The following is a 57,466-nucleotide window of genomic DNA, read 5'->3' on the forward strand; positions in this document are numbered from 1 at the left end:
CTGATCACGCATTGCTCGAGGACAAACGGCTGGGTGGACAGCTCCGGCGTCTCGGTCTCATCATCGGGGTAGCGCAGGGCGAGAGCCTGGACCAGGGCCGGGTCGAGCATGGGCGGCTGCCCGTCGAAGAAGGCACGCCAGTCGTACGGGAACGCCGGTGGGCCGGGATCGAGGGACTCGTGCGTGACTCCCCATGCGGGATCGAGGTCGAGGCGACGGACAGCGGCCCCGTCTCTCAGGAGCGCCTGGCCTCCGGTCGCCACCACGGTTCGCCCGCAGGGAGCCCATCCACCCCGCGAACCGGGAGCCACGTAGGGAAGGCCTGCCGGATCGTCGGTCACAGTCACCTTCTGAATCATCCCGTTCTGGACCGTCACGGTCAGACGCCGGTTGCGGTCGAAGTAGCGCCACGGCGGATCCGGTCGGAGCCACCACGCGATCCGATTCGCCTCTCGGCCTTTCATAAACAGGGCGCGGGGATCGGTTCCGGAGGGGGCCACGGGCTGGAAAAAGGCTGAAAACAGTCCGTACGCGGCCTCGGAGGGATAGGTGGGCAGGCCACGGTAGCGCAGGGGGCGCAGGGCGCCGCTCTGCTGCTGGTCGTCGCAGAGCCCCCAGAACAGCTCGAGCACCGCGCTGCCGGTACCGGGGAACGTGGACTGGAACAACTCGACGACGTTGAGCAGGTCGATTCGGTCCCAGGGAACTGCGCCCATAAAGCTGACAAAGGTCGGGCGGGCGAAGGTGCCGTCTTCGAGCCAGAAGAGCCCATCCTTTTTCAGCGAAATCGTGACGGTCCCGTCCTCGGCCAGGGCGAAGCTGCTGTCGGGGTAGAAGTATCGGACATCCTCCAGCGACACTCCCCACGCAACGGCGGCGGTCCGCCGCAGCTCGTCCCAGACCGGGGGGCGGCGGCTGCGGCAGGGCCGCCCCATCGCGGCCGTCCGGATCGTCGCCTCGGGGATCACGCCGATCCAGAGCAGCGAATCGAGCCGCACCCGGGCACGGACCAGCCTGGCTCGACCGGGGGCGACTGCCACCCACTCGCATTCATGCAAGATGGTCCCGCCGGGGTCCAGACAGAGGACCCGGCGCCCATGGTCCCCGTAGATGACCTGATGGCCTGTTGGCCCGCGGACCACGGAGGGCCCTCCAATAGGGGGCCGGCCGAGAACCAGCTCGGAGCCGGGGCCCGAGCTAGGCACGGCGACCGGCCCGCTAGCCTGTCGCTGCAACTCGGCCAGGGCCTGCTCGGTGGCCGGGAAGATCGGTCGGTCCACAGGTCTCGGCACGGGCGAGCGGCACATCGGGCGACTCACCCAAGGCTACCGCGAGCCGAGTCCGGACGGATTGACAAACGTCAACACCCGCATTGACCAATGCCAGCTTTCTGGAACGGCGGGTTAGGTAGAGTAGGCCGCAGCATGTGGCGACGATGGGAGCAGGTCCCGAGCCAAGTCTACGTCGGGCTGCGTCCGTGGGTCTGGACGCAGTTCGAGAGTGATCCCGCGCCCGGGCCCTTTCCGTTCCTGGCCGGGGTGGCCCCGGAAGTCGTCGCGTGCCTGCAGGAAGCCCATCAGCGGTTATCCGGCGCCATTGACGTGGCGATCAGCGACGTCTTTGCCGGTCGCGCGGCCGTTGGGGACCCGGCGCACCGGGTTCGCCTGGAGAACGCCTATGCCGAGGTGGTGCAGTCGCGCCCGCACCTGCGCGCCCATATCCGCTGCGGGCGGAACGCGGACGGAACCTTTACCTGGGACTATCCGCTGGATGCGAGCCGACGGGCCGCGCCTCTGCCGTACTCCGCCCTGCGCATCTTTAACGCGATGACCCGCCAGACACTTCCCGTGGATCTGGAAGGGCATCCCGCGGCAGAGGTCGGGCGTCTCATCGGCTGCCTTGACGGGACATGGACCGCCGGGGCGCTGCGCCGGGAGCTGGATCGCTGGGGCACTGCCTGGGGCGCGCCGCTCCGCACGTATTGCCTGCGGCTGCTGGAGCTCCTGCTGGCGCACGACTGCGTGAACCTGACCGCACAAGCCTCAGTCCGTGCGCAGTGGCTGCGCGCCACCCAGGATCGCGATCTGGTCCACCTGGGCCATGCGGCGCTGATGTATCGCCAGGGCGACCAGTTTCTGTTCTTCGATCCCTGGCTGGTGCCCTGGTTCGCGGAGGCACCGGTCCCGTCCCTCTGGACCTCCTTGCTCCCGAAGCCCGCTGCGATCTTTCTGACCCACGAGCACGACGACCATGTGGATCCGCGGACGCTCCTCGCGTTGCCCAAGGAGACGCCGGTGATCGTGCCGAGCCGGACGAACCGGCGTGGACTGTACTACGACTACCAGGCGCTGCTGGGGGGGTTGGGGTTCACACGCATCATCGAGCTGGCACATGGTGAGTCGTGGAGGTTTGACGGGGGGGCGGTGGTGTCCGTTCCGTTCTACGGAGAATGTGCCTGCGAGCTCGGCCTGCCGCGGAACTGCTACCTCATCGTGGACCGCGGCCGCAACGTCCTGGTCCATGTGGACAGCGGGCCCACCAACAGCGGCGTGAGCCTGGTGAAGGATGGGGTGATCGACGACCTGGTCCGCCGGTTCGGCCCGATTCAGGTGGTCTGTGCGCAACCCGGGCAACTACTAGAACTGCGGACGTTCGCCGCCTATGCCTGTCTCTCCCCTCCGGGACGCTGGCTCGAGGTCGGGGAGAATTGTTGTGTCACCCCGGAGTATCTTGCCGAGCTGGCGGCGAGGGCCCGTGCGCAACTGCTGGTCGCGTACGCGAATGGCGGCGCGGACTGGTTGCCAGACCATCCGGTGTTCGTGTTCAACAATCGGAACCGGGCCTTGCGTGAGATGGTGACCGCCCACTGGTGGCCGCTGGAGCGGCTGGCGGAACACCTGGCGTCCGTGGGGTGCCGCTGCCACCACAGCCGGGCACGCGATCTCGTCCGGGATGGCCGGGACGGAGCCCCCGTGGTGCTGTCGGGGGCCGGACCAGCCCCTGACCGGCTCTATGCTGCGGATCACGGCCTGCCTCCGCGTCCGGTGCCGGCGTGAGGTCCTCCACGAAGGGCGACGGGGAGCTGCACGGAGACGAGACGGACTAACCAAACAGAGAAGGGAGACTCCATGAAGGCGAAGACGGGGATCATTGACTTCCTCAACAAGGTCGTCACGTTGGAATTGACGGCGCTCCACCACTACCTGCTGCATGCCTCCTTGTGTGGCCATTGGGGCTACGAGCGGTTGCGCCATGAACTCCATGAGCTGTGCCGCGAGGAGATGGGACATGTGTCTGGGGTGATCGATCATCTTCTCTACCTCGAAGGCGCCCCGGATGTGCAGACACTCAACCCGATCGTTGCCGGGGCGACGGTGCCCGACCTGCTGACCGCCGGTCTCAAGCTGGAGCAGGAGGATCTGACGCTCCTGCGGGACGCCATCGCGCACGCGGCGGAGGTCGGCGATTACACGACGCGGCACAAGTTGGAGGACATGGTGGTGGACACGGAGACGCACCTCGATTGGTTCGAGACGCAGCTCAGGACGATCGCGCAAGTGGGCCTCGACAACTACCTGAGCGAGCAGATCCAAAAGGGCGCCTAGCGCAAGCCGCACGGGCGCGGCCATGACTGCTTGTCGGGCGGTGGCCGGCGGGCGTCCGCTTGACGGACATCAAACAGCAAGTTGACGCTTGTCAAGGCAGCGCGCCGTGGACGCGCGTAGCGTCGTGCGAAGCAGCTTCAAGGTCCGGCCCGGGCGGGCCTGTGCCGCAGCCCGAAGGGCAGGGGTCTTTCCTCCGAGGCCCCTGCCAGTCCCGGCTCTCAGGTGGGCGTCAGTGCTGGCTCCCAGCCGCATCTGAATCTTTCCGAGCAGATCGTCCACGGCCGACGGCTGAAGACCAAGAGCTGGCTTGTGGGGCGGCCGCGCGGATCCCGCCCTCCTTGATCGCCTCGGCCTTGCGGCGCGAGGGACCGTTGGGAGGCAGTCGCTCGATGAGGAGTTGGCAATAGCCGTTGAGGACCTGCAAGAGATTGTCGAACTCATGCGCGCTGCCGCCGAGGAGCCGCCCGATCGCCTCCAGCTTCTGAGTCTCCCGCAAATGGGCTTTAACTCGCGTTCGCTCCGTAATGTCGCGGATTGCGCTGAGGATCCCGACCGCCTCCGCGTCGTGGGCCGCCCGGTGAGCGATCCGCTGAGCCTGAGCCAGCCACCCTCGCCGATTGAGCAGCCCGGTGAGCAGATCCTGCGCCGCCAGCTGCTCGAATCAATTTTTGAGGACCAGGTACTCCTGCTCCCGTCGCTTCGTCTCCGTGATCTCGGTGATGGTTTCCGGGGCAAAGACCTGGTTGTCCGTTGACCGGACGGGCGCCCACTGCACCAGGAGCCAGCGGCTGTTTGGCAGGGGCACTTCAGCGGCCGTCACAGTCCCCGTCTGCAACGCCTCGTTGGCCTTGCAGAACCCGCAGACGGCGAGCTGGTTGGCAATGTGTTCGAAGCACGTCTTGCCGCCAACGGGCCCAGCTGCGTCAGGCCGCTCCGATTCTGATAGCACACTTGCCAGCGGCCAGTGTCTATCACCAACATGATCGCGGGGCTGGCATCAATGAGCTCCCGGAGGCTGAAGGTCGGATCCGTGTCCACAAGCATCCTCCTCAACAAGGACTGTGGCAGCAGGCGACATCAGTGCCTTGAGACCAGGTGCTGTGCGCAGAACGATCTCTTGAGCGCCTGCCGTGGCGGCACGCCTCTGCCACAGCGGCTGACGTGCTTGATTCATCACGGGTTGCAGCACCGGCTACCCGGGACTGGGGAATTCCATCTCCACGATTGGGACGGACTCTGCGCGATGCAGTGACGCCCTTGGAGGCTTTCGTAGAAGCCCAACTTCGGGTGGGAACCAGGTGCTCAGGCGACACTTGGGGTGCCACCTTCCTACCTAGAACAATCCACGAACCGCGTAAGTCTTCGAAAAATGGTGCCGAGGGACAGAATCGAACTGTCGACACCAGCCTTTTCAGGGCTGTGCTCTGCCAACTGAGCTACCTCGGCACGGGCGTCACCTTAACAAGGCGGTTCCAAGAGTGTCAAGGTCGGCAGAACGACGTTCGTCTGAGGGAGGCCAGAAATGCGCTCAGCTCCCAGCACGGCCTGGACCGAGAGTATCTCACCTATTGGGCGGAGCGACTCAGCGAGGCGGAGCTCTACCCTGGGGTAAGCGAATGAGAGATACGCCCCGGAGATCGAGCGACTCTTTCGGAGCATGAGGCTGGAGCAATCTGGCGAGGAACGGCTGAACATGGGCTGGTCGATGCGGAGGCGGTAAGCTGAGGCCGACCGCTGGCGAGCGAAAGGTCATGCTCCGGCGGCAGGTTGGCGAGATCCCCGACGCGACGCTCCCCTCCTCATCCTCTGCAACGAGCAGCGTCGCCTGCTGCTTTGCTGCCTGGCCTGGCTCAGGTGCACCCATGGTCTCCCGGGTCTGGGGAGCCTCAGCCCGCGGGACCTCCTCGGCCAGAATGGCGGTCTTGACGCCCTTCTCCGCAGCGGGGTATCCTGCCGCCAGACTCCGTGACGTGAGGCGCCTCGGTTCGGAGAAGCCCGAAGATCCAATGGATGAGCCCGCCGGAATCGTCCCCGACAGCAAGCCGGAGGTCGAGCCCGAACAGCCGGCCCTCCCGCTCGCCGACTACGTCCTGGAGCTAGTGAAGAAGGCGAAGGCCGCGGCTGCCAGGCTGGCCGCGGTCTCGACCGCCGTCAAGGATCAGGCGCTCGTCGCCATGGCAGATCGGCTCGTCGAGCGGACCGAGGATATCCTGGCTGCGAACGAGACGGACCTCGAGGCGCTGGAGGAGGCGCCGGAGCGGACAGCCTTCGCCGACCGGTTGAAGCTGACGCCCGAGCGGATCAAAGAGATGGCCCGAGGGCTGCGCGAGGTCGCTAAGCTGCCTGACCCGTTGGGGGAGGCGCCGCGCCTCTGGCGGAGGCCCAACGGGATGCAGGTCGGGCGCATGCGCGTCCCGATCGGGGTCATCGGGATCATCTACGAGTCCCGCCCCAACGTGACCGCCGACTCGGCTGCCCTCTGCCTCAAGTCCGGGAACGCCTGCGTGCTCCGCGGCGGCTCCGAGGCGATCCGGTCCAACACCCTCATCGCGTCCATCCTGGCCGAGGCCGCTGAGAAGGCCGGCCTGCCGGCCGGTGCAATCACGTTCGTCGAGCGGACCGAGCGCGAGGTCGTCCGCGAGCTGCTCAAGCAGGACCAGTACGTGGACCTGATCATTCCGCGGGGCGGCCCCTCGCTCATGAAGACAGTGACCGAGGAGTCGCGCATTCCCGTGATCAAGCACGACGCGGGCGTCTGCCACATCTATGTGGACGCCGACGCCGACCTCGCGATGGCCCAGAAGATCTGCCTGAACGCGAAGGTCCAGCGCCCCTCCACCTGCAACGCGATGGAGACGCTGCTCGTCCACCAGACGATCGCGCGAGCCTTGCTGCCGGACCTCATCGCGAAGCTCCGGGAGGCAACGGTGGAGGTGCGCGGCTGCCCCAAGACCTGCCAGCTCAGCCCGGAGGCGACGCCGGCCTCTGACGAAGACTACGGCAAGGAGTTCCTCGACCTGATCCTCGCCGTGAAAGTCGTCAAGAGCATGGACGAGGCGCTGGAGCACATCGCCCGGTACGGCTCGCGGCACACGGAGGCGATCGTGACGAACGACTACTGGCGGGCGATGCGCTTCCTGCGCGAGGTGGACGCGAGCGCAGTGCTCGTCAACGCCTCGACCCGGCTGAACGACGGCTACCAGTTCGGGTTGGGTGCCGAGATCGGCATCAGCACGACGCGCATCCACGCCCGCGGCCCCATGGGCCTGGAGGAGCTGACCTGCTTCAAGTGGATCGTGCTAGGGTCCGGCCAGCTCCGCGAATAGCGCGCCCCGTGGAAAGGACCTTCCACGAGATTCTCTCCCGCCCCGGCTCCCTCGCCTGTCCGTCCAATCTCGCCGATGCGACTGACTTTGCGGCACGCGGCGGCCGCGTGCGGCGGCTTGCGACCGGACATCTCGTCTTCTACGGCCCCCACGGTCGGCGCGTCCTGGCGACCGATCCCGACGGGAATCCCCTGCACGAATGCGAATGGGCGGAGACCGAGCCGGGACGCGTCCGGTTGGTCCGCGCGCGGATCCGTCTGGACTGGGGCCAGTGGGTGGGGCTGAAGCCGGCTGGCTTGGTGAACGCGACCACGCTCGACCTGTCCAGGAAGCCGGGCTGGCAGCGGCTGACCGCCGACGACCTCCGCCGCCTGGCTGCCCAGGCCCTGCGGGTGCCGCTCGAGGAGATCCGCTTCTTCTACGGGGACGACGACCTGGTCCTGGACGGGCGCGGGCAGGCCACGATCCGCCACCGCAAGGACGTCTTCTACGTCCTGGACGACGGCACGTTCGAGCGTGCGCGGTTCATGGCTTGCATGGGCGCGATGCATTGGGAACGGATCGACTTCCTCCCGGTCGTCGAGCTGTTCCAGTCGCTGCTGCCCGGGACCGGCTCCGCCGCGTTCGAACTAATCCGCGGGCTCTACGACGACCAGAACGAGGCGGCTCCGCTCCCGCTCCGCTACCGCGGCATCCCGACCTATCCCTCCGAGGCGGCCTACAAGCTCTTCGGCGCCTTTTTCACCCCGCGCGCGCCGGGGGGCGGCGACCCCTTTCCGATCTTCATGGACCCGCCCCGGTCGCACGAAGTGACCTGGCTGCCGGCGGCCGATTCGCCGCGCCGGCATTTCGACGCGGAGCGCCGCCTTTGCGTGACGATCCAGGGACCCATCGTGCAGAAGGTGACGCTCGCCGACGATCCAGCCGGGCTGCCGTTCTTGAAGCCGGCGCCGAACGGGGTCGCCCCCTGCGCACGCAGCGTAACCGTCGCCCGGGGCCAGCTCGTCCTGCGGGACGGCGCGCATCTGATCGAGATTCCGGTCAGGCCCTCCTGGGGGGCGGTTGCGGACACGCCGCCCCCCTTGACTCCGGAGGAAAGAGGGGCAGGCGGGGAGGGGTGGCGCGGGCTGTTTGCCGGATCGCCGCCCCAGGTCACGGCCCAGCAGGCCTACGGGGCCGTGCTCCTGTATCCGGAGGACGACCGCGAGATCGAGGAAGCCGCCAGCCAGCCCTTCGTCGCCGATTTCCTCCAGGACGCGCTGGAGCAACCATCCGAGCTGGGGGCCAGGGCCGCCAAGGCCGACCGCATCGTGATCGTCCGGTTCGAGGCCGCACTCGCCGCCTGCCTGCACCTCGATCGCCCCCGGACGCATCGGATCCTGTACCGACGTCCGGAGTTTGCCCAGAAGCAGGCCCAGGCGCTCTGGAACCGGCTCGCCCAAGCGAACCGGCTCGACTGGGCCTCGCGGTTTTCCTTCCTGCCGCTCGACGGCGGCGCGCCGCAGGTCTCGGGCGAGCGCCCCGACCTCCTCTACCTGTGGCTGCCCTTCGACCAGTACGAGAACTCGACTCGCCTCGCCGAGGCCGTCCGCTCGATGGTGGGGAGCCTCGCGCCGGGCGGGCTGGCCTTCGTGGTCGGGCCTGAGTTTCTCGGCGCGAGGCTCCAGGCGCAGCGCCTCCGGCTGCTGCGCGCCGACCCGGTCGAGGCGCTCCCGACCTTCCGCATGCATCGGAACATCCTGCCGCAGGCCCGGCTCAAGCCGGGGTTGACCCTGTTCACGGTCACATCCCGCTGAGGACGATTCAAGGCGGCGCCTGGATTCTCCGATATACCTGCTGGAACTTCCCGCAAGACCGCCGAGAGCCGAGGCTCACGGAACGCCCAAGGGTATGCGACGCCTGCTGTTCGTGGACGACGAGCCCGCGGCGCTGGCCGCATGGCGCCAGCTCCTGGACCCGCTCCGGAGCGAGTGGGAGATGCACTTCGTGTCCAGCGGGCAGGACGCGCTGGCCTGTCTCGACCGGACGCCGTTCCACGTCATCCTGGCCGACCTGCGGATGCCGGGCATGGACGGCGCCACCTTGCTCAAGGCGGTCCAGGCGAGACACCCCCACGTGGTCCGCTTCGTGCTGGCCGGCCCAGAGGACCAGCAGTGGGTCATCCGGTCGCTCGGGGCCGCGCACCAATCCCTGCCGAAGGCGGCTGACCCCGCGACGATCAAGACCGCGGTCGAGCGTGCCTGTGCGGTGGGCGATCTGCTCGCCAGCGAGTCGCTCCGGCTCCTGGTCAGCGGCATGTCCGCGCTGCCCAGCCTGCCGTCCCTCTACCGGCGACTGATGGACGAGCTACAGTCCCCGGAGGCGTCCGTCGAGCGGGCGGGCCGGATCATCGCTCAGGACATCGGCATGGCGACCCGGATCCTGCAGGTCGTCAACTCCGCCTATTTTGGCCTGCGCTGCCGCGTCTCGAGTCCGGCCCAGGCCGTGGCCTTGCTCGGCTTGGACACGGTCAAGGCCCTGGTCCTCTCGCTCCAGGTCTTCTCCCAGTTCAGCGGCCGCCCCGACGCGTTCTTCTCCCCGGACCTGTTGTGGCGGCACGGGCTCGTCACCGGACTGGCCGCCCGCGCGATCGCGCAGGAGGAGGGCGCCCCGCCCTCGGTCGCGGACGACGCGTTCACGGCCGGCCTGATCCACGACGTCGGCTCGCTCATCCTGTCCAGCAACCTGCCGGACCGGTACCGTGAGATGCTCGCGCTCGCCCAGGAGCGGCAGATTCCGGAATGGCAGGCCGAGCTCGCGGTCTTCGGCGCCACCCACGGGGACGTCGGCGGCTATTGCCTGGGGATCTGGGGCCTGAGCGACGCCGTCGTCGCAGCCGTCGCCTTCCACCACGGCCCGTCGCGCTGCCCCGACCGGGCCTTCGGTGCCTTGCCAGCGGTCCACGTCGCGGACGTGGCCGAAGAGGAAGACCCGATCGCCGTCATGGACGGGCCGCCCGTTGCGGAGGACGAGGACTACCTGACAGCCTGCGGCCTGCGGGACCGGCTCCCCGTCTGGCGCGCCATCTGCGGCCGGATCGCCCGGAGCCGCAACCCCGCGTGACGGGCAAGCCCTCTGCCAGCTTGACAGCGCCCGATCCCTCCCGTAAGATACACCCACCTTTAACGCTCATCCAGTGAGGTGAGCAAGGAGCGTTCCGATGCGGAGCGGCCGGTCAGGCGCCGTCCCCGACACGCAGCACCATCCTGCACCTTCTCGCCCAGGCCATGGGGGAGAAGGTTTTTTTATGCCCCGCGACTCCTTGACCGGTCCTGGCGAGTCCCTGCTCTGTATAGAGGCGCGATGACGACGCAACCAGAACCCCACAGGAAGCACGAAAAGCTGGTGATGGACGCGAGCGAGATGGGGCGCGCCCTGACGCGGATCGCCCACGAGATCATCGAGCGGAATAAGGGCATCGAGCGCGTCGCGCTGGTCGGCATCCGGACGGGCGGGGTGCACCTCGCGCACCGGCTCGCGCGCCGGATCCAAGAGATCGAGAAAGCGCAGGTGCCGATCGGGGAGCTGGACATCACGCTGTATCGGGACGACCTCGCTCTGCGCAAGGAGCAGCCCGTCCTGCGAAAGACCACGATCCCCTTTCATATCTCCGACCTGCACATCGTGCTGGTGGACGATGTCCTGTTCACGGGGCGGACGATCCGGGCAGCGATGGACGGCCTCATGGATCTCGGCCGGCCGGCCGAGATCCAGCTCGCCGTGCTGGTGGACCGCGGGCACCGGCAGTTGCCCATCAAGGCCAACTACGTCGGCAAGAACATCCCGACCGCGCGGGACGAGCAAGTTCACGTGTTCCTTGAAGAAGAAGGCGAAGAGGACCGGGTGGTCATCGTCAAAGGATGATGCGGAGGACCCCATGAGCCTCAAGCGCAAGGACCTGGTGGGGATCGCGGCGCTGGCCCCGGACGAGATCATGGAGATTTTGGATACGGCCGAATCCTTCAAGGAGGTGAGCGGGCGCGAGATCAAGAAAGTGCCGGCGCTCCGGGGAAAGACGGTCGTCAACCTCTTCTTCGAGCCCAGCACCCGCACGCGCACGTCCTTCGAGCTGGCGGCCAAGCGGCTCAGCGCCGACGTGATCAACTTTTCGCCGTCCGCCAGCAGCGTCGTCAAAGGCGAGACCCTCCTCGACACCGCGCGCAACATCGAGGCCATGCAGGCGGACCTGATCGTGCTCCGCCATCCGGCCGCGGGAGCAGCAGAGATCCTGGCGCGGGGGGTCAAGTCCTCCGTGATCAACGCGGGGGACGGGTGGCACGAGCACCCCACGCAGGCGCTGCTGGATCTCTTTACGCTGCGGGAGAAGACGCGGGACTTCCGCGGCCTGACGGTGGCCATCGTGGGGGACCTTGCCCACAGCCGGGTGGCCCGCTCCAACATCTACGCGCTGACCAAGCTGGGGGCGGAGGTGCGGGCCGTCGGGCCGCCGACGATGATCCCGACCTTCCTGGACCGGCTGGGCGTTCGCGTCTCCTACCATCTGGACGAGGCCCTGCGGGGGGTGGATGTGATCATGATGTTGCGTCTCCAGCTCGAGCGACAGGGCCGTGCCCTGTTCCCGAGCATCCGGGAATACTCCCGGCTCTACGGCCTCACCCCCGAGCGGGTAAAGCTGGCGGCGCCCGGCGTCCTGATCATGCATCCAGGCCCGATCAACCGGGGCGTAGAGATCGCGCCCGAAGTGGCCGACAGCTTCGCTTCGGTGATCCTCGATCAGGTGGCCAACGGCGTCGCGGTCCGGATGGCGGTGCTGTACCTGCTGGCGGGCGCAGGCTCATAGCGAACCGCGAGTAGCCGACAGCGCTGAGCTACTCGCTGTTCACTGCTGGCGCAAAGAGGAACCATGGCGATTCTCATCAAGGGCGGCCGGGTCATTGACCCCGGACGGCTCAACGGTCCGGCGGACGTGCTCATCGAGGATGGGAAGATCGTGGCGGTCGGGCCGAACCTGGCTGGCGCCGGCGGTCGAAAGAACCACACCCTGACCGTCATCGACGCCGCGGGCAAGCTCGTGCTGCCCGGCTTCGTGGACCTGCACGTTCATCTGCGGGAGCCTGGCTTCGAGTATAAGGAGACCATCGAGACCGGGACGGCCGCGGCGGTCGCGGGCGGCTTCACCTCCGTCTGCTGTATGCCGAACACCAACCCGGTCAACGACAACCAATCCGTCACCGAGTTCATCCTCGAGCGAGCCGCGGTGGCGGGGTCGGCGCACGTGTTCCCGATCGGGGCGATCACCAAGGGCTCCGAGGGGAAGGAGTTGGCCGAGATCGGTGAGTTGCGCGAGGCCGGTTGCGTGGCCATCTCCGACGACGGCCGACCGGTGATGAACAGCCTGGTGATGCGCCGGGCGATGGAGTACGCCCGCGCCTTCGATCTCCCGGTGGTGGACCACTGCGAGGACCTGTACCTCTCGGAGGGCGGCTGCATGAACGAAGGGCTCGTCTCGACGCAGATGGGCCTCCAGGGCATCCCTGCCGCGGCGGAGGAGGTGATGGTGGCCCGGAACCTGGCGCTGGCCGAGCTAACGGGCGCCCGGCTGCACCTGGCCCACATCAGCACGGCCGGGTCCGTCCGGATCGTCCGCGAGGCCAAGGCGCGCGGCCTGCGGGTGACGGCGGAGGCCTGTCCCCACCACTTCACGCTCACGGAAGAGGCGGTGCGTGGCTTCAACACGCACGCGAAGATGAACCCGCCGCTGCGAACCTGGCACGACGTGCAAGCGATCAAGGAAGGACTGCGGGACGGCACCATTGACGTCATCGCGACGGACCACGCGCCGCACGCCACCCAGGACAAGCAGCAACAGTTCGCCGAGGCGCCCTTCGGCGTGGTGGGTCTCGAGACCGCACTGCCGTTGACTCTGGCGCTGGTCGAGGAGGGCGTCCTCTCGCTCGAGGCGGCGGTGGCCAAGCTGACGCGCGAGCCTGCGCGCGTGTTCGGGCTCGCCAAGGGCAGCCTCGCCCCCGGCGCGGACGCCGACGTGGTCATCGTGGACCCGCAGGAGACCTGGGACGTGGACCCGCAGCGGTTCCGGTCCAAGAGCCGCAACACCCCCTTCGCAGGCTGGACGGTCAAGGGGCGGGTGCGTACCACGCTGACGGCCGGACGGGTCGTGTACGAAGCGTGAGGAAGTCTGATGCGGTGAGGGGGGGCAAGGGAGGAGTCGGATGTCCCCGGATCGCCAAATCGCCAGCTCACCACATCGTCCCGTGCAGCGTTGGGCAGCCCTGGTGCAAACCGTGGAGCTGCTGGCCCTGGCGGTGTGGACGGGCGGGCTGATCGTGATCGTCGCCGCGGTGATTCCAGCGGTCTTCAATTCGTTCGGGATGGAGCCCGGCGGCCGGCTCCTGACCCGCGTCTTCGACGGGTATAATCGGCTGGCCGGGGTCGCCGCGATCCTGCTGGCGGCGGGCCTGGCGGTCCGGCTGCGGCTCCGGGCCTGGGGCGGGACCGGGCGGCCGGCGGTCCCGCGCGCGGAGATCGGACTGTTGCTGGCGATGGTGCTGGTGGCGGCGCTGATCACGTTCGTGCTGGGCCCGGAATCGGTCGCCCTGCAGGAGCGGGCCTTTGCCGCCCAGGGAGAGGCGGCCAAGAAGGCCGCCTACGACGCCTTCTTCCGGACCCACCACGTGGTCCGGGCGCTCTACGTGGTGAACCTCGGTTTGGGCGTGGCGCTGCTGGCCGTCAAAGCGCGGGCCGGGGTGGCCGGCCCGACCCCGCTGAGCGGAGAGGGGGACACGTGAAGCGAGCGATTCTGGCCCTGGCGGATGGCACGGTCTTCGACGGTCTCGCCCTCGGCTTCGAGGGCGAGACCGTCGGGGAGGTCGTCTTCAACACGGCCATGACCGGGTACCAGGAAATCCTGACCGATCCCTCCTACAAGGGGCAGATCGTCACGATGACGTGTCCGCATATCGGCAACTATGGGGTCGCGAAGGAAGACGCGGAGTCCCAGCGGCTGTGGGCCGAGGGCTTCATTGTGAAGGAAGCCAGCCGCCGGCCGAGCAACTGGCGGGCCGACCGGTCGCTCGACGAGTACCTGCGCGAGGCGCGGCTCGTCGGCATCGAAGGGATTGACACGAGAGCCTTGACCCGGCACCTGCGGGACCATGGCTCCCAGCAAGGCGTGATCTCGCACGTGGACCTGGATGCCACGCGCGCGGTCGAGAAGGCGCGGACCGCGCCCGGTATCGTCGGCCGGGACCTGGTCGCCGCAGTGACCTGCACGCGGGCCTACGAGTGGACCGAGGGCTCAGGAGCCTGGCAGCCCGACCAGCCCGGCGACGGGGCGGCGGGCCCCGGGCAGAACGGCCACCGCTTCACGGTCGTCGCGTACGATTTCGGCGTGAAACAGAACATCCTGCGCCGTCTGGTGGACGTCGGCTGCCGCGTGACCGTGGTCCCGGCCTCCACGCCGGCGGAGACGGTGAAGGCGATGGCGCCGGACGGTATTCTGCTCTCCAACGGACCCGGAGACCCGGAAGGTGTGCCCTATGCCATCGAGGCGGTCCGGCAGTTGATCGGCTGGCGGCCGATCCTCGGCATCTGTCTGGGGCACCAGATCCTCGGCCTGGCCATGGAGCTGCCCACGTACAAATTGAAGTTTGGCCACCATGCCGCGAACCACCCGGTGCTGGATCTCCGGACGCGCCGGGTGGCGATCACGTCCCAGAACCACAATTTCGCGGTCCGCGTCCCGGTGCCGCTCCTGCCGGCGCGCGACGGGCTGCCGACGGTGGACACCGCGTTCGGCCGCGTCGCCGTCAGCCACGTGAGCCTGAACGACGAGTCGATCGAAGGGATCGTCTGCCTGGATCAGCCGGTCCTGTCGGTCCAGTACCACCCCGAGGCGGCCCCGGGGCCTCACGACTCAGCCTATCTCTTCCGCCAATTCGTCGCTATGATGGAGCAAGCCCATGTCTAACGCCGCGTGCCGAAAAAGCGTCGCCCTCGCCGGCGCCGCGCTCACCCCGCTGCTGGCGGGGTGCATCACGATCAACCTGCTGCCCGGGCCCGGTCCCCTGCGCGAAGAGGTCCTCAGCGGCTCCGGGTCCGCCAAGGTCCTGCTGCTCGATGTGGACGGGTTGATCAGCGCGCAGGACGGGGATGGGCTGTTCAATCGCCCGAACCTGGTGGCCCAGGTCAAGGAGGCACTGTCGCGCGCGGCCGAGGACCAGCACGTCAAGGCACTCGTGCTGCGAATCAACAGCCCCGGCGGCACCGTCACCGCATCCGACGTCCTGCACCATGAGGTCAAGCAGTTCAAAGAGAAACGGAAGATTCCGGTCATCGCCTCGATCATGGACGTGGGCGCTTCGGGCGGCTACTACGTTGCGGTCGCCGCAGACAAGATCGTGGCGCATCCCTCCTCCGTCACGGGGAGCATCGGGGTGATCATGCTGACGATCAACGCGCGCGGGCTCCTGGAGAAGATCGGCATGGAAGCCACGGCCGTGACGTCCGGTCCCAAGAAAGACATGGGTTCGCCGTTCCGGCCGATGACGGAGGAGGAGCGGCAGATCTTCCAAAGCGTGATCGACCACTTCTACCAGCGTTTCCTGACGGTGGTCCGGGAGGGGCGCCGCAACCTGACTGCGGACGAGGTCCGGAGACTGGCGGACGGCCGGATCTACTCGGGCGAGCAAGCGAAAGCCCTCGGATTGGTGGACAGCGTCGGCTACCTGGACGAAGCGATCGAGACGGCCAAGCGGCAAGCGGGGCTCACGGAAGCCCGGGTGGTCACCTACTACCGGCCCGGCGAGTATCGGCAGAACATCTACTCCCGGCTGATGGGCGGGGGAGGCGGCCTGGCCGCCCTGGCTGCCCTGGATCCGATGGCGATGCTTAGAGGCCGCACCCCGCAGTTCATGTATTTGTGGATGCCGTAACGGGCGGGGACCAGGCGACGCGGGACGAGGGGCGGCGGGGTACGGAGACCACCAAAGCGATGGCGACGGAGCACCCAGCAAACTGGTCATCAATTCCTATTGGGCGTCGGACCGCCCTGTCCGTGGGCGCGCGGGGCATCGTTGGGCTTTGGACCGCGTTGGGAACCGGCGCGTTGCTCGGCCTGATCGAGGCACTCGCGGGCTGCGTCCGTGCCCCGGGGACCGCCCGCGAGCAGCTCATCTTCATCTCGGAGGAGAAGGAGATCGCCATGGGCGTCCAGGCGTTCCGCACCATCCTACGGGAGGCCCGGCTCAATGAAAACCCCGAGATCAATGAGATGGTCCACCGGGTGGGTATGGGGATCGCCAAGGTCGCTCACAAACCGGAATACCACTGGGAGTTCGCCGTCATCCAGGACGACAAGATCGTCAACGCCTTCGCGCTGCCCGGTGGCAAGGTCGCTGTGTTCACGGGCATCCTGAAGTACACCCAGAACGAGGACGGGCTGGCGACGGTGATGGGGCACGAGGTTGCGCACGCCCTCCAACGGCACGGCGCGGAACGGATGAGCCGGGGCCTGCTCGAGCAGATCGCCCAACTCGGCACGTTAGCGGCTTCGGCCAGCGGCGCGATCAATCCCAGCGTGGCGATGGGCGCGATGCAGGCTTACGGGGTCGGCGTGTCTTTGCCCTTCAACCGGAAGCAGGAATCGGAGGCCGACTACATCGGGCTGCGCCTGATGGCCCAGGCGGGCTACGATCCCCGCGAGGCCGTGCGTTTTTGGGAGCGGATGTCGGGCTGTCCGAAGCAGTTGATCGGGAAGCTCTGCTTCCGCTCCCAGGCGGCCATCCCAGAGTTCCTCTCGACGCACCCCTCGGATGTGACCAGAATCAACCAGCTCGAGGCCTGGATTCCGGAGGCCCTCCACCTCTACCAGCCCGGCAACAAGCCGGCTCCGGAGCTGCAGGTCCCGCCCTTCCTGCAACCACCGCCGCCCCCGCGCGACGGCCTGCCCAGGTCCGGGTGAAGAAGGAGTCTATGCCGAAACGCGCCGACATCCAGTCCATCCTGCTGATCGGGTCCGGCCCCATCGTCATCGGGCAGGCCTGCGAGTTCGACTACTCGGGAACCCAGGCCTGCAAGGCCCTGAAGGAAGAGGGCTATCGGGTGGTCCTGATCAACAGCAATCCCGCGACGATCATGACCGACCCGGAACTGGCGGACCGGACCTACATCGAGCCGATCACGGCGGACGTCATCGAGCGGGTCATCGAGCGGGAGCGGCCCGACGCCCTGCTGCCCACCATGGGCGGCCAGACCGCTCTCAACGTGGCGGTCGCGTTGGCCCAACGCGGGACGCTCGCCAAGTACGGCGTGCAGCTCATCGGCGCGTCGGCCGACGCCATCCACAAGGCCGAGGACCGGGAGGCCTTCCGGCAGGCCATGTGGAAGATCGGCCTGCGGACGCCGGCCAGCGGCATCGCGCGGACGCTGGCCGAGGCCGAGCGCGAGGTCGAACGGATCGGCTTTCCGACGATCGTCCGTCCCTCGTTCACTCTCGGGGGCACCGGCGGGAACATCGCCTACAACATCGAGGAGTTCAAGCGCTGCGCCGAATGGGGGCTTCAGGCGAGCCCGGTCGGGGAGATCCTGATCGAGGAATCCGTCATCGGCTGGAAAGAGTTCGAGCTGGAGGTGATGCGGGACCTCAAGGACAACGTCGTCATCGTCTGCCCGATCGAGAACCTGGACCCCATGGGCGTCCACACGGGCGACAGCATCACCGTGGCGCCGGCCCTCACGCTGACGGATAAGGAATACCAGGCGATGCGGGACGCCGCGATCCGGATCATCCGGGAGATCGGCGTGGACACGGGCGGCTCCAACATCCAGTTTGGCGTGAATCCGGACACCGGCGAAATGGTCGTGATCGAGATGAACCCGCGCGTCTCCCGCAGCTCGGCCCTCGCCTCGAAGGCGACCGGGTTCCCGATCGCCAAGATCGCCGCCAAGCTGGCGGTCGGCTATACGCTGGACGAGATCACCAACGACATCACGCGGGTGACCAAGGCCGCCTTCGAACCCACCATTGATTATGTGGTCGTGAAGGTCCCGCGGTTCGCCTTCGAGAAGTTCCCCGGGGCAGACCCAACCCTGACCACGCAGATGAAATCGGTCGGGGAGGCCATGGCCATCGGCCGGACGTTCAAGGAGGCGCTTCAGAAAGCGATTCGGTCGCTCGAGGTGGACCGCTGCGGGCTTATCTCCCTGCAGGGCTGGGACCGGGGGCTCCCGGACGGGATCTCCCGCGAAGAGGCCGCCGCGCGCGTGCGCGTCGCGCTCCGGGCCCCGCACCCGGACCGCCTCTGGCATCTCGCTGACGGCTTCCGCGCAGGGCTCTCAATCGAGGCCCTGTACGAGCTGACCAAGGTGGACCCCTGGTTCCTGGATCAGATCCGGGAGATCGTCGAGTTCGAAAGCCGCCTGATCAAGGCTGCCCAGCACCGGGAACCCGTTGCATTCTTCGGAGCCACGGGTACCCCCATCACCCATGACCTCCTTCTGGAAGCCAAGCAGCTCGGGTTTGCGGATGAGCGGATCGCGCAGCTCCTCGGGATCCCCAAGACCGACGCACGCCGGGTGCGCGCGGCCCTCGGACCGGCCGGCGCCCCCGGGGACCGGGCCGTCACCTACAAGCGCGTGGACACTTGCGCGGCCGAGTTCGAGGCGCACACGCCCTACCTCTACTCCACCTACGAGCGCGAATGCGAGGCGCGGCCGACCACGCGGCCGAAAGTCGTGATCCTCGGGGGCGGACCCAACCGCATCGGGCAGGGGATCGAGTTCGATTACTGCTGCGTGCACGCCGCCTTCGCGCTCCGGGAGCTGGGGATCGAGACCATCATGGTCAATTGCAACCCGGAGACGGTCAGCACGGACTACGACACCTCCGACCGGCTGTACTTCGAGCCGCTCACAGAGGAGGACGTCCTGAACATCGTCGCGTGCGAACGGCCCCTGGGCCTCGTCGTGCAGTTCGGCGGCCAGACGCCGCTCAAGCTCGCGCTGCCGTTGGAGCGGGCGGGCGCGAACATCCTCGGCACCAAGCCGGACGCGATTGACCGGGCCGAGGACCGGGAGCGCTTCCGCGACCTCCTGCTCACGCTCGGACTCACCCAGCCGGCGAGCGGCATGGCCCGCTCCGTGGAGGAGGCTGTGCGGGTGGCCGCGCGGCTGCGCTATCCGGTCATGGTCCGCCCCTCCTACGTGCTGGGCGGGCGCGCCATGCAGATCGTCTACGACGAGGACGGTCTGCTCACCTACATGGCGTCGGCGGTCAAGGCCTCGCCGGACCATCCCGTGCTCATTGACAAGTACCTGGAGGACGCCATCGAGATTGACGTGGACGCCATCGCCGACGGCCGCCGGGTCGTCGTCGCCGGGATCATGGAGCACATCGAGGAGGCGGGGGTGCATTCCGGGGATTCCGCCTGTTCGCTGCCCCCCTATAGCTTGGACGCGGGCGTCGTCGCGGAGATCCGCCGCCAGACCGCCGCGCTGGCGATGGAGCTGGGCGTCGTCGGGCTCATGAACGCGCAGTTTGCCGTGCGCAACGGGACCCTGTACGTGCTCGAGGTCAACCCGCGGGCCTCCCGGACGGTGCCTTTCGTGAGCAAGGCGATCGGCGTGCCGCTGGCGAAGCTGGCCATGAAGGTGATGATGGGGCGCACGCTGGAGGAGCTGGGCTTCACGGAAGCCCCCGCCCCCGCCCACGTCTCGGTCAAGGAAGCCGTGTTCCCTTTCACCAAGTTCGCGGGCGTGGATGTCCTGCTGGGGCCGGAGATGCGCTCGACCGGCGAGGTCATGGGGATCGACGAGGAGTTCGGCTGGGCCTTCGCCAAATCCCAGGCCGCGGCCAACGTCTCCCTACCGACCGGCGGCACAGCGTTCCTCAGCGTGAAGGACCGGGACAAGCCGGCGGCCCTGGAGATCGCCCGCCGCCTCCGGCGGCTCGGGTTCCAGATCGAGGCCACCCGCGGCACAGCCGCCTTTTTGCAGGAGCGTGGCGTTCCCGCCACGACCGTGAACAAGGTGACGGAAGGCCGGCCGCACATCGTGGACCACATCAAGAACGGGGAGATCTGCCTGGTCGTCAATACGGTCGGGAGCGAATCGTCCCATGCGGATTCCAAGTCCATCCGCCGGGAGGCGCTCCACCACAATATCCCGTACTACACGACGATGCCCGGCGCCAGGGCAGCCGTGCTCGGCATCGAAGCGATCGTCCGCAAGGGGCTGACGATCAAGTCCTTGCAGGAGTACCACCAGACAGCAAGTGGCTAGCAGCAAGCAACTGTTTGCTATTTGCTGGTAGCCGTTGGCCGTCGCTTGTTGAGGAAAAGCTATGCCGACTCCGATCACGAGAAAGGGCTACGACGCGCTGAAGGCGGAGCTGGACCGGTTGAAGAAGGTGGAGCGGCCGAAGGTGATCGAGGCGATCGCCGAGGCGCGCTCCCACGGAGACCTCAGCGAGAATGCCGAATACGAAGCCGCCAAGGAGCGGCAGGGGTTCATCGAGTCCCGGATCACGGAGCTGGAGCGCAAGCTCGCGGAGGCCCGGATCGTGGACACGGCCAACCTCGCCGGCGACACGGTCGTGTTCGGCGCCACGGTCGTGCTCCTGGACGTCCAGGCCAACGAGCAGAAACAGTATACGCTGGTCGGGCAGGACGAGGCGGACCTGAAGAACGGCAAGATCTCCGTCCAGTCGCCGGTCGGCAAGGCCTTGATCGGCCACCGGGTCGGCGACATCGTCGAGGTCAAGACCCCCGCCCGGCAGGCGGAGTACGAGATCCTGGAAATCCGCTTCGAAGAACTGTGACGGCCATGCCGACTGCCATTTCTCTCGTGACGCTGTTGACCGACTTCGGCGATCGCGACTACTTCGTCGCGAGCATGAAGGGGGTCATCCTGAACATCAACCCGCAGTGCCGGATCGTGGACCTCTCGCACCAGGTCGAGCCCCAGCAGGTCGAGGAGGGGGCTTACCTCCTCAAGTCCTGTTACAAGTATTTCCCGGACGGTACGATCCATGTAGCCGTCGTGGACCCGGGGGTCGGCACCATGCGGCGCGCGCTGCTGGCGACCAGCTCCCGGTACTTCTTCCTGGGACCGGACAACGGCATCCTCAGCTACGCACTCGAGGAAGAGACGTCCGTGGAAGTCCGCCAGATCGAGAACAAGCAGTACCGGCTGGACTCCGAAGGGGCGACCTTCGACGGGCGGGACCTGTTCGCTCCTTCGGCCGCCTGGCTCACCCGGGGGCAGCAGCCGGGCTCCTACGGCCGGCTCATTCGGGATTACGTCACGCTACCCTTTCCACACCCGGCCTGGAGCGGCGGCGTGCTCGTCGGGCGGATCATGTACGTGGACCGGTTCGGCAACCTGATCTCCAACATCACGCCGCTCTTCCTCAAGGAAGCGAAAGGGAAGTCCCGGCAGGACCGCGTCTCGATCCGGATCGCCGGCGTCACGATTGACGATTTGGTGGCGACCTACGCGGCGGGGCAGCCGGGCGCGCCCCAGGCCCTTATCAACAGCAACGGCCAGCTCGAAATCTTCGTCAAGGACGGGAGCGCCGCCGCGCTGCTTAAGTGCGGCCGCGGCGAGCGGATCGAGCTGGCCTAGCGCCACGCCGGGGGGGTCCCTCTTCGACCCGCCCGGGCGGTCTTCCTCGCCACAAGTGCCTCCCCCAATCTCTTTCCCCCTTTGCGTTCCCGGCGAACACGCCAGTGAGCCGGATCGGCTCGTTTCTCTCAGGCGCCCTCAGAGGAGTCGAACGGGGATGACCGCCGTGAGAAGGGGGCCCGGCCAGGTGCCCGCATGGCGCCGAAGGAAGCCGCGCTGGGCTGTCTGAAGCGACGCCAGACGGACGACGACGCCACCACCGCTTGCCTGGAGCAGCTCGGGCTGGTGGGGCGCAGCCCAGCGCTCCGGCTGGTGAGGGAATTCGTGCAGAAGGCTGGCCAGGTCAGCGATGTGCCCGTGCTGATCACCGGAGAATCCAGGACCGGGAAGGAGCTCATTGCCCGGGCCATCCACCAGGTTGACCGCAAGCGCTCCCAGGGCCCCTTCGTCGCGGTGAACTGCAGCGCCGTCCCCGGCTCGCTGGCCGAGAGCGAGTTCTTCGGGCATGCCCGGGGGGCCTTTACTGGCGCGATCGCCGCGCATCCAGGCCTGTTCCGGGCCGCCCACCGCGGCGTGCTCTTCCTCGATGAGGTCAGCGAGCTGGACCTCAGGTTGCAACCGAAGCTCCTGCGGGTGCTCCAGGAGGGCCGCATCCTGGCGGTCGGCGAGACGGTCGAGCGCGCGGTGGACGTCCGCGTGATCGCCGGCACGAACAAGGAGTTGGCTGCGGCGGTGTCTCGGGGAGAATTCCGATTGGACCTGTACCATCGGCTGAACGTCCTCTCCCTTCGGGTCCCGGGGCTCAAGCAACGCAAGGAAGACATCGCTCCCCTGGTCCAGTTCTTTCTCGAGAAATACCGAGCCTGCTACCAGCATGGAATCCGTGCCGTCGAGCCCCGTGTCCTCGAGCTGCTGACCTCGCTCGAGCTGCAGGGCAACGTGCGAGAGCTGGAGAACATCGTCCGCCAGGCCCTGTTTCGCAAGCGGGCCGGCGATCGCTTGGAGATGGGCGACCTCCCGCCCGAAGTCATTCGGCTTCTGCTCGCGTCACCTTCTGCTGACCGTGAGCTGGCCCTCGACCACGCCGCCACCGAGATGGTCCGGGCAGGGGTGGGCTTGTCCGAAGCCCTGAAGCGGTTTGAACCCGAATTCCGCAGTTGAATGACGATCATGGGGAGGCGCCCTGGGCGTGAGGCGTGAATGGGAGCGCCGGGCCGGTGAGGTCGGCAGGCCCCGATGGGGGCTGGCGGGGGTCATCCGCCTCGGCAGGTCCCATTCCAACTGCGCCGCAATCGGGAGACCGTGGAACAGGGTCCGCAACCGGGTGAGAAAGTCGGCGCGCTCGTCGCGGGGGACGGCGAAGCGGATGCGGAGCCAGCGGGCTTGGGGGATCAGATCCGCCCCGACCAGAACGATCAGGTCCCGGACAGCCCGCAGCCGCCGCTTAAACCAGCACGCGGGCAGGACCGTCTCCCGGAAGCCCCTCAGGAGATTGGAGAGGACACAGCCAGTCCGGAAGGCCGCAGCGGTCGCGTCAAACGACTGGAGGCAGAACGTGTCCAGGCTCAGGTCCTCTGTCAGCTCCTTGATCCGGTTCTCGCTGTCCGCCCGGCCCGCGTCCATCCGCGTGACCAACTCGGCGGCGTAGGGCACCGTGGTGACGAAGACCCGGGAGGTGTAGCCCGGGCACTCGATCAGGTACCGCCCCCGGGCGTCGGGGGGCTCGGCCAGGGTCTGGCGCAGGCACACGAACTGCCGCCGCTGCCCCCGCCAGGCGGGCCACGTGGCCATCGCATCGGCCACGGCGATGCCCCGGGCCACGGGTCCGCCACTCGGCCTCCGGAATGCGCTGCACGACCCGCTGGCGGACGAGCGGGGTCAGCCGCGCCACGATGATATATGGCAGATCGCGGGCTTCCAAGAAGCACAAGCAGGCCGTCACCAAGAAGCCAGCATCCGTCCGCACGAGGCCGATCTGGTGCCCGGCTGGCAGCAGCACTAAGGCTTGCGCCAGCAATGCCCGGGCGCCATTGGCGGTCCCCGCATGGCCCGCCCGCAAGGTGGCCCACAAGAGCCGGCGGCGCTCGCTCACCCACGCGACCAACGGATGCTGGGAGGGGCGACCCTGCGTGAGCGGGTTCTGCCCCGTGAGGCTTCCGTCCTGCTCGCCATAGCGACAGAACACGGTCGAATCCAGGTCCAGGGGATGGCCCAGCACGATCGGCCGCATGGCGCTCAGAGACAGCCGCATCAGGGTTTCGGACACCTCGGTGAGCCGCTGGGCCGTGAAGCCGGGAAAGAAGCGCCGGAGCGTATCGGGCGCCGGGAAGCGCGTAAGGCCGAGCAGGCGAGGCAGCAAAGGATCCCGGCGGTACCGCGTGACGTGCGCGAACCGCTCGATCCCCAACGCAGGCTGTACCACCAGGCTAGCAGCACGTCCACCGAGGCAATCTGATTGTTCGACGTCTTCGCAAAGGGCGCCAGCAGCGGGACGAGCGCGGCCCGCAGGCTGATCAGTTCGAAGTACAGGCGGAGCAGAATGGCCCCAGCCCAGACGGTGATCGGATGGTCCGTAAACGCAAAGCGGATCTTCGGGTAGAGCGGTGACGCGGGTCGGTGACACCCTCGCATACCGAACCTCCTGTCCCCACGGGAGAATGTGATCGCCTACTCCACATCAAGACGGATCAACTGCGGAATCTGGGCTTAGCCGAGACCAAAGACGCCCTGAACCGGCTCACAGCCCTCCAGCGCTCGATCAAGAAGAACGGAGCGATCTGGGTCGTAGCGCCCAAGGGCCAAGCGCACCTCAAGGAAACAGGATGTCATCGCCGTCGGCAAGGCAGCCGGCCTTGTGGACACAAAGGTGGTCAGCTTCTCCGACACCCACAGGGCCCACAAGCTGGTGATCCCCGTCGCCCGTCGCTGAGCCGGCCCCGCGCTGGGCTCGGCCCCTGAGCCTAGCCGGCGAGCCGGTGCCACGCGGCCAGATAGTCTTGGACCGCCGCGACGAAGGTCCCGTGGCTCCAGGTCAGTGGCGAGACGGAGAGGGGCTCGTGCGTAAAGGGGTGCACCTGCTCGGCGAGCACGCCGGACGGGAGGCCGTGCCGCACGCACCACTCCAGGAGCGCCACCGCCTCCTTGAGGTCCTCCCGCCTGGTCGCGCTCGCGATGGTCCACTGGGCCAGCCAGAGCGTACAGACGAACCAAGGATTCCCGGGCACGGTGGCGACGTCGTCGCTCTGCCGGTGATAGTAGTCGTTCTCGTACCGGGCCACCCCGCCGACCGCCGTCTTGACCCACAGGCGTTCCCGCACAGCCCTCATGGTCTGCACGACCCGCAGGTCGTGCACAGGCAACAGCCCGAAGTACCACAACCCGAACAGCGAGCTGTCTAGGACCGGGTCGAAGTCCCAGCTCCCGTCCGCTTTCCGGTTCGCCATCCGGACGAAGCGGTCCAGCTCTGGCCGGTAGAGCACCGATTCCACACCGGCCTTAATCTCCGCGGCGGCGCGCCAGTACTGCTCGGCCCGCGCCGCCTCGCCGAAGGCCGCGGCGAAGCCTCCCGCCGCCTGCAGGCCGGCCCAGACCGCCGCGCAGGTGAACGCGAGGACGCCACGCCGTTCTTCCCATAGGTCGTAGGAAGGGAGCGGCAATCCGCTCGTGGGGTCGCGGTAGCCCACCATGAACTCCGCTGCCCGCACGATGAGTGCGCGGTAGAGCGGCTTGATGAACTCGACGTCCTTCCACCGCTGGAAGTGCCGCCAAAGGGCCCAGACCACGAGCGCGGTCTCGTCCTCCTGGATCGGCAGATCCTTGCGGCCGTTCCTCACCCAGGGATGCCAGCTCGAGGCGAGGGTCCCATCCGGATTGTACTTGTGCAGCAGGTACCCCTCCTTGCTGATCACCTGGCAGGAGAAGCGGAAGAAGGGGCGGGTGATGTCCAGATAGCCGGCTAGGTCCAGGGCATAGGCGACCAGCGCCCCGTCCCTCGGCCACATGTAGGAGTAGGTATCCCGGACAGCCGAGGCGATGTCCGAGTCGTTGGCGGCGAGGATCGCGCCGCCGTTGTCAATCTGGGTACGGAGGATCAGCAGACTCAAGTCGTACAGCGCGCGCACACCCTCGGGCAGGTCGGCAAAGTCCGGGCGGTGCGACTCGAGCCAGAGCCGCCAGTAGGAGGCCGTGCGGTTCAGGAAGTGCCAGGGGCCTCGATGCCGGACCGAGCGGTTCAGCCGGGTGACCTCCTCGAACGAGGAGCCGACCGCCAGCCAATAGTAGGCCGTCTGGGTGGTGCGCGGGGGGAGGGCCAGGTGCACCGCCACCGTGGAATCCACGGAACCCTGGGCGATTGGATTGCCGGAGAGCTGCCCGTCCTCCGCATCCTTCCACGTACCCTGGAGGCTTTGGACTCCCTTGTGCCCGCAGGCCCATTGGTGCACTCCGATATGCCAGCCCTCGACCGTGTCCGGGGCATCCTCGGGACGCCGCCCCGGGGTCGCGGCGTTGGCCAGGAACCAGCGCGGGCCTTTGTAGTGATAGACTGCGCGCCGCTCCGGCTCGTAATAGGCCGTATCGCCAGTTTCATGGGAGGAGATGTAAAGGTCATGGTGGAAGAAGAGCCGGACGTCGCGCGGCATTTCCGTGGGATTGCTCACGTCTACCCGGCGCAGGTACAGGTTCTCGTGAAAGTCCACCGCGTCGTGACAGACCAGCTCGAGCTGGAGGTCCGGATGCGATAGCTCCACCTCCGCGACCAAGGTCGCCGGCGCATAGCGAAGCCGGCGAGACCAGCCGGGATCGTCCAGCCACCGAAACCGGCCGTCCACCCAGACTCCAAAGCGGCAGACGTGCCCGTTCGTGTGGTTCTCGAGCCCGACGTGCGGCCAGTAGAGGTCGCGCAACTGGTAAGTCGCATCCACGTTGACGAGGAGCGAGCCGTTGCCGAGCGGAAGGTCTCTGGGCATGGGCACACCGGGTCCACAGCGGTGCGTCACGGGGAAGCCGCAACGCCCCTGGATCGCCGCGTACGCAGTATATCGCAGGAAGCGGGGCGGTGAAAGTGAGAACTGCGCCCGAGAGCTGCTCCGATGACGCCCCCTCGTCAGGTGCGGTCGGGCCGCGCCGGGCTGGTGTCGCATTCGGTGACTGCCCGGATGGCATCGCGGACGATCCCGACCATGCGGGCCAGCTCCTGGACCGTGATGATCAGGGGCGGCATGAGGACGACGACGTTGCCCAGGGGCCGGATCAGCAGCCCGCGGCGCCGGGCCTCCATCGCGACACGGTGGCCGACCCGCTCAGCCAGCGGATAGGGGGTGCGGGTCGCCCGGTCCCGGACCAGCTCGATGCCGACCATGAACCCGCACTGCCGGATGTCGCCCACGTGGGCGAGCCTGCCGATCGGGCGGAGGAGCCGCCGCAGCGCGGCGATCTTGGGACGCAGCCGCGCGAGCGTCCGGGCCTTGCGGAAGACCGCCAGGTTCGCAAGCGCGACGGCGCAGCCCAGCGCGTTCCCCGTAAAGCTGTGCCCATGGAAGAAGGTCTTCCACTCGCCGTACGCCCCGAGAAAGGCCCGATAGATCTCTTCCGTCGCGAGCGTGGCGCCGAGTGGCAGGTAGCCGCCCGTGAGCCCCTTGCTGAGCGCCATCAGATCCGGCGTGACGCCTTCGTGCGCGCAGGCGAACAGCCTGCCGGTCCGCCCGAATCCCGTCGCGACCTCGTCGGCGATCAAGAGGACGTCGTAGCGGGTGCACAGCTCGCGCAGCCGCGCCAGGTACCCCCGCGGCGCCGTGATCATGCCGGCCGCCGCCTGAACCAGCGGCTCGACCACGAACCCGGCCAGCTCCCGGTGGTGGCGCTTCAGGAGTGACTCCACCGGCTCCAGACAGGCCAGGGCGCAGGAAGGGTAGGTCTTCCCCAGCGGGCAGCGATAACAGTAGGGCGCGGGCACCGCCATCGTCCGGAACTGGAGCGGGCGGAAGCGGCCCTGGAACAGCGCGATGCCGCCCACACTCATCGCGCCGACGGTGTCGCCGTGGTAGGCCAGGGCGAGGTGCGCGAAGGTCCGCTTGGGCCCGGCCCGCCGCCCGCATTGCTGCCAGTACTGCAGCGCCATCTTGAGCGCGACCTCGACGGCGGTGGAGCCGTCGTCGGAGTAGAAGACGCGGGTCAATCCCTTCGGCGCCAGCCGGACCAGCTCGCGCGCGAGCCGGATGGCCGGGGGGCTCGAGAGCCCCAGCAGGGTGCTGTGCGCCACCCGGCCGAGTTGCTCCCGGATCGCCCGATCGAGAGCCGGATGCCGATGGCCGTGGATGTTCACCCACAGTGAAGAGACGCCGTCCAAGTAGGTCCGCCCGTCGGTGTCGGTCAGCGACGCGCCGCGGCCGCGCTCGATGATCACGGGCACCTCGGCGGCCCACTCCTGCATCTGCGTGAACGGATGCCACAGGTAGCGGCGGTCCCAGGCGGCGAGCTGCACGGTGCGGGAGCGCGGCGGCCGGGGCGGCAGGGATGAGTGCATGCGGATCACAGAGGCCTGGGGTGGATCACGGAGATCGGCTGAGTATGCCTGAACGGATTCCGCTTTGACAACCTCCGGGCCAGTTACTATAATGGTTTAATTTTCTTGCCAACGAGGAGGGATTTGCAGACTCACATCCGGAACTTCTCTATTATCGCGCATATCGATCACGGGAAATCCACCCTCGCTGACCGGTTTCTCGAAGTCACCGGCGCCATCACGGCCCGGGAGTTCCGCGAACAAATCCTCGACGCCATGGACCTGGAGCGTGAGCGCGGGATCACGATCAAGGCCCATGCGGTCGCGATCCGGTATCAGGCGAGGGATGGGCGGACCTACGCCCTCCATCTGATTGATACGCCCGGCCACGTGGATTTCACCTATGAGGTCTCGCGCAGCCTGGCCGCCTGCGAAGGAGCGCTCCTGCTCGTGGACGCGAGCCAGGGCGTGGAGGCGCAGACCATCGCGAACGCCTACCTGGCGATCGCGAACAACCTGGTCATCATCCCCGTGATCAACAAAATCGATCTTCCCAGCGCCGACGTCGAGGGCGTCAAGCATCAGATCCAGGAGGTCCTGGGCCTCAATGCCACAGACGCGCTTCTTGTCAGCGCCAAGGAAGGCCGCGGGATCGTGGAGGTTTTGGAGGCGGTGATCGCGCGGATCCCGCCCCCGGCGGGCGATCCAGGGAAACCGCTCAAGGCCCTGGTCTTCGACTCCTGGTTCGACAACTACCAGGGCGTAGTTGTGCTGATCCGGATCATTGACGGGATCGTCCGGCCGGGGATGAAGATCCTGGTCATGTCCAGCCAGCGGGTCTTCGAGGTGTCCGAGGTCGGCCAGTTCACGCCCAAGCGGACGAAGACCGAGAGCCTCGGCACCGGCGAGGTCGGCTACCTCTGCGCCGGCATGAAGGAGGTCGCGGACACCAAGATTGGCGATACGATCACCGACGCGACCCGGCCGACGGCCCAACCGTTTCCGGGCTACAAGGAAGCCAAGCCGCTCGTCTTCTGCGGCCTCTACTCGACCGACACGGCCCGCTTCGAGGACCTGCGCGAAGCCCTCCAGAAGCTGCGCTTGAACGATTCGTCGTTCGTGTACGAGCCGGAGACCTCGCTCGCCCTGGGGTTCGGGTTCCGCTGCGGGTTCCTGGGATTGCTGCACATGGAGATCATCCAGGAACGGCTGGAGCGGGAGTACGGGCTGACCCTGATCACGACGGCCCCGACCGTCGTCTACCGAGTCGTGACGACCGCCGGCGAGGTGCTCACCATTGACAACCCGGCGAAGCTCCCGCCGCTGAACAAGATCGAGCGGTACGAGGAGCCCTTCATCCGGGCGACGATCATCACGCCGGAGCGGTACGTGGGCGGGATCCTCCAGCTCTGCCAGGACCGGCGTGGCGTCCAAAAGGGCCTCCAGTACCTCGACCCGACTCGGGTCCTGCTGACCTACGAGCTGCCGCTGAACGAGGTCATCCTCGATTTCTACGACAAGCTCAAGTCGCGCACACAGGGCTACGCGTCGCTGGACTACGAGTTGATCGGCTACCGGGAATCCGACCTGGTCAAGGTGGATCTGCTGCTGAACGGCGAGACGGTGGACGCGCTCTCGTTCATCACCCACCGGGACAAGGCCCAGGTCCGCGGGCGCCAGCTTGCCGAGAAAATAAAGGAGCTGATTCCCAAGCAGATGTTCGAGGTGGCGGTCCAGGCCGCGATCGGGAACAAGGTCATCGCTCGCGAGACGATCGGGGCGCTCAAGAAGAACGTCACCGCCAAGTGCTACGGCGGCGACATCACCAGGAAGCGAAAACTGTGGGAGAAACAGAAAGAAGGCAAGAAGCGCATGAAGCAGGTGGGGCGAGTCGAGGTGCCCCAGGAAGCCTTCCTGGCACTGCTGAAGGTGACGGGGGAGTGACCATGGACCGGACTCCACGGAGCATCGAAGAGACGCAGGGTGCCTCGGCCGAGCCGATCTCCTCGTCGGGCGTGGCCGAGCCCTTGAGCCTCCCGGAGACGGCGGCGGAGCCCGCGCCCGCGCAGCCGGCGCGCAAGTCGCTCGTCCGCGAATACGCGGAGGCCATCATCGTGGCGATGCTGCTGGCCTTCGCGATCCGGGTGTTCGTCGTCCAGGCGTTTAAGATCCCCTCCGGCTCGATGATCCCCACGCTCCTGATCGGGGACCACATCCTGGTCAGCAAGCTCTCTTACGGGCTTCAGTGGCCGACCGATTGCAAGGTCAAGCTGGCCTTCCCGCCGGTCACCTGCTACGCCTCGAAGACCCTGATCGAGTTCGGCAAACCCCGGCGGGGCGACATCATCGTCTTCCGGTATCCGGAGGACGAGGACAAGGACTTCATCAAGCGGATCATCGGGCTCCCGGGCGATCGGATTCAGATCGTGAACAAGACGGTCTACATCAACGGCCAGCCTTACGATGACCGGGCATTCACCCAGCGCGTGGACCCTGGCGTCATTGACGGCGCGATCAACCCACGGGACAACTTCGGGCCCGTGACAGTGCCGGAGGGGTCCTACTTCGTCATGGGGGACAACCGAGACCAGAGCCTCGACAGCCGGTTCTGGGGCTTCGTGACCGCCGACAAGATCCGGGGCAACGCGTTCCGCATCTATTGGTCTTGGAGCGGCCAGGGCAAATGGTACGAGTGGGTACGATGGGAGCGAATCGGCAAGGCGATCCACTAGGGCGCGCGCGCGCAGCGGCGTCGAGTGGCCCGGCGGCTGACGCACACCCCTTGCCGCCGGCCCGGCTGCGGGCGCTGCAGCAGCACATCGCGCGCTTCCCACAGGCCCGCATCCTGGTCGTGGGGGACCTGATCCTGGACCATTACATCTGGGGCAAGGTGAACCGGATCTCGCCGGAAGCGCCCGTGCCGGTCGTGCACGTCCACTCCGAGTCGCTCCAGCTCGGTGGCGCCGCGAACGTCTATAACAATATTCTGGCCCTCGGCGGGCAAGCCGATCTCTGCGGGGTAGTCGGGGCGGACGAGAGCGGGCGGCTGTTGCTCAAGGAGCTGGGGCGCCGGCGGCCGGTCGGTGCCGGCGGCCGGGGCGGCGTGATCATTGATCCGGATCGGCCGACCACGCGGAAGACCCGCGTGATCGCGCACCACCAGCAGGTCGTCCGCTACGACGTCGAGCGCATCGCCGAGATTACCCCGCGCCTCCAGCAACGCATTCTCCGGTACGTCGAGTCCCGGCTGCGGGAAATCGTCTGCCTGGTCGTCTCGGACTATGCGAAGGGGGTCATCACCGGGCCGCTGATGGCGGAGCTGATCCGCCTGGCCTCGCTGCGCCGCATCCCGCTCGTGGTGGACCCCAAGGTCGAGCACTTCGCCTATTACAAGGGCGTGACCGTGGTGACCCCGAACCACCTGGAGGCCGCCCAGGCGGCCGGTCTAGCCCAGGCCGAGGACGACCGGGCGGTGGCCGAAGCGGGCGAAGTGATCCGGCAGCGCCTGGGCTGCCAGTGCGTGCTCGTGACGCGCGGGGAGAAGGGGATGAGCCTGTTCGAAGCCGACGGCTCGAGCTGGCACATCCCGACGAGGGCTCGCCAGGTCTACGACGTGACCGGCGCTGGCGACACGGTCGTGGGCACGCTGGCGCTGGCGCTCGCCACCGGCGCGAGCCTGCGGGACGCCGCGCTGCTCGCGAACCAGGCGGCTGGTATCGTGGTCGGGCTCGTCGGCACGGCGACCGTCACCGGACCACAGCTTTCGGAGGCCCTGGCCCATGCCTGACCGCGAGCTGTCCGTGACCGTCGTGATCCCGGCCCGCTACGGCTCGTCGCGGTTTCCCGGCAAGCCCCTCGCCCGGCTGCTCGGGAAACCACTGATCCAGCACGTCTACGAGCGGGTGCGCAGCTCGCGCGGGGTGGACGCCGTGCTGGTCGCGACGGACGACGCCCGCATCCGCGACGCCGTGGTCGGGTTCGGCGGACGGGCTGTGTTGACCACAGAGCCCTATCGAACGGGGTCAGACCGCGTCGCGGCGGTCGCGCGCGAGCTGCCGGGGCACATTTTCGTCAACGTCCAAGGGGACGAGATCGTCCTGCACCCGGACCTCCTCAGCGACCTGGTGGTGCCCTTCCTCGCAAGTGGAGCGGGGATAGGGACGCTCAAGCGCCGGCTGGACGATCCCGCCGATTTGGAGAACCCGGCGATCGTGAAGGTCACCACCGACACGAACGGCGGCGCGCTCTATTTTTCGCGCGCGCCGATCCCGCACGTCCGCGATCGGCAGGGACACGCCGTCGCCGGGTTGCATTACGGTCACCTCGGCCTTTACAGTTATACCCGCGAGACGCTGGCGCGCTTCGCCGCCCTGCCGACCGGCGTCCTGGAGGAAGCCGAGCAGCTCGAGCAGCTCCGCGCGCTGGAGCACGGGATTCCGATCCGGGTGTGGGAGACCGTCCATCCGTCCCTCCGGGTGGACACCCCGGAAGATCTCGCGCGGGCTGAGGCCGCGCTGCAGCGGCTGGTGCCCGCCGGAGGGATCGTGCGACCGGCGCCCGTGGGAGGAGAACGATGAGCAAGTACATCTTCGTGACCGGCGGCGTGGTCTCCTCCCTCGGGAAGGGGCTCGCCTCCGCCTCCATCGGCAACCTGCTGGAGAGCCGCGGGCTCAAGATCACGTTCCTCAAGCTCGACCCCTACATCAACGTGGACCCTGGCACGATGAACCCCTACCAGCACGGGGAGGTCTACGTCACGGACGACGGAGCCGAGACGGACCTCGACCTCGGCCACTACGAGCGATACACGTCGCTCACGCTGAGCCGCAACAACAACTACACCACCGGCCGGATCTACCACAGCGTCATCCAGAAGGAGCGGCGCGGCGACTATCTCGGCGGCACCGTTCAGGTGGTGCCCCACATCACCGACGAGATCAAGCGCACGATCCTGGAGGTCGCAAAGGGCACGGACGTGGCGATCATCGAGATCGGAGGCACGGTCGGGGACATCGAGAGCCTGCCGTTCCTCGAGGCGATCCGCCAGCTCCCCTACGACGTGGGCCGGGAGAACGTCCTCTACGTGCACCTGACCCTGGTGCCCTACATCGGAGCGGCCGGAGAGCTGAAGACGAAGCCCACCCAGCACTCCGTCAACAAGCTCCGCGAGATCGGCATCCAGCCCAACATCCTGCTCTGCCGCACGGACCGGTACCTCCCGCCAGACCTCAAGGCGAAGATCGCGCTCTTTTGCAACCTGGAGAAGGACGCGGTGATCACCGCCAAAGACGTCGAGACGGTCTATGAGGTTCCCATCGTGTTCCGGAAAGAGGGCCTGGACGAGCTGATCGTCCGGCTGCTCAAGCTCGAGACCGGCCCGCCCAACCTCCGGGAGTGGGACACGATGGTCCAGAAGATCAAGTACCCGAAGCACGAGGTCGTGATTGCCCTGGCCGGGAAGTACGTCGGCCTGAAGGAGTCCTACAAGAGCCTGACCGAGGCCCTGGTCCACGGCGGCATCGAGCACGAGACGCGCGTGAACGTGCAGTGGATCGAAGCCTCGGACATCGAACGGCAGGGGACGGAGCGGCTCCTCAAGGACGCGGACGGCATCCTGATCCCGGGCGGGTTCGGCAATCGCGGGATCGAGGGCAAGATCGAGACGATCCGGTACGCGCGGGAGCACCGAATCCCGTTCTTCGGCCTGTGCCTGGGCATGCAGCTCGCTGTGGTCGAGCTGGCCCGCCACGTCGCGGGCCTGGTTGGCGCGAACAGCGCGGAGTTCGATCCGGACACGCCGCACCCCGTGATCCACCTCATGGCCGAGCAGCGAGGCGTGAGTGACAAGGGCGGGACGATGCGGCTGGGCGCCTACCCCTGCCGCATCCTGGAGGGCAGCCTGGCCCACAAGGCCTATGGCGTCCTGGAAGTGCGGGAGCGCCATCGGCACCGCTACGAATTCAACAACGCCTACCGCGACCGGCTGGGCGAGCACGGACTGGTGGCGAGCGGCTTCTCGCCTGACGGCCAGCTCGTCGAGATCATCGAGCTGCGCGACCACCCCTGGTTTGTCGCGACCCAGTTCCATCCGGAGTTCACGTCGCGGCCGCACCGGCCGCATCCGCTGTTCCGGGAGTTCGTCGGTGCAGCCCTGCGCCGCAAATGCGGGAGCTGACGGCAGAAGCGATGAGCGACGCTCAAAGCGCCAGGCCGTACGAAGTGGACATCGGCCCCTTTAAAGTCGGGGGGACGCAGCGGCATTTCCTCATCGCCGGCCCCTGCGTGATCGAGAGCGAAGCGCTCGCGCTGAAGACCGCCGAGCAGATCGCGGAGATCGCGGCCGCTCTCGGCATCCCGTACATCTTTAAGTCGTCCTACGACAAGGCGAACCGGACCTCGATCCACTCGTTCCGGGGGCCCGGACTGGCGGAGGGGCTGGAGGTATTGCGAAAGATCCGGGAGCAGGTTGGGGTCCCCGTGCTGACGGACGTGCACAGCGTCGAGGAGGCGAGCCGGGCCGGCGAAGTCGTGGACGTGCTCCAGATCCCCGCCTTCCTCTGCCGGCAAACGGACCTGCTGGTGGCCGCGGCGAAGACCGGCCGCGTGGTGAACGTCAAAAAGGGGCAGTTCCTGTCGCCCTGGGACATGGGCAACGTCGTCACGAAGCTGGAGGAGACGGGAAACCGGCGCCTGCTCCTCACCGAGCGGGGGGCCTCCTTCGGCTACAACAACCTGGTCGTGGACATGCGCTCGCTGCCGATCATGCGGAGCTTCGGCTACCCCGTGGTGTTCGACGCCACGCACAGCGTCCAGCTTCCGGGCGGGAGCGGGACACGCTCCTCCGGGCAGCGCGAGTTCGTGGCGCCGCTGGCCTGCGCGGCCGCGGCCGCGGGCTGCGACGGGTTCTTCATGGAGGTCCACCCGAATCCGGACGCGGCCCTGTCGGACGGCCCGAACATGGTGCCGCTCCACCAGCTCAAGCCGCTCCTCGAGCACGTGCAACGGATCTGTGCGGTCGCGGGGAAAGGCCCCGAAGGACTGACATGAGCATCGAGCACGGCAGGCGGGTGTTGGAGATCGAAGCCCGGGCAGTCCGCGATCTCATCGCACGCCTCGACCACCGGTTCGAGCAGGCGGTCCGAATCCTCTACGACTGCGCCGGAAAGGTTGTCGTCTCCGGGATGGGGAAGTCCGGCCTGATCGGCCAGAAGATCGCGGCTACCCTCGCCAGCACCGGGACGCCCGCGTTTTTCCTCCATCCGGCAGAGGGCGTGCACGGGGATCTCGGCATGCTGGGGCGCCAGGACGTGTTCATCGCGATCTCCAACAGCGGCGAGACCGAGGAGCTGCTCACGCTCCTCCCGTTTGTGAAGCGGCTGAGTGTTCCGGTTATCGCGTTGACCGGCCGGACCGGCTCCACGCTGGCGAAGAACAGCGACGTGGTCCTGGACATCTCTGTGGCGGAGGAGGCCTGCCCGCTGGGCTTGGCCCCGACAGCGAGCACGACCGCGACCCTGGCGATGGGGGACGCGCTGGCGATCGCGCTCCTGCAGGAGCGCGGCTTCAAGGAGGAGGACTTCGCGCAGGTTCATCCGGGCGGCGTCCTCGGCCGTCGCCTGCTGCTCAAGGTCCGGGACCTCATGCACCAGGGAGAAGCTGTTCCCCGGGTCCGGCAGGACGCCCCGGCGCAGGAAGCGATCCTCGAGATGACCTCCAAGAAGCTCGGGATGACGACGGTCGTGGACCAAGCCGGCGAGTTGGTCGGCGTCATCACGGACGGGGACCTGCGACGGTTCCTCGAGAAAGGACAAGACCTCGCCCGGTCCGTCGCCGGGGACCTCGGGAGCAAGCGGCCCAAGACGATCGGGCCGGACGAGCTGGCGACCAAGGCCCTGTCCATGATGGAGCAACATGCGATCACCTCGCTGGTCGTGACTGACGAGCCCCGCCGGATCATCGGCGTGCTGCACTTGCACGACCTCTTGAAGAGCGGAGTGATCTGAGGCAGGCCGGACACCGTCCGAGCGTGGGGAAGCGGGTAGGCGCATGCGGGTCACAGAGGCCTATAAGGAATCGCAGGCCATTCGAGCGGCCGGAACCCGTGCGGGACAGGCCAATCTCAACCTGCCGAACCTGCTCACGTTCGGGCGCATCTTGCTCATCCCGGTCTTCGTCCTGTTGTTCTTGACCCCGACGCCGGAGCGGGCCATCGCTGCCGCCGCCGTCTTCACGGTCGCGGCCGTGACTGACCTGCTGGATGGGTACCTGGCGCGGCGCCGGTCCGAGGTGACGAAGCTCGGGCGGCTGCTGGACCCGATCGCGGACAAGCTGCTGGTGCTGTCCGGACTTATCCTGCTGGTCCAGTTCCAACGCGTCCACGCAGTCGTCGCCATCCTGATCATTGCACGGGAAGTGGCGGTCACCGGGGTCCGCGCGATCGCCGCCGCCGAAGGGTTCGTCCTCTCGGCCGAGACGAGCGGGAAGTACAAGATGGTGGCCCAGGTGGTCGCCATCGTCCTGCTGATCCTCGAGGATGGGATCTTCCCGGAAGCCTGGAACCTCCACCTCATCGGCACGATCCTGCTTTACACCGCCCTGGCTTTGGGTCTCGTGTCCGGGGGCCGCTATCTCGTGAGCTTCTGGCGGCAGGTGGGGAGCAAAGGGCTCTAAGCCGCTGCGGGCGGACGGCGCGCGGCTCCCCAGTCCTGTCATGGTGAACCAGTGGATTCCAGCAATGCTGGCGGTCGGGGGCTACCTGCTGGGGTCCGTGCCGTTCGGCGTGCTCGTCGCCAAAGGCCTGGGCAAACCTGACCCAAGAACCGCCGGCAGCCGCAACATCGGGTTTACGAACGTCTTACGGGTCTGCGGCAAGACGGCCGGTGTGCTGACGTTGATCGGCGACGTGGGCAAAGGCTGGGTCGTCGCCGCGACCGCCGCAGCCCTATTGGAGCACGAGGGCTGGATGCTGGCCGCGGCCCTTGCGCCGGTCCTCGGCCACCTGTTCCCCATATTCTTGGGCTTCCGGGGGGGGAAGGGGGTGGCTACGGCCATGGGCGCGGTGCTGGGTGTCGCCCCGCCGGTGGGGTTCGGGTTGCTCCTGGTCTGGCTGGCGTCGGTCGGATTCTGGCGCTATTCCTCTGGAGGGGCGCTCGCGGCCTTTGCAGCGCTTCCGGTCCTCGGCCTCCTTCTTCACGGGACGTGGAGCTTCCTGCTCTTCTCGTTGCTGCTGTCCGGGCTCATCACGGTGCGTCACAAAGACAATATCATCAGGCTCTGGCACGGAACCGAGCCCAAACTCGGCCGGCCAAGCCTCGACGTCTAGGGAATTTAAGGACGGGGGAGTTGCTTTTTGGTGTTGCTCGGGCTACACAAGAGCGAGGGTTCGGGGAAGGGCGAGCCGGCCCTCGGCTGGTAGTTGACATAATGCCCCTTATCCGACATGATACACGCAATTCGTCCTCATCCATGACGGCCGAATTTCTCCACCGTGTCCGCAAGGACCTCACGATCACCCTCGACGGGGTTCGGGAGACTGTGCTCGCGATCGCTGAGCGTGTCACCCGGAAGGTCCAAATCCTGAACCTGCAGTGGAACGCCGCTTCGCTCGGCGACCAGATCGCCTCGGCCCACCAGGAACTTGGCCAGCACCTCTGCGCCGTCCTATCGGAGGACCAAGTGGCACACCGCCTCGATGGGCCGGCCCGTGCCGCCATTGAGCAGCGGCTCGCCGATTGCGCCCGGCGCATCCGCTTGCTCAAGCGCGATCTGGACCGGACCGAGGGGGTCATCAACGAGCTGGAGCGGGAAGCGTTACGGGAGGAATTGTTGGCCTTGCAGCGGGACCTCACGGTCCAGTCCGCGCTCGTGGAGCGCCTCGTCGTGCCTCGGGGGTCGGCGGCCATCGGCCAGTCCGTGCGAGACCTGAGCCTCCCGACCGGCGTGCGTCTCGTCGCCCTATTTCGCGGCCCGACGCTGCTGCTCTCCTTCGAGCACCTGCGATTCCGGGCAGGAGACGCCGTCGTCCTGCTCGGTGTGCGCGACGATCTCAAGCAGGCCGTCTCCCGGTTCCTGGCTCGGCAAAGTGCGACGGCCTGATGGCACTACTCTGTCTCGTCAGCCCTCGCTCGTCAAGGCCGCTTGTAACACGGAGGTCCTATGAAGTTCCGGAGTCGCGTCGCAGTTATCGGTTGTCTGGTCGCTCTCTCGTCCATCTGCCCGCTTCCGTTCTCGGCCTCGCTGGGCACCAGCCCCGCGCTGGCCCGGGCGGAGAGCGATGGGTTGAAGCTCCTGCAGCAATTCGAGGACGTGATCACGGACTTGGCCGAGCGGGTCAAGCCCGCTGTGGTGAACGTGCTGCCCGTCCAGGGACCTGGGCGGTCTTCGAAGGAACTCCCGCGCGAGCGCATGCCCAACAACCCTGGCACCGGCTCCGGCGTGATCATTGACGCGGAGGGCCACATCGTCACGAACAATCACGTGGTCGGCGACGCCGCCGAGGTCGAGGTGCGGCTCTCAGACAAGACCAAGTACGTCGCCCAGGTGGTCGGCAAGGACCCGGACACCGACCTCGCGGTGCTGAAGGTCACGCCGGACCGCCCCCTCCCCTATGTCAGCTTCGGCGATTCCGGCACCGTGAAGGTAGGCCAGTGGGTCATGGCGGTGGGGAATCCCTTCGGGCTCGATCGGACGGTGACGCTCGGGGTCGTGAGCGGGATCGGCCGCGAGAACATGAACCTGTCGCGCTACGAGCACTTCATCCAGACGGACGCTTCCATCAATCCCGGCAACTCGGGGGGGCCGCTCTTCAACATGCGGGGCGAGGTGATCGGGATCAATACGGCCATCATTAACTTCGCGCAAGGCATCGGATTTGCGATCCCCTCCAACATGGCCAAGCAGGTTATTCACCAGCTCATGACACGCGGCAAGGTCGTCCGCGGGTGGCTCGGCGTGGGGATCCAGCCGCTGACCGCCGAGTTGGCGACGAAGTTCGGCGTCAAGGAAGGCGAGGGCGTGCTCGTCAACGAGGTCTTCGAGAACGACCCGGCCGCCCGCGCCGGGGTAAAGCCGGGCGATATCATCACGAAGGTGGACGGCAAGCCGGTGGACACCCCCAACAGCCTCTCCCGGCTGATCGCCAGCCTGGCCCCTGGGGACACGACGCAGCTCGAGATCCTTCGCGACGGGAAGCGCCACGTCCTCTCGGTGGCCCTGAGCGAGCGGCGGGAGGCCACGACGGTCGCGTCGGTGCCGCCCTCCAAGCAGGACCTCAAGCTGGGCATTGACGTCCAAGACCTGACGGCAGAGCTGGCCGAGAAGTTTAAGCTCAAGGAGAGCACCGGCGTCCTGATCACGAAGGTGGATCAGGGCAGCGCGGCGCAGGTGGAAGGGCTCCGCGAAGGCGACCTTATCAAGGAGGTCAACCGGAAGGAAGTGACCACGGTGCGGGAGTTCACCGAGGCCATCACGCGCCTGAAGCGGGGCGAGACGGTGCTCCTTCGGGTCCTCCGCGAGAACCGCGCCTTCTACGTGGTGCTGAAGCCGTCAGACAAGTGAGCCAAGATTATCGCGGCTGACGCGAAGGGCAGGCGCGCGTCTCGGCTGGCGGGCAAGATCGCCGGGGTGGTGACAACCGCTCCGGCACGCGCGCAAGGTCGCTCGTTGTCTCTTGACAACGACCTCCAGGAAACTCGTCTCAATGCGATATGGGTCTATCCACTCGGCCCTGCACTGGCTTCACTGGGAGACAGCCTGCTTGGCGGCCTTGTGCTCTTCGATCACGCGGGCGGCGAGCTCGCGGGGCACTTCCTCGTACGTGGCAAACTCCATCGAGTAAGTGCCGCGCCCGCCGGTGATCGAGTTGAGGGTCGTCGCGTACTTGAGCACTTCGGCCAAGGGGACGAGCGCCTTGATCGTCTGGATGCTGCCCTTGGCTGTGACACCCTGAATGCGGCCCCTTCGGGCGTTCAAGTCCCCGATCACCGCCCCGATGACGTCGTCCGGGGTCGTCACCTCCACGCTCATGATGGGCTCCAGCAGGACGGGGTTGGCCTGCTCCATCGCTTTCTTGAATCCCATCGAGGCCGCGATCTTGAAGGACAGCTCGGACGAATCCACCGTGTGGTAGGAGCCGTCGTAGACCGTGACCTTAAGATCCACCACCGGGAAGCCAGCGAGGATCCCTTCCTGCATGGCTTCCACGACGCCCTTCTCCACCGCCGGAATGAAATTTCTCGGGATCGCCCCGCCGACGATCTTATTCTCGAACTGAAAGCCCTGCCCGCGGGGGAGCGGATCGAGCTGCAGCCAGCAGTCCCCGTACTGCCCGTGCCCGCCCGTCTGTTTCTTGTACTTGCCCTGCGCCTGCGCCATCTTCCGGATGGTTTCCTTATACGGCACCTTCGGAGTGTGGATCGTGACTTCCACCCCGTATTTCCGCCGGAGCTTCTCGAACGTCACGTCCACGTGGAGTTGCCCCATCCCGCTGAGGATCATCTCCTTGGTCTCAACGTTGCGGACAAATTCCAGCGTCGGGTCCTCCTCGACCAGCTTGTGCAGGCCAAGGCTGACCTTTTCCACGTCCGCCTTGCTCTTGGGCTCCAGGGCGAAGGACAGCACCGGCTTCGGAAGCTGGACCGTCGGGTAGAGGACCGGGTGCTGCTCGTCGCAGATCGTGTCGCCGGTCTGGGTGTCCTTGAGCTTGCCGATCGCGGCGAGATCGCCGGCGCTGAGCTTTTCGACCTGCGTGTACTTCTTTCCCAGGATGTAGTAGAGGTGGCCGCCCCGCTCCTTGACCTTCCGCGTGGCGTTGTAGAACCCGCCGTCCGCCTCGAGGCTGCCAGACAGGATGCGGACATAGCTCATGCGGCCCATGAAGGGATCAATGATCGTCTTGAAGACGTAACCCGAGAAGGGCTCGGCGGGGCTGGGCTGCCGTCGCACTAGCTCGCCCGTGTGGGGGTCCTTCCCCTCGATCGGCCTGGCCTGCGCCGCCTCCGCCGGTGACGGAAGATATTCGGCCAGGGCGTCCAGCAAGAGCGTGCTCCCGATGTTGCGCACCGCCGAGCCGCAGAGCACCGGGACGAACGACCGCGACCTGGTGCCCGCTTTGAGCCCCTGGCGAAGCTCGTCGGTCGTGAGGTCGCCTTCGGACAGGTACTTCTCTAGTAGGCGGTCGTCCATCTCCGCGACGCCTTCCACGAGCTTCTTCCGCGCCTCGGCCACGACGCCGGCCAGGTCGGCGGGGACGGGCCCGGCCTGCACCTTCGGGCTGTCCTTGACCGGCCGGACGGCTGAACCCGCAACCAAGTCCACCACGCCCTCCAGCCCCCCCGCCTCGCCGATCGGAACGGCGATCGGGAGCCCCTTGAACTCCAGGGCCTTTTCGCACTCCTCGAGCACCGACCCCACCGCCGTCCGCTCCTTGTCCAGCTCGTTGACGAACAGGAGGCAGGGCAGGCCCCGCTCCGTGATCACCGCCCAAATCTTCTCCAGCTCCGTCCTGATGCCGGACGAGGCACCCAGCACGATCAGGACCGCGTCCACGGCCGAGACCGCAAGTTTGGCTTCGCCCAGAAAGCTGAGAGCGCCCGGTGCATCCACGAGGTTGAACGTCGTGTCCTTCCAGTCGAAGTGCAGGACGGCTGCGCTGATCGAGAATTGCCGGTGAATTTCCTCTGGCTCGAAATCCGACACGGTATTCCCGCCGTGGACCGATCCCATTGCAGGAATCACCCCGGCGCTGTACAGCAGAGCTTCCATCAGCGACGTTTTGCCGGCCCCGGTGTACGAGACCACCGCGATGTTGCGGATTCTTTCGCTTCTGGGTTCCTTCATGACTCCTCCATGAGGGTCGGCTCGGTCAGGCCGGTGCGGATGACCCAGGGACCCGCAAGCGTCTGCAGCAGTTCTCCCCAGAGCCCGTCCGGGTCCCGGTCGAAGACGCTGGCTGGGTCGGCCTGTAGGGTCGCCCATGAGCCCATCGCCATTTCGGCCTCGAGCTGGCCAGGAGCCCAGCCGGCATAGCCCGCATAGGCCCGGAACGTCTCACCCGGACCGGCCTTGTCGAGCAAACGCTCCATGAACTCGACGCTTCCGCCCAGGAAGACCCCGTCCATGACCTGTCTGGCGTCAGGCGGGGCCTCTTTCACGCGAAAGAGCAGGAGCACGCCAGTCGGCTGGACGGGCCCCCCAAGAAAGAGGCGGTGCTTTGTCCCTTTCAGCGCAGCGATCCCGGGGAGCGCATCAGCGAGCAGCACCGGAGACGGACGGTTGACGATCAAACCGAGGGTCCCCTGCGGACCATGTTCGCATAACAGGACGACGGTTTCGCGAAAGTTGGGATCCACGAGCGCCGGGCTAGCGATCAGAAAGACGCCCTTTGCCGGCGGCGGCATCTGGATCGGGAACGCCCGCATTGGGGCCAGCCGTTCGGCTTGAACCGGGATGCCGTGGCCGCCCGATACGAACAGCGCCAAGGCCACCAACAAGCCCGCCATCCAGAGCAGGGCCCTTCCCGCTCCCTGCCAGAGGAACGGACACGCGCGCACTAGGGCACCTCGTGAGCGCTCAGGTTCCTGATCTGTGGTCGCTTATACCAAAACTCAGGTGTGTGGGCAAATCCTTTCCCGGGCGGTCCGGCCCCATCAGTTCCCCAGCCAGCCGCGGTCCGCAAAGCTGACGTAGCGTCCGTCCCCGACAATCACGTGGTCCAAGACCCGGATGCCCAGCACCTCTCCGGCCGCCACGAGACGCGCCGTGAGCGCCCGATCTTCCTGGCTCGGTTGAGGATCGCCGCTTGGGTGGTTGTGCAGGAAGATCACCGAGGCGGCGGATTCACGCACCGCGAGCGTAAAGACCTCCCGGGGATGCACAATGCTTAACGTGAGGCTCCCTTCGGAGACGGTGGCCTCGCGGATGATCGTATGCTTGGCGTCGAGCAACACGATCTTGAACACCTCGTGACGGAGGTCGCGCAGACGCGGATAGAAGTGGTGGAAAATGTCCAGGCTGGACCGGATGCGTGTCCCCGTGGACAACGGGGTGGCCATGCACCGCTTCCCCAATTCGATCGCCGCCTTGAGCTGGGCCGCCTTGGCTGGTCCGATCCCGGGAACCCCGCACAGCTCCTCGACCCCGCAGTTCAGGAGGCCCTTGAGCCCCTGTAGGCGGTCGAGCAGCTCCATGGCGACCTGCACGGCCGACGAATCGGGCCGGCCGATTCTTAGGAGGATTGCGAGCAACTGCGCATGGGAAAGCGCCTCGGGCCCCTCCCGCAGCAGCCGCTCGCGGGGACGCTCACATTCCGGCCAGCGTTTGATACCCTTCCGTGTTTTTTGGGGATGCAGCTACGGGACGCCCCTGTCGCATGAATCACCCAGTACAGTGACATTTTTTGTTACCTGCCGGTCGCAGGTTGGTCCCCTCACCTGAGGGAAAGAATGGCACAAGTGATTGAAAACATGAGAGTGATACTTTTGGATCGCTATTTGCTTGGTCGTGCAAACCAACGAGAGTAGTCCCAGGGAGGCCGCCATGACCTGTCCCAAATGTCAAGGCCTGATGCTGCTCCAACGCTTCTCGGACTTCTTTTACATCTTCCACGCCTGGAAGTGCCTTAACTGCGGCGCGATCATTGACCGCACGATCACGGGCAACAGGCGCAAGAGCCTCACCGACCTTCCCATGCAACCCTTGACGACCCATTGACGCCCGGGACGGGCCATCAACCGGCGGCCACTCCCCGACCTAGCGAAGTCATCCACGGTCGGCTGGACGAAGTCAGGACACGCGGTCGCCGCCGCGGACACACGCGCGCCCGCCTACAGGAAAAGCATTATACGCCCTGCTGCCGCCGCTCAATACCCGCCAAACGCACTCCCTCGCCTTGACCCTCTAAAAATCGGTGTGATAGAGTCACGCAACTCGTGCGAAGGAGCCGTCGTGCGCGTCATTGCCGGATTGCAGAAAGGACGTCGCCTCCTGGGACCTCACGGCCCCGGCCTCCGCCCCACCCCGGACCGGGTCAAGGAAGCCCTCTTTTCGATCCTGGGCTCCCGCATCACGGGGGCGCGGGTGCTCGACCTGTACGCCGGAACCGGGGCGATCGGAATCGAAGCCTTGAGCCGCGGCGCGCGCGCCGTCACTTTTGTGGAGTCGCATCCAGCCTCGTTGCGTGTATTGCGCGCCAACCTGGAACGCTGCGGGCTGTTGGCCGGGGCGGAGGTGCGCTCCTGCCGGGCCGAGGAGTTCCTGCGCCGGTCCCGGGAAGGCGAACCCTACGATTTCATCTTCGCCGACCCGCCGTACCGGTCGGACGTGTTGGCGAGCCTGCTGGCCCTGCTCAGCAAAGGGCCAGTGGCAGGACCGGACTCAACGGTCATCCTGGAACACGCGACCAGAAGCGAGCCTCCCGCGGAGATCGGAATCTGGCGCCGCTCCCGCCGTTATCGGTACGGCGATACCTCGCTGTCCCTCTACGTAAGAGCCCCGGAGAAGGCGCGGCCCTCATGAAACTTGGAGTGTACCCCGGCACGTTCGACCCGATCACCCGTGGCCACACGGACATCCTGATCCGCAGTCTCCGACTCTTCGACAAAGTCATCGTCGCGGTGGCGCCGAACCCGAGCAAGCGGCCGCTGTTCGACCTCGCCGAGCGGGTGGAGATGGTCAAGCTGGCGACCAAGGACATCCCGCAGGTCGAAGTGGAGTCGTTTGATGGGCTGCTGGTCGAGTATGTCAAACGGCACGGTGCTCGAGCCGTGATCCGGGGCTTGCGGGCCACCGCGGACTTCGAGTACGAATTCCAGATGGCGCTCGTCAACCGCAAGCTCGACAACAAATTCGAGACGGTCTTCCTCATGCCCAGCGAGGAATACACCTATCTCACCTCTAGCATCATCAAGGAAGTGGCCAGCCTCGGCGGCCCCTTGACGGACTTCGTGCACCCCGAGGTGGCGCGACGGCTCCTCGAGCGGCTCCGCGGAGGGAAGCTATGAAGCTCGCCGCGCGGGCCGGTCGGATCGTGCCCTCCCCCACCCTGAGCATCGCGGCCCGTGCCAAGGCCATGGCCGCGCAGGGCGTTGACATCGTCGAGTTCGCATCGGGCGAGCCCGACTTCGACACCCCAGAGCCGATCAAGGCCGCGGCGGAGGCCGCGATGCGGGCCGGCTTCACGAAGTACACGGCGGCGGGCGGCATTGACGAGCTCAAGGCCGCGATCGTCGAGAAGCTCGAGGCCGATCAGGGGCTGCGGTACGAGAAATCGCAGGTGCTCGTCTCCTGCGGCGCCAAGCATACGTTGTACAACCTCGCCGAAGCCCTGCTCGAGGCGGGCGATGAGGTCATCATCCCGGCTCCGTTCTGGGTCTCCTACCAGGACCAGATCCTGCTCAACGACGCCACCCCGGTGATCCTCGAGACCCAGGAAACCGAGGGCTTTGCGGTCAGCCCGGCGGCGCTGGAGGAAAAGATCACGCCGCGCACAAAGGCCATCATCATCAACAGCCCCTGCAACCCAACCGGCGCGACCTACGACCGCCGCACGCTGGAGGGGTTCGCCGAAGCGGCGCTCCGGCACGACCTCCTGCTCATCTCGGACGAGATCTACGAAAAAATCCTTTACGACGGGTGCAAACACGTGAGCGTCGCGAGCCTGGGCCCGGAAGTCCAGGCGCGGACCGTCGTCGTCAACGGCGTCTCCAAGGCCTTCGCCATGACCGGGTGGCGAATCGGTTATGCCGCCGGGCCAACGGACCTCATCACCGCGATGGCCAACATCCAAAGCCAGAGCACGTCCAACCCCTGCTCCATCTCCCAGAAAGCCGCTGTGGCCGCCCTGCGCGGCGGGGACGCCTTCACGCGGCAGATGGTGGTAGAATTCGATCGCCGACGCCGATTCATGGTGGAACGGCTGAACGCGATCCCTGGAGTCCGCTGCCCGCTTCCCACCGGGGCCTTCTACGCTTTTCCCAATATCGCCGGACTGCTGGGGCGGCGCGCCGGCACGGTGCCCATCACCTCCCCCACCGAGCTGGCGACGTACCTTCTTGACGAAGCCCGGGTCGCGGTAGTCCCTGGCGAGCCCTTCGGGAGCCGGGCCCACATCCGCCTGTCCTACGCAGCGAGCATGGAGGCAATCGCCCGCGGGCTTGACCGGATGGAGAGCGCGCTGAGCAAGCTGAGTTGACGCGCCGTGTGGCTCGGACGCGAGCCGTCGCGGCGGCGCCCGGCGCTTGACTTTCCGGCAGACGATGTTATATCGAGCGCATCGGATGGGGTCGGCGAAGGATCATCCCGGACGACGAGGTGTGGCGTGCCGATCTACGAGTACCTCTGTGACAACTGCCAGTCCCGCTTCGAGATCAAGCAAAAGGTGAGCGATCCGCCACTGTCCACCTGCGAGCGGTGCGGGGGCCCGGTGAAAAAGCTGATCTCGTCGCCCGCCATCATGTTCAAGGGAAGCGGCTGGTACATCACCGATTATTCCGACAAGCTCAAGCTGCCCGCGCAAGAAGCGGCCAGTGCCCCTTCCGGGAATGGCAAGAAAGACACGGCGGCCGGCCAGCCTGCTGGCGCCCCGTCGTCCACCGGCTCCTCCGGCGGGAGCAGCGGGGCGGGTGCTTCCTCGCAACCGACATCCGCCGCGACGGCGCCTTCGTCCTCCGCTTCATCCTCGGCGTAGGGGCTGCTTCTGTCCCTCCCCTTCTGGGGCTACCGCCTTGGCTCCGGCGCAGTTGTTTTCTTTTTCGCCCCGCTCTTTGACTGTGTCTTCCCCTTGCTGGAGGTCTTGCCGGTCGTCGGCGCCTTCGCCTTGGCTTTCGCCGGCCCCTTCGTGAGTTTTGCCAATTTCTCCCGTTCGGCAGCCAGGCTTTGGTCGAGCACGGTCACCCGATTGCGCAGCTCTTGATTCTGGCGGGTCAGCTCGCTCACCTGGGCCTGCAGCTCATCCCTTGCCTTGGCCAGCTCGGCTAGTTGCCCCTCTAGCTTGGTCCGCTCGGTTGTCGCCGCATCCAGTTCCGCCCGGAGCTGCTCGATCTGGGCCTGCAACGCCGGCGGCCAGTAATCGCAGCCGCTCAGGCTGACTGATGCCAGGACCCCGACCAGTACCGCTCCAACGAGCCGTCTTGACCCGCTTCGTCTCATCAGTTCGCCTCCTCCTTGTTCTGCATCCGCTGCCCGAGCCTACCCCCAGCGGGATTGTCACACCAACGAACCGAGCCCGGCTTCGGCCAGCGCCGCCTCGATCTGGCTGGACGTGATGGGCCCTTCCCGCAACACACGGACCTGTCCGACCGTCGTCACGACGGTCGAGGGAAAACCACCAGGAGTTGGCCCGCTGTCCACGATCAAATCTAGTTCGCCGCCCAACTGCGCCTGAACCTCCGCTGCCGACCGCATCGGCGGTTGACCGGTCCGGTTGGCGCTCGTCCCGGTCAAGGGGCCGACCACACGAAGCAACCGCGCCAAGGCGGGTAGGCCAACCAGTCGGATCCCCACGGTTCCCGTGCCCGCGGTCAGCGTAGCCGGGAGACCAGGCGCAGCCGGGACCACGATGGTCAGGGGTCCCGGCCAGAACCGGTCCATCAGGCACTGCGCGACTCGGCCAACTCCAAACGCCAGCTCCCGCATCTGCTCACGCGCTCCGACGAGAACCAGGATGGGTTTGCCGTCCCCCCGTCCCTTGATCGAGCAGACGCGCCGCACGGCCTCCTCGTCCGTGGGCGAGGCCGCCAAGGCGTAAAAGCTCTCCGTGGGAATCGCAAGCACGCCGTGGCTGCGGACGATCCGTGCGACTTCTTCGAGCCGGTCGTCTGGCGTCTCGTCCCGAAGAGCCAACATCCGCGCCATGAGCGTAGTCTCCGAAGTCAGGGCTCCGGGCATCGCAACTGGCCAGCCCTGGCGCTAGCCATTCGACGGCAGCGCCCGCGCGGCGATATCCGAGCGGAAATGACACCCCGGAAAGGTGACCGTCCTGGCTGCGGCGTAGGCGCGCTCGCGCGCGGTCCGGAGATCCGACCCGAGCCCGGTGATACCGAGCACGCGGCCACCCGCTGTCACAAGGTCGCCGTCGCGCCGCCCCGTGCCGGCATGGAACACCAGCACGTTTTCGGACGGCGCTCTATCGGCCAGCCCCATGATCGGAAAGCCGGTCACGTAGGAGCCGGGATAGCCCCCCGAGGTCAGCACGACGCAGACGGCCGCACGGTCGTGCCACTCCACCTTGAGCTGTTCCAGACGATGCTCCGCGACCGCATCGAGAATCTCGACCAGATCGGTTTTGAGCAGCGGCAGCACCACCTGCGCCTCCGGATCGCCCATCCGGGCGTTGAACTCGAGCACGTACGGGGTGCCGTGCACGACCATGAGCCCGGCGTAGAGCACGCCGTGGAACGGGCTCCCGACCCGGGTCAGCGCATCCACGATCGGGCCAAGCACCTCCCGCATCACCCTGGCCTGGAGCGATGGCGTGCCGAGGGGAGCGGGGGCGTAAGCGCCCATGCCACCCGTGTTGGGTCCGGTGTCGCCGTCACCGACCCGCTTGTGGTCCTGGGCGGGGACCATGGGGACAACAGTCTTCCCGTCGGTGAAAGCCATCACGGTCAGCTCTTCCCCGTCCAGGTATTCTTCGATCACCACGCGCCGGCCGGCGGCGCCGAAAGCTTGCTCCCCTAACATGGCGGTCACCGCTTGGCTGGCCTCCTCGCGTGTGAAGGCCACCACGACGCCCTTTCCCTGTGCGAGCCCGTCCGCCTTCACGACCACTGGCAGCGGATGATGCGCCAGGTACTGCAGAGCCGGATCGAGGCTGTCGAAGGAGCGGGCCGTGGGGGTGGGGATCCGGGAGCGGACCATCAGCTCCTTCGCGAAGGTCTTGCTCGCCTCGATCTGCGCTGCACCGCGAGTGGGGCCGACGATCTTCAGCTTGGCCTTGCGGAACTCGTCCACAATGCCCAGCGCCAGCGGCGCTTCCGGGCCGACGACCGTCAGGTCCACGCCCTCTGTGGACGCAAACGTCCGAAGCCCGGGGATGTCGTCGGCGGGGATCGGGACGCAGCGGGCGAGTTCACCGATGCCCGCGTTCCCGGGCGCGCAGTACACCCGCGAGACCCGGGGGCTCCGCGCAATCTTCCAGACGAGGGCGTGTTCCCGCCCCCCGCCGCCGATCACCAGAACTTTCACCGACAAACCTTGGGTGATGGGTGATGAGTGATGGGTGACAGGAAGGAAGCCCGTAAGAAGCAGAAGGAATATCGTGACAAGCAATATCTGAAGAAGGGATCGTTCCGGTCACCCATCACTCTTCACGCGTCAGGTGGTTTAGTGCCGGAAATGCCGCATGCCAGTCAGAATCATCGCCAACTGGTGCTCGTCCGCGGCCTTGATGACCTCCTGGTCGCGGATCGAGCCGCCCGGCTGGATGACCGCTGTGATGCCGGCACGGGCCGCCTCGTCGAGCCCGTCGCGGAACGGGAAAAAGGCGTCGGAGGCCATGACGCATCCCTTTACCGGAAGCTGGGCCTTCATCCCGGCCAGCTTGACCGAATCCACCCGGCTCATCTGTCCGGCCCCGATGCCGACGGTCTGCCCGGCCCTCGCGTAGACGATCGCGTTCGACTTCACGTGCTTGCAGACCTTCCAGGCGAAGGCGCAGGCGGCGTACTCCTCCTCGGTGGGTCGCCGCTGCGTCGGCACGGGCAAGCTCTTGAGATCGGCCAGGACGCCAAGATCCCGCTCCTGGACGATCAACCCGCCGACCAGTTTCTTCAGATCGAGCCGGTCGCGGGTCCCGGCCGTGACCGGCCCGACTTCCAGCAGCCGGAGGTCTTTCTTCCGCCGCAGCTCCGTCAAAGCCTCCGGGGAGTAGCCTGGAGCAACCACGACCTCGACAAAGGTGGAAGTGATCTCTTTCGCCGCGTCCAGGTCCACCAACCGGTTGAACGCGATCACACCACCGAACGCCGAGACCGGATCGGTCTCCCGCGCGCGGACGTAGGCTTCGACCGGGGTTCTCCCGGTCGCGACCCCGCAGGGATTATTGTGCTTAATGATGACGGCGGCGGGCTCGTCGAACTCCTTGACCAGCTCCAGCGCCGAGTTTGCGTCCAGATAATTGTTGTACGACATCGCCTTGCCATGCAGGACCGAGGCCCGCGCCACGGACGGCTCTTGGGACAGCGGATCCCGGTAGAAGGCACCCTGCTGATGCGGGTTTTCTCCGTAGCGGAGCGTCTCCACCCGCTGGTATTGGAGCGTCAGCACCGGCGGAAAGAGCGCCGCGCCGCCAGCCTGCCGCTCGAGGTAGCCAGCGATCGCACTGTCGTAACGCGCCGTGTGCTGAAACACCTTGGTCGCTAGCTCTCGCCGCAGCGCCGGCGTCACGCTGCCGGTCCGGAGGGCCTCCAGCACGCGTCCATAGTCTGCCGGGTCCACGACGACGACCACGTCCTCGTGATTCTTTGCAGCGGACCGGAGCATCGAGGGACCTCCGATGTCAATGTTCTCGATCGCCTCCTCGAACGTACAGTTCGGCTTCGCGATCGTCGTCTCGAACGGATAGAGGTTCACGACGACCACGTCAATGGGGCCGATCCCGTGCTGCTGCATCTGCGCGACGTGGCTCGGATCGCGCCGGCGTCCCAGCAGGCCTCCGTGGATCTTCGGATGCAGCGTTTTGACCCGCCCGTCGAGGATCTCCGGCGAGCCGGTGTAGGCCGCGACCTCCGTCACCGCGACGCCGGCCTCCCGCAGCGCCCTGGCGGTGCCCCCTGTGGAGAGAATCTCTGCCCCCAGGGCCGCGAGGCCTTGGGCCATCTCGACCACACCCGTCTTGTCGGACACGCTGATCAGCGCCCGCTGCACACCGGCCATTGCATCTCTCCTGTTGGCTGGGATGATGAAGGGTTGTCTCGTCCGAAGCGGAGCCAGAATAGCAGATGCGTTTGGGGTGATGCAAGGCGGGCTGAGCACCTATCGCGCGCGCTCCATGAGCTTCCCGCCGCCGACGGGCAGCACCTCCGGGCTCCCAGTAACCGTGGCGTCTGCCCGCTGGACGAACTCGGCGTATCGCGGATCGGTCTGAATTGGCACGTGGTGGTCCGACCCGAGTTCAGACACGTTCAGGCTGTTAGGAGATGACCGATCTTCAGCTTCGGGCGAAAATCTAGGGCGACCGACCAGGAAAAGCAAGGCAAACGGCCCACCCTTCTCCCCAGCCTCTCTCTCCCAGGGAGAGGAAGACGAGGGATCAAGCTAGGAGGGTTGCCAGGGTTCAGAGCGACTTCACCGACAGAGCGATCAGCCCGAAACGTTTCTTACCCAGGGTCTCGGATGGAACGGATGCTTGGCGAGCGCAGCGCCATGGTGGGAAGTTGCCTGAGGTGGAGGCAAACCAGGTGCCGCGAGCCGTTCCGGTGGTCCGGTGCGGCGAGCGGCCAGCAATAGGAATCGGGCGGGGTGCCCGTCGTCACCGCACCATGGCGCCAGCGAGACCAAGCGCCGTTCGTCAGCCGAGACGAGCACCCGCTCTTCGTCAGCCGAGGCTTCCCCCTTGTCGTTGACTTCCCGCCTCTGCCCCATTACAATTTCGTAGCCGAGGTTCCCCACGGTGCCTGCCCAATTCGTCCACCTCCACCTGCACACCCAATATAGCCTGCTGGACGGGGCCAACCAGATTGACCCACTGATCCAGCAGGTGCGGGCCTTCAACATGCCCGCGGTCGCCATCACGGACCACGGGAATCTCTTCGGCGCCGTCGAGTTCTACCAAAAGGCCAAGGCGGCGGGGATCAAGCCCATCATCGGCTGCGAAGCCTATCTGGCGCCCAAGAGCCGCTTCGATCGGGAAGGGCAGTTCGCCCACAACGAGTACTACCACCTGATTCTCCTGGCCGCGAATCAGACGGGCTACCAGAATCTGCTCAAGCTGAGCAGTAAAGCCTATCTTGAGGGATTCTACTATAAGCCACGGATTGATAAGACGATCTTGCGAGAGCATGCCGACGGCCTCGTGGCCCTCTCCGGCTGCCTGAGCGGGGAGGTGCCCTACTTGATCGCCCAGGACCGCCTTGAGGAAGCAATCAAGATCGCCGGGGAATATCGGGAGATCTTCGGCAAGGAGCGGTACTTCTTCGAAGTCCAGGAAAACGGTGTCCCCCAGCAGCAGGTGGTGAACCGGGGGCTCCGGGAGATGGCCAAGCGCCTGGGGGTGCCTCTCGTCGCCACCAACGACTGTCACTACCTCCAGAAGAGCGACGCGAGAGTCCACGACATCCTGCTGTGCCTCCAGACCGGCAAGACGATCAACGAGCCGAACCGCATGCGGTTCCAGACCGACCAGCTCTACGTGAAGTCCACCGAGGAGATGCTGGAGGCGTTCAAAGACTGGCCGGATGCGGTCCGGCACACGCAGCGAGTCGCCGAGCTGTGCAACGTGGACTTCACGTTCGGCACCTATTACCTCCCGGAGTATCGCGTGCCGGAGGGGGAGACGCTCGACAGCTACCTCGACAAGCTCGCGCATCAGGGCCTGGCCGAGCGGCTGCGGGAGCGCCCCTCCGGCATTCCGGAGGCGCAGTACCGAGAGCGCCTCCGGCACGAGCTGACCGTGATCATCTCGATGGGATTTGCCGGCTACTTCCTGATCGTGTGGGACATCATCAACTTCGCCCGTCAGCGCCGCATCCCTGTCGGGCCCGGACGCGGCTCGAGCGCGGGCAGCCTCGTCGCCTACGCGCTCAAGATCACCGACCTCGATCCCCTCGTCTACGGGCTGCTGTTCGAGCGCTTCCTGAACCCGGAGCGGATCTCCCTGCCCGACATTGACATGGACTTCTGCATGGACCGGCGGCAGGAGGTCATCAACTACGTGGTGGAGAAGTACGGGCACGACCATGTCTGCCAGATCATCACCTTCGGCACGATGAAAGCCCGAGCGGCGATCCGGGACGTCGGCCGGGTGCTGGAGATGCCCTACGCCGAGGTGGATCGGATCGCCAAGCTGGTGCCCGAGCAGCTCAACATCACCCTGGACGAGGCGCTCGAGACGGAGCCCCGGCTGAGGGATCTCGTGAACAGCGATCCGAAAGTCCGGGAGGTGTTCCAGGTCGCGCGCGCGCTGGAGGGCTCGCCGCGCCATGCCTCAACCCACGCCGCGGGCGTCGTCATCTCTAAGGAGCCGCTCACCTCGCACGTGCCGCTGTACAAGGGCTCGAAAGAGACCGACGAGGTCGTCACCCAGTTCCCGATGGGCGACGTGGAGAAGGTCGGGCTCGTCAAGTTCGACTTCCTCGGACTCAAGACCCTGACGATGATCGCGCACGCGGAGCGGCTGATCAATCAGAGCTTGCAGAGCCGGGAGGGCCGGCTCGGCGAGCCGCCCTTTTCGATCGCCACGGTGCCGCTGGACGACGCCAAGACCTTCGCGCTGCTCTCCTCCGGGAAGACCATGGGCATCTTCCAGTTGGAGAGCGCAGGCATGCGCGACCTCCTGACCGGGCTCCGGCCGGACCGGTTCGAGGACATCATCGCCATCATCGCGCTCTATCGCCCTGGCCCGATGGACCTGATCCAGGAGTTCATCAAGCGCAAGCAGGGCAAGATCCCGATCACCTACGAGGTCCCGCTCCTGGAGCCGATCCTGAAGGAGACCTACGGCATCATCGTCTACCAGGAGCAGGTCATGGCGATCGCCAACACGGTCGCCGGTTTCTCGCTCGGCCAGGCTGACATCCTCCGCCGGGCCATGGGCAAGAAGAAACACGAGGAGATGGTCAAGCTCCGGACCAAGTTCCTGGAGGGCGCGAAGAAGAACCGGATTCCAGAGAAGACGGCCGAGAAGCTCTTCGATCTGATCCAGAAGTTCGCTGGCTACGGCTTTAACAAGTCCCACGCCGCCGCCTACGCGCTGGTCACCTACCAGACCGCCTACCTCAAGGCCCACTACCCCACCGAGTTCATGGCGGCGCTGCTCACGAGCGAAATGGGGAACAGCGACAAGGTCGTCCGCTATATCAACGAATGCCGCGACCTCGGGATCAAGATTCTGCCCCCGGACGTGAACCGGAGCGAGAAGGACTTCTCTGTGTCCGCCGACGGGATCCGGTTCGGGCTCGCCGCCATCAAGAATGTGGGGGAAGGCGTAACGGAGGCGATCCTCGAGGCCCGGGCGGAGCAGGGCCCCTATCGGTCCTTCTTCGATTTCTGCCACCGGGTGGACAGCCGCAGGCTGAACAAGCGCGCCCTGGAATGCCTGATCAAGGCGGGCGCCTTCGACTCCACGGGCGCGCGGCGGGCCCAGCTCGTCGCGGTGCTCGACCGGACCGTGGACCAGGCGGTCGCCGCGCAGCGGGCGGCGGATTCCGGCCAGACCAGCATCTTCGCCGCGATGGAGAGCCCGGACCTGCCGCAGGGGCGCGGTGTCTTGCCGGTGGACGAAAGCCTGCCCGACCTGCCCGAATGGCCGGAGGAGGAGCTGCTGAAGCACGAGAAAGAGCTGATCGGCTTTTACATCACGAGCCATCCGCTCGCGCGGTACGAGGCCGCAGTTCGCCAGTTCTCCACGACGACGACGGAAAAGTTGCTTGAGATTGCCGACGGCAAGGAAGCGAAGCTCTGCGGCATCGTGACGACCGTCAAGACGATGACGACGAAGAAGGGCGATCGGATGGCCTACGTTCAGGTGGAGGACCTGCACGGGCAGGTTGAGGTCATCGCTTTTCCCGACCTCTTCAGGGCGGCGGAGGCCTTGCTCGTGCCGGAGAGCGTGATCCGGGTGACCGGGACCGTGGACCGCGCGGAGAAGGGCGCCCGCCTCAAGGGCACCAAAATCGAATCGCTCCGGGAGGTCCAGGCTCGGTCCGTCACGCGGGTCACCATCCGGCTGGACGACCACCCGGACGCCGGCGACCGGTTGCGCCAGCTCCAACAGGTCCTGCGTCGACACCCGGGACCAGCCCCCCTGTCCCTCACGTTTCGCATCACGCCGACCCTGGAGGCAGACACAGCCCCGCTGCCGGCCGTGACCGTGCTCCCGACCGAGCCCTTCGTAGCCGAGGTGGAGGCTCTGCTGGGCAAGGGGACCGTCGCCTTCTGGTCGTGACTCTCCCGGTGCGGGCGGCGCTCCGGATGAGGTGGCTATGAGAGACTACTTGGAATTCGAGAAGCCGATTCGCGAGATCGAGGAACGGCTGGAAAAGCTGGCCGGGTCGGGCTCCGCGCGCGCCGCAGCCCAGGAGGAAGCCAAAAAACTCAAGGCGCGGCTGGTCGAGGTCGAGCAGGAGTTATACGCCAACCTGACGCCGTGGCAGCGGACGCAGCTCGCCCGGCATCCCCAGCGCCCGTCGTTCCTCGACTACGTCGGTGCCTTCAGCGACGAATTCCTGGAGCTCCACGGCGACCGCGCTTTCGGGGACGACCGCGCCGTCGTCGGCGGATTCGCCCGGCTGAGCGGGCGGTCCGTGATGGTCATCGGGCACCAAAAGGGCCGGACGCTCAAAGAACGCATGCAGCGCAACTTCGGGATGCCCAATCCCGAAGGCTACCGGAAGGCGCTGCGGCTCATGAAGCTCGCGGAGAAATTCCGGCGCCCCGTCCTGACGTTCATTGACACGCCCGGAGCGTACCCCGGCATCGGGGCTGAGGAGCGTGGACAGGCTGAGGCGATCGCCCGGAACCTGCACGTGATGTCTCGGCTGGCGGTGCCGATCATCTCGGTCGTGATCGGGGAAGGGGGCAGCGGCGGGGCACTCGCACTTGGGCTGGCGGATCGGATCCTGATGCTCGAGCATGCGGTCTATTCAGTGATCTCGCCGGAAGGCTGCGCCGCTATTCTCTGGGACGACCCGACCAAGACCCCGGACGCCGCCGCGGCGCTCAAGATGACGGCGACGGACCTCTATCAGCTCGGCGTCATTGACGAGGTCATCGCGGAGCCGGTCGGCGGCGCACACCGCGATCCGCAGGGCGCCGCGCAACGGGTGGTCAAGGCGATCGCCACCCATCTCGGCCAGCTCGAGGAACTGCCGATCGAGGACCTGTTGGCCCGGCGCTACGAGAAGTATCGGAGGATGGGCGCCGTCATCGAGCCTACGCCACCCGGCTCGCCCTGAGGTGCAGCGAGGGCGAGCCGGCGGCGAGGCTCGGTCAGCGAGGCGAGGGCGCGCCGACGCGGTAGGCTCCGCTTCCGCCCCGAGGCCGGTCATGCTCCCGCGCTCCGTGCCTGGGCCTGCGCCCATTCCCATGACCCTCAGCCCGCGACCCCGACGGCACCGCCTTGCCCAGGAGCCGCTCGATCGCCCGCAACTGGCTCGTCTCGTCGGGCGTGACGAAGCTGGAGGCGCGTCCCGCCTCCCCAGCCCGGGCCGTCCGGCCGATCCGGTGCACGTAATCTTCCGGGCTGTTCGGCAGGTCGTAGTTGATGATGTGCCCGATGCCGCCTACGTGAATGCCGCGCGCCATGATGTCGGTGGCGACGAGAACCCGGTACCGTCCGCACTTGAATCCCTGGAGGGCTTCGCGACGCTGGCCCATCGTCCGGTCTCCGTGGAGCACGGCCACCTTGAGCCCGTCGGCCTGGAGCAGGCGCCACAAGCGGTCCGCACGCGACTTGGTTCGGGTAAACACCAGCGACGTCCCGGCTTCTTCCCGCAGGATCTCCCGGAGCAGTTCGGTCTTCTCCTCCCGGCTCGCGTGGTAAAGCTGCTGCTCGACACGGGCAGCAGTGGTTCCGCTCGGCGCCACCTCCACCCGCACCGGATGCTTAAGGCTGGCTTTCACGAGGGCCGCCAGGTCGTTGGCCAGGGTCGCCGAGAACAGCAACGTCTGCCGCTCCTCCGGCAACGCGTCCAGGATCTGGTTGATCTGCGGCGCAAATCCCATGTCCAGCAGGCGGTCCGCCTCGTCCAGGACGAAGATCGCGATGGCGAGCGGGTTGATCGTGCCCTTCCACATATGGTCCAGGAAGCGGCCGGGCGTGGCGACGAGGATGTCCGGCCGCTGGCGGAGAGCCCGCTCCTGCTGGGTCATGTCGGCGCCGCCCACGATCAGGGTCGCACCGATCCCACGCCGATGGCCGAGCTGGTCAATGGCCTTCTGGATTTGGCCCGCCAGCTCCCGCGTGGGGGCCAGGACCAAAGCGCGGGTCCCCTGCCCTCCCGCGAGCCGCTCAATGAGCGGGATCGCAAAGGCGGCGGTCTTGCCGGTCCCGGTCTGGGCGCAGCCGATCACGTCCTGACCCGCCAGGGCGGGCGGGATCGCACCGCGTTGAATCGGCGTGGGCGAGGTGTAACCGACCTTGGCCAGCTCGCGCAACATCGGTGCGGACAGGCCAAGGCCCTCAAATGTCTCTGCAAGGCTCGTGGTCATGAACAATCCCTTTTGGTTGGGGTCACCGAGCG

The 57,466-nt window shown here is 66.8% G+C and carries 49 protein-coding genes, 1 tRNA gene and 1 pseudogene (1 of these 51 running past the window's edge); 34 read left to right on the forward strand and 17 right to left on the reverse strand.

Annotated features, from left to right (window positions below; translation table 11 throughout):
• Positions 1-1,280, reverse strand: the 5' portion of a protein-coding gene (locus ACWHYQ_RS12125; protein WP_447972387.1) for a hypothetical protein. 571 nt of this gene lie to the left of the window's left edge; only the first 1,280 of its 1,851 coding nucleotides appear in the window; its start codon is at positions 1,278-1,280; the stop codon falls past the left edge of the window.
• A 144-nt stretch (positions 1,281-1,424) separates the two neighbouring features.
• On the opposite strand from ACWHYQ_RS12125, the gene ACWHYQ_RS12130 reads away from it, so the two are divergent.
• Both ACWHYQ_RS12130 and bfr read left to right on the forward strand, forming a co-directional pair.
• Positions 1,425-3,056: an MBL fold metallo-hydrolase gene (locus ACWHYQ_RS12130; protein ID WP_447972388.1), complete on the forward strand. Its 1,632-nt coding sequence runs from the start codon at positions 1,425-1,427 to the stop codon at positions 3,054-3,056.
• A gap of 72 nt (positions 3,057-3,128) precedes the next feature.
• Positions 3,129-3,605, forward strand: a complete 477-nt coding sequence (gene bfr, locus ACWHYQ_RS12135) for a bacterioferritin (protein ID WP_447972389.1) — start codon at positions 3,129-3,131, stop codon at positions 3,603-3,605.
• A gap of 229 nt (positions 3,606-3,834) precedes the next feature.
• On the opposite strand, the gene ACWHYQ_RS12140 is transcribed toward bfr, so the two are convergent.
• From ACWHYQ_RS12140 to ACWHYQ_RS12155, 4 genes are all read right to left on the reverse strand, one after another.
• Positions 3,835-4,101: a hypothetical protein gene (locus ACWHYQ_RS12140; RefSeq protein ID WP_447972390.1), complete on the reverse strand. Its 267-nt coding sequence runs from the start codon at positions 4,099-4,101 to the stop codon at positions 3,835-3,837.
• A 165-nt stretch (positions 4,102-4,266) separates the two neighbouring features.
• Positions 4,267-4,440, reverse strand: coding sequence for a hypothetical protein (locus ACWHYQ_RS12145; protein WP_447975617.1), 174 nt, complete (start codon positions 4,438-4,440; stop codon positions 4,267-4,269).
• Complete coding sequence (locus ACWHYQ_RS12150; protein ID WP_447972391.1) at positions 4,422-4,649, reverse strand: PAS domain-containing protein; 228 nt, start codon at positions 4,647-4,649, stop codon at positions 4,422-4,424. The genes ACWHYQ_RS12145 and ACWHYQ_RS12150 overlap by 19 nt, the downstream gene beginning before the upstream one ends.
• Before the next feature lie 326 nt (positions 4,650-4,975).
• Positions 4,976-5,051 (reverse strand) — tRNA-Phe (locus tag ACWHYQ_RS12155).
• Positions 5,052-5,611: 560 nt separating this feature from the next.
• On the opposite strand from ACWHYQ_RS12155, the gene ACWHYQ_RS12160 reads away from it, so the two are divergent.
• The 14 genes from ACWHYQ_RS12160 (at position 5,612) to ACWHYQ_RS12225 (ending at position 22,732) form a co-directional block, all read left to right on the forward strand.
• Complete coding sequence (locus ACWHYQ_RS12160) at positions 5,612-6,931, forward strand: glutamate-5-semialdehyde dehydrogenase (RefSeq protein ID WP_447972392.1); 1,320 nt, start codon at positions 5,612-5,614, stop codon at positions 6,929-6,931.
• Positions 6,932-6,939: 8 nt separating this feature from the next.
• Positions 6,940-8,727: a hypothetical protein gene (locus ACWHYQ_RS12165; RefSeq protein ID WP_447972393.1), complete on the forward strand. Its 1,788-nt coding sequence runs from the start codon at positions 6,940-6,942 to the stop codon at positions 8,725-8,727.
• A gap of 94 nt (positions 8,728-8,821) precedes the next feature.
• The gene (locus ACWHYQ_RS12170) at positions 8,822-10,033 is read left to right on the forward strand and encodes an HDOD domain-containing protein (RefSeq protein ID WP_447972394.1); all 1,212 of its coding nucleotides are present in this window, start codon (positions 8,822-8,824) and stop codon (positions 10,031-10,033) included.
• A 240-nt stretch (positions 10,034-10,273) separates the two neighbouring features.
• On the forward strand, positions 10,274-10,834 hold the full coding sequence (pyrR, locus tag ACWHYQ_RS12175; RefSeq protein WP_447972395.1) for a bifunctional pyr operon transcriptional regulator/uracil phosphoribosyltransferase PyrR: 561 nt from the start codon (positions 10,274-10,276) through the stop codon (positions 10,832-10,834).
• A 13-nt stretch (positions 10,835-10,847) separates the two neighbouring features.
• Positions 10,848-11,771 carry an aspartate carbamoyltransferase catalytic subunit gene (locus ACWHYQ_RS12180; RefSeq protein WP_447972396.1) on the forward strand — a complete coding sequence of 308 codons (924 nt, stop codon included), beginning with the start codon at positions 10,848-10,850 and terminating at the stop codon, positions 11,769-11,771.
• Between the two features lie 63 nt (positions 11,772-11,834).
• Complete coding sequence (locus tag ACWHYQ_RS12185) at positions 11,835-13,121, forward strand: dihydroorotase (RefSeq protein WP_447972397.1); 1,287 nt, start codon at positions 11,835-11,837, stop codon at positions 13,119-13,121.
• Between the two features lie 103 nt (positions 13,122-13,224).
• A complete protein-coding gene (locus ACWHYQ_RS12190; protein WP_447972398.1) occupies positions 13,225-13,737 on the forward strand; it encodes a DUF4149 domain-containing protein in 513 nt (170 codons plus the stop codon).
• Positions 13,734-14,918: a glutamine-hydrolyzing carbamoyl-phosphate synthase small subunit gene (gene carA / locus ACWHYQ_RS12195; protein WP_447972399.1), complete on the forward strand. Its 1,185-nt coding sequence runs from the start codon at positions 13,734-13,736 to the stop codon at positions 14,916-14,918. The genes ACWHYQ_RS12190 and carA overlap by 4 nt, the downstream gene beginning before the upstream one ends.
• Positions 14,911-15,882 (forward strand): signal peptide peptidase SppA, encoded by a 972-nt coding sequence (gene sppA / locus ACWHYQ_RS12200; RefSeq protein ID WP_447972400.1) that lies wholly within the window; start codon positions 14,911-14,913, stop codon positions 15,880-15,882. The genes carA and sppA overlap by 8 nt, the downstream gene beginning before the upstream one ends.
• Positions 15,870-16,910 carry a M48 family metallopeptidase gene (locus tag ACWHYQ_RS12205; RefSeq protein WP_447972401.1) on the forward strand — a complete coding sequence of 347 codons (1,041 nt, stop codon included), beginning with the start codon at positions 15,870-15,872 and terminating at the stop codon, positions 16,908-16,910. The genes sppA and ACWHYQ_RS12205 overlap by 13 nt, the downstream gene beginning before the upstream one ends.
• A gap of 11 nt (positions 16,911-16,921) precedes the next feature.
• Entirely contained in the window at positions 16,922-20,227 is a 3,306-nt protein-coding gene (gene carB / locus ACWHYQ_RS12210) for a carbamoyl-phosphate synthase large subunit (protein ID WP_447972402.1), read from the forward strand.
• A 61-nt stretch (positions 20,228-20,288) separates the two neighbouring features.
• Positions 20,289-20,765 carry a transcription elongation factor GreA gene (gene greA, locus ACWHYQ_RS12215; protein WP_447972403.1) on the forward strand — a complete coding sequence of 159 codons (477 nt, stop codon included), beginning with the start codon at positions 20,289-20,291 and terminating at the stop codon, positions 20,763-20,765.
• A 5-nt stretch (positions 20,766-20,770) separates the two neighbouring features.
• Positions 20,771-21,571 (forward strand): SAM hydrolase/SAM-dependent halogenase family protein, encoded by an 801-nt coding sequence (locus tag ACWHYQ_RS12220; protein WP_447972404.1) that lies wholly within the window; start codon positions 20,771-20,773, stop codon positions 21,569-21,571.
• A 195-nt stretch (positions 21,572-21,766) separates the two neighbouring features.
• The gene (locus ACWHYQ_RS12225) at positions 21,767-22,732 is read left to right on the forward strand and encodes a sigma 54-interacting transcriptional regulator (RefSeq protein WP_447972405.1); all 966 of its coding nucleotides are present in this window, start codon (positions 21,767-21,769) and stop codon (positions 22,730-22,732) included.
• Here ACWHYQ_RS12225 and ACWHYQ_RS12230 read toward each other — a convergent pair.
• The 4 genes and pseudogenes from ACWHYQ_RS12230 to bioA all read right to left on the reverse strand — a co-directional run bounded on the left by ACWHYQ_RS12230 (position 22,619) and on the right by bioA (position 28,094).
• Positions 22,619-23,392 carry a hypothetical protein gene (locus tag ACWHYQ_RS12230; RefSeq protein WP_447975618.1) on the reverse strand — a complete coding sequence of 258 codons (774 nt, stop codon included), beginning with the start codon at positions 23,390-23,392 and terminating at the stop codon, positions 22,619-22,621. The two genes, ACWHYQ_RS12225 and ACWHYQ_RS12230, sit on opposite strands and share 114 nt — an antisense overlap.
• Positions 23,393-23,417: 25 nt before the next feature.
• Positions 23,418-24,194: pseudogene (locus tag ACWHYQ_RS12235) on the reverse strand (transposase); the annotation flags it as partial.
• A gap of 337 nt (positions 24,195-24,531) precedes the next feature.
• Positions 24,532-26,538: a glycoside hydrolase family 15 protein gene (locus ACWHYQ_RS12240; protein ID WP_447972406.1), complete on the reverse strand. Its 2,007-nt coding sequence runs from the start codon at positions 26,536-26,538 to the stop codon at positions 24,532-24,534.
• Between the two features lie 137 nt (positions 26,539-26,675).
• Positions 26,676-28,094: an adenosylmethionine--8-amino-7-oxononanoate transaminase gene (gene bioA / locus ACWHYQ_RS12245; RefSeq protein WP_447972407.1), complete on the reverse strand. Its 1,419-nt coding sequence runs from the start codon at positions 28,092-28,094 to the stop codon at positions 26,676-26,678.
• 123 nt (positions 28,095-28,217) lie between these two features.
• Between bioA and lepA the strand changes: the two genes are divergently transcribed.
• From lepA to ACWHYQ_RS12300, 11 genes are all read left to right on the forward strand, one after another.
• The gene (gene lepA / locus ACWHYQ_RS12250) at positions 28,218-30,017 is read left to right on the forward strand and encodes a translation elongation factor 4 (RefSeq protein WP_447972408.1); all 1,800 of its coding nucleotides are present in this window, start codon (positions 28,218-28,220) and stop codon (positions 30,015-30,017) included.
• A gap of 2 nt (positions 30,018-30,019) precedes the next feature.
• On the forward strand, positions 30,020-30,805 hold the full coding sequence (lepB, locus tag ACWHYQ_RS12255) for a signal peptidase I (protein WP_447972409.1): 786 nt from the start codon (positions 30,020-30,022) through the stop codon (positions 30,803-30,805).
• Positions 30,775-31,860, forward strand: a complete 1,086-nt coding sequence (gene rfaE1 / locus ACWHYQ_RS12260) for a D-glycero-beta-D-manno-heptose-7-phosphate kinase (protein ID WP_447972410.1) — start codon at positions 30,775-30,777, stop codon at positions 31,858-31,860. Before lepB ends, rfaE1 begins: the two co-directional genes overlap by 31 nt.
• Positions 31,861-31,867: 7 nt before the next feature.
• Positions 31,868-32,650, forward strand: a complete 783-nt coding sequence (kdsB, locus tag ACWHYQ_RS12265; protein WP_447975560.1) for a 3-deoxy-manno-octulosonate cytidylyltransferase — start codon at positions 31,868-31,870, stop codon at positions 32,648-32,650.
• Entirely contained in the window at positions 32,647-34,248 is a 1,602-nt protein-coding gene (locus ACWHYQ_RS12270; protein WP_447972411.1) for a CTP synthase, read from the forward strand. The genes kdsB and ACWHYQ_RS12270 overlap by 4 nt, the downstream gene beginning before the upstream one ends.
• 11 nt (positions 34,249-34,259) lie before the next feature.
• Positions 34,260-35,120: a 3-deoxy-8-phosphooctulonate synthase gene (kdsA, locus tag ACWHYQ_RS12275; RefSeq protein ID WP_447972412.1), complete on the forward strand. Its 861-nt coding sequence runs from the start codon at positions 34,260-34,262 to the stop codon at positions 35,118-35,120.
• Complete coding sequence (locus ACWHYQ_RS12280) at positions 35,117-36,076, forward strand: KpsF/GutQ family sugar-phosphate isomerase (protein WP_447972413.1); 960 nt, start codon at positions 35,117-35,119, stop codon at positions 36,074-36,076. The genes kdsA and ACWHYQ_RS12280 overlap by 4 nt, the downstream gene beginning before the upstream one ends.
• Before the next feature lie 43 nt (positions 36,077-36,119).
• Positions 36,120-36,743: a CDP-diacylglycerol--glycerol-3-phosphate 3-phosphatidyltransferase gene (pgsA, locus tag ACWHYQ_RS12285; RefSeq protein WP_447972414.1), complete on the forward strand. Its 624-nt coding sequence runs from the start codon at positions 36,120-36,122 to the stop codon at positions 36,741-36,743.
• Positions 36,744-36,807: 64 nt separating this feature from the next.
• The gene (plsY, locus tag ACWHYQ_RS12290) at positions 36,808-37,395 is read left to right on the forward strand and encodes a glycerol-3-phosphate 1-O-acyltransferase PlsY (RefSeq protein WP_447972415.1); all 588 of its coding nucleotides are present in this window, start codon (positions 36,808-36,810) and stop codon (positions 37,393-37,395) included.
• 143 nt (positions 37,396-37,538) lie between these two features.
• Positions 37,539-38,168 carry a TrkA C-terminal domain-containing protein gene (locus tag ACWHYQ_RS12295; protein WP_447972416.1) on the forward strand — a complete coding sequence of 210 codons (630 nt, stop codon included), beginning with the start codon at positions 37,539-37,541 and terminating at the stop codon, positions 38,166-38,168.
• 60 nt (positions 38,169-38,228) lie between these two features.
• Positions 38,229-39,629 (forward strand): Do family serine endopeptidase, encoded by a 1,401-nt coding sequence (locus ACWHYQ_RS12300; RefSeq protein WP_447972417.1) that lies wholly within the window; start codon positions 38,229-38,231, stop codon positions 39,627-39,629.
• Between the two features lie 180 nt (positions 39,630-39,809).
• Here the strand turns inward: ACWHYQ_RS12300 and fusA are convergent, their stop codons facing one another.
• The 3 genes from fusA to radC all read right to left on the reverse strand — a co-directional run bounded on the left by fusA (position 39,810) and on the right by radC (position 43,420).
• Positions 39,810-41,909, reverse strand: coding sequence for an elongation factor G (gene fusA, locus ACWHYQ_RS12305; protein WP_447972418.1), 2,100 nt, complete (start codon positions 41,907-41,909; stop codon positions 39,810-39,812).
• Positions 41,906-42,622 carry a YqgE/AlgH family protein gene (locus ACWHYQ_RS12310; protein WP_447972419.1) on the reverse strand — a complete coding sequence of 239 codons (717 nt, stop codon included), beginning with the start codon at positions 42,620-42,622 and terminating at the stop codon, positions 41,906-41,908. The genes fusA and ACWHYQ_RS12310 overlap by 4 nt, the downstream gene beginning before the upstream one ends.
• 96 nt (positions 42,623-42,718) lie before the next feature.
• Positions 42,719-43,420: a RadC family protein gene (gene radC, locus ACWHYQ_RS12315; RefSeq protein WP_447975561.1), complete on the reverse strand. Its 702-nt coding sequence runs from the start codon at positions 43,418-43,420 to the stop codon at positions 42,719-42,721.
• A gap of 187 nt (positions 43,421-43,607) precedes the next feature.
• Here radC and ACWHYQ_RS12320 point away from each other — a divergent pair, with 187 nt between their 5' ends.
• The 5 genes from ACWHYQ_RS12320 (at position 43,608) to ACWHYQ_RS12340 (ending at position 46,755) form a co-directional block, all read left to right on the forward strand.
• Positions 43,608-43,781, forward strand: a complete 174-nt coding sequence (locus tag ACWHYQ_RS12320) for a hypothetical protein (protein WP_447972420.1) — start codon at positions 43,608-43,610, stop codon at positions 43,779-43,781.
• A 234-nt stretch (positions 43,782-44,015) separates the two neighbouring features.
• Positions 44,016-44,585 carry a 16S rRNA (guanine(966)-N(2))-methyltransferase RsmD gene (gene rsmD, locus ACWHYQ_RS12325; RefSeq protein WP_447972421.1) on the forward strand — a complete coding sequence of 190 codons (570 nt, stop codon included), beginning with the start codon at positions 44,016-44,018 and terminating at the stop codon, positions 44,583-44,585.
• Complete coding sequence (gene coaD, locus ACWHYQ_RS12330) at positions 44,582-45,070, forward strand: pantetheine-phosphate adenylyltransferase (RefSeq protein ID WP_447972422.1); 489 nt, start codon at positions 44,582-44,584, stop codon at positions 45,068-45,070. The genes rsmD and coaD overlap by 4 nt, the downstream gene beginning before the upstream one ends.
• Positions 45,067-46,260: a pyridoxal phosphate-dependent aminotransferase gene (locus ACWHYQ_RS12335; protein WP_447972423.1), complete on the forward strand. Its 1,194-nt coding sequence runs from the start codon at positions 45,067-45,069 to the stop codon at positions 46,258-46,260. Before coaD ends, ACWHYQ_RS12335 begins: the two co-directional genes overlap by 4 nt.
• A gap of 126 nt (positions 46,261-46,386) precedes the next feature.
• Complete coding sequence (locus ACWHYQ_RS12340; protein WP_447972424.1) at positions 46,387-46,755, forward strand: FmdB family zinc ribbon protein; 369 nt, start codon at positions 46,387-46,389, stop codon at positions 46,753-46,755.
• 29 nt (positions 46,756-46,784) lie between these two features.
• Here the strand turns inward: ACWHYQ_RS12340 and ACWHYQ_RS12345 are convergent, their stop codons facing one another.
• From ACWHYQ_RS12345 to purH, 4 genes are all read right to left on the reverse strand, one after another.
• Entirely contained in the window at positions 46,785-47,216 is a 432-nt protein-coding gene (locus ACWHYQ_RS12345; RefSeq protein WP_447972425.1) for a hypothetical protein, read from the reverse strand.
• Positions 47,217-47,273: 57 nt separating this feature from the next.
• Positions 47,274-47,921: an L-threonylcarbamoyladenylate synthase gene (locus ACWHYQ_RS12350; RefSeq protein WP_447972426.1), complete on the reverse strand. Its 648-nt coding sequence runs from the start codon at positions 47,919-47,921 to the stop codon at positions 47,274-47,276.
• Positions 47,922-47,975: 54 nt separating this feature from the next.
• A complete protein-coding gene (gene purD / locus ACWHYQ_RS12355; protein ID WP_447972427.1) occupies positions 47,976-49,253 on the reverse strand; it encodes a phosphoribosylamine--glycine ligase in 1,278 nt (425 codons plus the stop codon).
• A gap of 138 nt (positions 49,254-49,391) precedes the next feature.
• Positions 49,392-50,942, reverse strand: coding sequence for a bifunctional phosphoribosylaminoimidazolecarboxamide formyltransferase/IMP cyclohydrolase (purH, locus tag ACWHYQ_RS12360; RefSeq protein WP_447972428.1), 1,551 nt, complete (start codon positions 50,940-50,942; stop codon positions 49,392-49,394).
• A gap of 736 nt (positions 50,943-51,678) precedes the next feature.
• On the opposite strand from purH, the gene dnaE reads away from it, so the two are divergent.
• Both dnaE and ACWHYQ_RS12370 read left to right on the forward strand, forming a co-directional pair.
• Positions 51,679-55,170 (forward strand): DNA polymerase III subunit alpha, encoded by a 3,492-nt coding sequence (gene dnaE / locus ACWHYQ_RS12365; RefSeq protein WP_447972429.1) that lies wholly within the window; start codon positions 51,679-51,681, stop codon positions 55,168-55,170.
• 31 nt (positions 55,171-55,201) lie between these two features.
• On the forward strand, positions 55,202-56,179 hold the full coding sequence (locus tag ACWHYQ_RS12370; RefSeq protein ID WP_447972430.1) for an acetyl-CoA carboxylase carboxyltransferase subunit alpha: 978 nt from the start codon (positions 55,202-55,204) through the stop codon (positions 56,177-56,179).
• Between the two features lie 34 nt (positions 56,180-56,213).
• Here ACWHYQ_RS12370 and ACWHYQ_RS12375 read toward each other — a convergent pair whose 3' ends face one another.
• Positions 56,214-57,434 carry a DEAD/DEAH box helicase gene (locus tag ACWHYQ_RS12375; protein WP_447972431.1) on the reverse strand — a complete coding sequence of 407 codons (1,221 nt, stop codon included), beginning with the start codon at positions 57,432-57,434 and terminating at the stop codon, positions 56,214-56,216.
• Positions 57,435-57,466: the final 32 nt, after the last annotated feature.

The sequence above is a fragment of the Nitrospira sp. Kam-Ns4a genome (genome assembly GCF_965152595.1).

What these genes read in the sequence shown, in the direction of transcription:
- ACWHYQ_RS12130 (WP_447972388.1), top strand. Translation starts at nt 1,425, where the DNA reads ATGTGGCGACGATGGGAGCAGGTCCCGAGCCAAGTCTACGTCGGGCTG.
- bfr (WP_447972389.1), top strand. Translation starts at nt 3,129, where the DNA reads ATGAAGGCGAAGACGGGGATCATTGACTTCCTCAACAAGGTCGTCACG.
- ACWHYQ_RS12150 (WP_447972391.1), bottom strand. Translation starts at nt 4,649, where the DNA reads ATGCTTGTGGACACGGATCCGACCTTCAGCCTCCGGGAGCTCATTGAT.
- ACWHYQ_RS12160 (WP_447972392.1), top strand. Translation starts at nt 5,612, where the DNA reads ATGGATGAGCCCGCCGGAATCGTCCCCGACAGCAAGCCGGAGGTCGAG.
- ACWHYQ_RS12170 (WP_447972394.1), top strand. Translation starts at nt 8,822, where the DNA reads ATGCGACGCCTGCTGTTCGTGGACGACGAGCCCGCGGCGCTGGCCGCA.
- pyrR (WP_447972395.1), top strand. Translation starts at nt 10,274, where the DNA reads ATGACGACGCAACCAGAACCCCACAGGAAGCACGAAAAGCTGGTGATG.
- ACWHYQ_RS12180 (WP_447972396.1), top strand. Translation starts at nt 10,848, where the DNA reads ATGAGCCTCAAGCGCAAGGACCTGGTGGGGATCGCGGCGCTGGCCCCG.
- ACWHYQ_RS12185 (WP_447972397.1), top strand. Translation starts at nt 11,835, where the DNA reads ATGGCGATTCTCATCAAGGGCGGCCGGGTCATTGACCCCGGACGGCTC.
- sppA (WP_447972400.1), top strand. Translation starts at nt 14,911, where the DNA reads ATGTCTAACGCCGCGTGCCGAAAAAGCGTCGCCCTCGCCGGCGCCGCG.
- carB (WP_447972402.1), top strand. Translation starts at nt 16,922, where the DNA reads ATGCCGAAACGCGCCGACATCCAGTCCATCCTGCTGATCGGGTCCGGC.
- greA (WP_447972403.1), top strand. Translation starts at nt 20,289, where the DNA reads ATGCCGACTCCGATCACGAGAAAGGGCTACGACGCGCTGAAGGCGGAG.
- ACWHYQ_RS12220 (WP_447972404.1), top strand. Translation starts at nt 20,771, where the DNA reads ATGCCGACTGCCATTTCTCTCGTGACGCTGTTGACCGACTTCGGCGAT.
- ACWHYQ_RS12225 (WP_447972405.1), top strand. Translation starts at nt 21,767, where the DNA reads ATGGCGCCGAAGGAAGCCGCGCTGGGCTGTCTGAAGCGACGCCAGACG.
- ACWHYQ_RS12240 (WP_447972406.1), bottom strand. Translation starts at nt 26,538, where the DNA reads ATGCCCAGAGACCTTCCGCTCGGCAACGGCTCGCTCCTCGTCAACGTG.
- bioA (WP_447972407.1), bottom strand. Translation starts at nt 28,094, where the DNA reads ATGCACTCATCCCTGCCGCCCCGGCCGCCGCGCTCCCGCACCGTGCAG.
- lepB (WP_447972409.1), top strand. Translation starts at nt 30,020, where the DNA reads ATGGACCGGACTCCACGGAGCATCGAAGAGACGCAGGGTGCCTCGGCC.
- rfaE1 (WP_447972410.1), top strand. Translation starts at nt 30,775, where the DNA reads ATGGGAGCGAATCGGCAAGGCGATCCACTAGGGCGCGCGCGCGCAGCG.
- ACWHYQ_RS12270 (WP_447972411.1), top strand. Translation starts at nt 32,647, where the DNA reads ATGAGCAAGTACATCTTCGTGACCGGCGGCGTGGTCTCCTCCCTCGGG.
- kdsA (WP_447972412.1), top strand. Translation starts at nt 34,260, where the DNA reads ATGAGCGACGCTCAAAGCGCCAGGCCGTACGAAGTGGACATCGGCCCC.
- ACWHYQ_RS12280 (WP_447972413.1), top strand. Translation starts at nt 35,117, where the DNA reads ATGAGCATCGAGCACGGCAGGCGGGTGTTGGAGATCGAAGCCCGGGCA.
- pgsA (WP_447972414.1), top strand. Translation starts at nt 36,120, where the DNA reads ATGCGGGTCACAGAGGCCTATAAGGAATCGCAGGCCATTCGAGCGGCC.
- plsY (WP_447972415.1), top strand. Translation starts at nt 36,808, where the DNA reads ATGCTGGCGGTCGGGGGCTACCTGCTGGGGTCCGTGCCGTTCGGCGTG.
- ACWHYQ_RS12295 (WP_447972416.1), top strand. Translation starts at nt 37,539, where the DNA reads ATGACGGCCGAATTTCTCCACCGTGTCCGCAAGGACCTCACGATCACC.
- ACWHYQ_RS12300 (WP_447972417.1), top strand. Translation starts at nt 38,229, where the DNA reads ATGAAGTTCCGGAGTCGCGTCGCAGTTATCGGTTGTCTGGTCGCTCTC.
- fusA (WP_447972418.1), bottom strand. Translation starts at nt 41,909, where the DNA reads ATGAAGGAACCCAGAAGCGAAAGAATCCGCAACATCGCGGTGGTCTCG.
- ACWHYQ_RS12320 (WP_447972420.1), top strand. Translation starts at nt 43,608, where the DNA reads ATGACCTGTCCCAAATGTCAAGGCCTGATGCTGCTCCAACGCTTCTCG.
- coaD (WP_447972422.1), top strand. Translation starts at nt 44,582, where the DNA reads ATGAAACTTGGAGTGTACCCCGGCACGTTCGACCCGATCACCCGTGGC.
- ACWHYQ_RS12335 (WP_447972423.1), top strand. Translation starts at nt 45,067, where the DNA reads ATGAAGCTCGCCGCGCGGGCCGGTCGGATCGTGCCCTCCCCCACCCTG.
- ACWHYQ_RS12345 (WP_447972425.1), bottom strand. Translation starts at nt 47,216, where the DNA reads ATGAGACGAAGCGGGTCAAGACGGCTCGTTGGAGCGGTACTGGTCGGG.
- ACWHYQ_RS12350 (WP_447972426.1), bottom strand. Translation starts at nt 47,921, where the DNA reads ATGGCGCGGATGTTGGCTCTTCGGGACGAGACGCCAGACGACCGGCTC.
- purH (WP_447972428.1), bottom strand. Translation starts at nt 50,942, where the DNA reads ATGGCCGGTGTGCAGCGGGCGCTGATCAGCGTGTCCGACAAGACGGGT.
- ACWHYQ_RS12375 (WP_447972431.1), bottom strand. Translation starts at nt 57,434, where the DNA reads ATGACCACGAGCCTTGCAGAGACATTTGAGGGCCTTGGCCTGTCCGCA.